The organism is Nocardia sp. XZ_19_369 (assembly GCF_015355715.1).
Taxonomy (GTDB): Bacteria; Actinomycetota; Actinomycetes; order Mycobacteriales; family Mycobacteriaceae; genus Nocardia.
In genome coordinates this window covers 343,867-401,537 of the sequence record NZ_JACVED010000007.1, presented here as the reverse complement: position 1 = coordinate 401,537, position 57,671 = coordinate 343,867, and the positions used below count along the sequence as shown (strand labels likewise).

At 67.9% G+C, this 57,671-nt stretch carries 48 protein-coding genes (2 of these 48 only partly in view); 21 read left to right on the top strand and 27 right to left on the bottom strand.

The genetic code is table 11. From position 1 onward, the window contains the following. The 6 genes from IBX18_RS27025 to IBX18_RS27000 all read left to right on the top strand — a co-directional run. Positions 1-1,129, top strand: the 3' portion of a protein-coding gene (locus IBX18_RS27025) for an ABC transporter ATP-binding protein (RefSeq protein ID WP_194836310.1). It extends 35 nt beyond the left edge of the window; only the last 1,129 of its 1,164 coding nucleotides appear in the window; its start codon lies beyond the left edge, outside the window; its stop codon occupies positions 1,127-1,129. Further along, on the top strand, positions 1,126-1,794 hold the full coding sequence (locus IBX18_RS27020; RefSeq protein WP_107659082.1) for an ABC transporter permease: 669 nt from the start codon (positions 1,126-1,128) through the stop codon (positions 1,792-1,794). Before IBX18_RS27025 ends, IBX18_RS27020 begins: the two co-directional genes overlap by 4 nt. Next, positions 1,791-2,507, top strand: a complete 717-nt coding sequence (locus IBX18_RS27015) for an ABC transporter permease (RefSeq protein WP_194836309.1) — start codon at positions 1,791-1,793, stop codon at positions 2,505-2,507. Before IBX18_RS27020 ends, IBX18_RS27015 begins: the two co-directional genes overlap by 4 nt. A gap of 240 nt (positions 2,508-2,747) precedes the next feature. Next, on the top strand, positions 2,748-3,437 hold the full coding sequence (locus tag IBX18_RS27010) for a PadR family transcriptional regulator (protein WP_194836308.1): 690 nt from the start codon (positions 2,748-2,750) through the stop codon (positions 3,435-3,437). 65 nt (positions 3,438-3,502) lie between these two features. Beyond that, positions 3,503-4,984: a DHA2 family efflux MFS transporter permease subunit gene (locus IBX18_RS27005; protein WP_194836307.1), complete on the top strand. Its 1,482-nt coding sequence runs from the start codon at positions 3,503-3,505 to the stop codon at positions 4,982-4,984. Between the two features lie 122 nt (positions 4,985-5,106). Further along, the gene (locus IBX18_RS27000) at positions 5,107-5,433 is read left to right on the top strand and encodes a hypothetical protein (RefSeq protein WP_194836306.1); all 327 of its coding nucleotides are present in this window, start codon (positions 5,107-5,109) and stop codon (positions 5,431-5,433) included. A gap of 24 nt (positions 5,434-5,457) precedes the next feature. Here IBX18_RS27000 and IBX18_RS26995 read toward each other — a convergent pair whose 3' ends face one another. From IBX18_RS26995 to IBX18_RS26970, 6 genes are all read right to left on the bottom strand, one after another. Next, a complete protein-coding gene (locus IBX18_RS26995) occupies positions 5,458-7,032 on the bottom strand; it encodes a molybdopterin-dependent oxidoreductase (protein ID WP_194836305.1) in 1,575 nt (524 codons plus the stop codon). Between the two features lie 45 nt (positions 7,033-7,077). Further along, positions 7,078-7,734 (bottom strand): transcriptional regulator, encoded by a 657-nt coding sequence (locus IBX18_RS26990; protein WP_194836304.1) that lies wholly within the window; start codon positions 7,732-7,734, stop codon positions 7,078-7,080. Positions 7,735-7,894: 160 nt separating this feature from the next. Then, positions 7,895-9,688: a long-chain fatty acid--CoA ligase gene (locus IBX18_RS26985; RefSeq protein WP_194836303.1), complete on the bottom strand. Its 1,794-nt coding sequence runs from the start codon at positions 9,686-9,688 to the stop codon at positions 7,895-7,897. A gap of 119 nt (positions 9,689-9,807) precedes the next feature. Further along, complete coding sequence (locus IBX18_RS26980; RefSeq protein ID WP_194836302.1) at positions 9,808-10,722, bottom strand: alpha/beta hydrolase; 915 nt, start codon at positions 10,720-10,722, stop codon at positions 9,808-9,810. 14 nt (positions 10,723-10,736) lie between these two features. Continuing rightward, positions 10,737-11,567: an SDR family oxidoreductase gene (locus tag IBX18_RS26975; RefSeq protein ID WP_194836301.1), complete on the bottom strand. Its 831-nt coding sequence runs from the start codon at positions 11,565-11,567 to the stop codon at positions 10,737-10,739. Then, positions 11,564-13,096, bottom strand: coding sequence for an NAD(P)/FAD-dependent oxidoreductase (locus IBX18_RS26970; protein ID WP_194836300.1), 1,533 nt, complete (start codon positions 13,094-13,096; stop codon positions 11,564-11,566). Before IBX18_RS26970 ends, IBX18_RS26975 begins: the two co-directional genes overlap by 4 nt. 60 nt (positions 13,097-13,156) lie before the next feature. Here IBX18_RS26970 and IBX18_RS26965 point away from each other — a divergent pair, with 60 nt between their 5' ends. From IBX18_RS26965 to IBX18_RS26945, 5 genes are all read left to right on the top strand, one after another. Continuing rightward, positions 13,157-13,798, top strand: coding sequence for a TetR/AcrR family transcriptional regulator (locus IBX18_RS26965; RefSeq protein ID WP_194836299.1), 642 nt, complete (start codon positions 13,157-13,159; stop codon positions 13,796-13,798). 161 nt (positions 13,799-13,959) lie between these two features. Further along, positions 13,960-14,577: a LysE family translocator gene (locus IBX18_RS26960; protein WP_194836298.1), complete on the top strand. Its 618-nt coding sequence runs from the start codon at positions 13,960-13,962 to the stop codon at positions 14,575-14,577. Between the two features lie 56 nt (positions 14,578-14,633). Further along, positions 14,634-18,080, top strand: a complete 3,447-nt coding sequence (locus IBX18_RS26955; protein ID WP_194836297.1) for an aminotransferase class I/II-fold pyridoxal phosphate-dependent enzyme — start codon at positions 14,634-14,636, stop codon at positions 18,078-18,080. A 10-nt stretch (positions 18,081-18,090) separates the two neighbouring features. Further along, positions 18,091-18,852, top strand: coding sequence for an SDR family NAD(P)-dependent oxidoreductase (locus tag IBX18_RS26950; protein ID WP_194836296.1), 762 nt, complete (start codon positions 18,091-18,093; stop codon positions 18,850-18,852). A 305-nt stretch (positions 18,853-19,157) separates the two neighbouring features. Then, complete coding sequence (locus IBX18_RS26945; protein WP_194836295.1) at positions 19,158-19,871, top strand: GAP family protein; 714 nt, start codon at positions 19,158-19,160, stop codon at positions 19,869-19,871. Positions 19,872-19,998: 127 nt separating this feature from the next. Here the strand turns inward: IBX18_RS26945 and IBX18_RS26940 are convergent, their stop codons facing one another. The 11 genes from IBX18_RS26940 to IBX18_RS26890 all read right to left on the bottom strand — a co-directional run bounded on the left by IBX18_RS26940 (position 19,999) and on the right by IBX18_RS26890 (position 34,859). Further along, positions 19,999-20,511, bottom strand: coding sequence for a hypothetical protein (locus IBX18_RS26940; RefSeq protein ID WP_194836294.1), 513 nt, complete (start codon positions 20,509-20,511; stop codon positions 19,999-20,001). A gap of 103 nt (positions 20,512-20,614) precedes the next feature. Continuing rightward, positions 20,615-21,289 carry a pentapeptide repeat-containing protein gene (locus IBX18_RS26935; protein ID WP_194836293.1) on the bottom strand — a complete coding sequence of 225 codons (675 nt, stop codon included), beginning with the start codon at positions 21,287-21,289 and terminating at the stop codon, positions 20,615-20,617. Continuing rightward, a complete protein-coding gene (locus IBX18_RS26930; protein WP_194836292.1) occupies positions 21,286-22,773 on the bottom strand; it encodes a hypothetical protein in 1,488 nt (495 codons plus the stop codon). The genes IBX18_RS26935 and IBX18_RS26930 overlap by 4 nt, the downstream gene beginning before the upstream one ends. A 3-nt stretch (positions 22,774-22,776) precedes the next feature. Next, entirely contained in the window at positions 22,777-23,076 is a 300-nt protein-coding gene (locus IBX18_RS26925) for a WXG100 family type VII secretion target (RefSeq protein WP_194836291.1), read from the bottom strand. Continuing rightward, entirely contained in the window at positions 23,073-23,414 is a 342-nt protein-coding gene (locus IBX18_RS26920; protein ID WP_194836290.1) for a WXG100 family type VII secretion target, read from the bottom strand. The genes IBX18_RS26925 and IBX18_RS26920 overlap by 4 nt, the downstream gene beginning before the upstream one ends. A gap of 119 nt (positions 23,415-23,533) precedes the next feature. Beyond that, positions 23,534-27,319, bottom strand: coding sequence for a multifunctional oxoglutarate decarboxylase/oxoglutarate dehydrogenase thiamine pyrophosphate-binding subunit/dihydrolipoyllysine-residue succinyltransferase subunit (locus IBX18_RS26915; RefSeq protein WP_194836289.1), 3,786 nt, complete (start codon positions 27,317-27,319; stop codon positions 23,534-23,536). Positions 27,320-27,480: 161 nt separating this feature from the next. Continuing rightward, positions 27,481-31,161 (bottom strand): ABC transporter ATP-binding protein, encoded by a 3,681-nt coding sequence (locus tag IBX18_RS26910; RefSeq protein WP_194836288.1) that lies wholly within the window; start codon positions 31,159-31,161, stop codon positions 27,481-27,483. 62 nt (positions 31,162-31,223) lie between these two features. Then, on the bottom strand, positions 31,224-32,006 hold the full coding sequence (locus IBX18_RS26905; RefSeq protein ID WP_194836287.1) for an ABC transporter permease: 783 nt from the start codon (positions 32,004-32,006) through the stop codon (positions 31,224-31,226). Further along, the gene (locus IBX18_RS26900; protein WP_194836286.1) at positions 32,003-33,010 is read right to left on the bottom strand and encodes an ABC transporter ATP-binding protein; all 1,008 of its coding nucleotides are present in this window, start codon (positions 33,008-33,010) and stop codon (positions 32,003-32,005) included. Before IBX18_RS26900 ends, IBX18_RS26905 begins: the two co-directional genes overlap by 4 nt. Next, a complete protein-coding gene (locus tag IBX18_RS26895) occupies positions 33,007-33,738 on the bottom strand; it encodes a hypothetical protein (RefSeq protein ID WP_194836285.1) in 732 nt (243 codons plus the stop codon). The genes IBX18_RS26900 and IBX18_RS26895 overlap by 4 nt, the downstream gene beginning before the upstream one ends. Before the next feature lie 98 nt (positions 33,739-33,836). Continuing rightward, positions 33,837-34,859, bottom strand: coding sequence for a glutathione S-transferase family protein (locus IBX18_RS26890; RefSeq protein ID WP_194836284.1), 1,023 nt, complete (start codon positions 34,857-34,859; stop codon positions 33,837-33,839). Between the two features lie 38 nt (positions 34,860-34,897). Between IBX18_RS26890 and IBX18_RS26885 the strand changes: the two genes are divergently transcribed. Both IBX18_RS26885 and IBX18_RS26880 read left to right on the top strand, forming a co-directional pair. Beyond that, a complete protein-coding gene (locus tag IBX18_RS26885) occupies positions 34,898-35,692 on the top strand; it encodes an enoyl-CoA hydratase/isomerase family protein (protein ID WP_194836283.1) in 795 nt (264 codons plus the stop codon). Between the two features lie 92 nt (positions 35,693-35,784). Further along, positions 35,785-37,053: a class I adenylate-forming enzyme family protein gene (locus IBX18_RS26880; RefSeq protein ID WP_194836282.1), complete on the top strand. Its 1,269-nt coding sequence runs from the start codon at positions 35,785-35,787 to the stop codon at positions 37,051-37,053. 7 nt (positions 37,054-37,060) lie between these two features. On the opposite strand, the gene IBX18_RS26875 is transcribed toward IBX18_RS26880, so the two are convergent. Continuing rightward, the gene (locus IBX18_RS26875) at positions 37,061-37,807 is read right to left on the bottom strand and encodes a tyrosine-protein phosphatase (RefSeq protein ID WP_194836281.1); all 747 of its coding nucleotides are present in this window, start codon (positions 37,805-37,807) and stop codon (positions 37,061-37,063) included. Between the two features lie 416 nt (positions 37,808-38,223). On the opposite strand from IBX18_RS26875, the gene IBX18_RS26870 reads away from it, so the two are divergent. After that, positions 38,224-38,703, top strand: a complete 480-nt coding sequence (locus IBX18_RS26870) for a TetR family transcriptional regulator (RefSeq protein ID WP_135233096.1) — start codon at positions 38,224-38,226, stop codon at positions 38,701-38,703. A gap of 84 nt (positions 38,704-38,787) precedes the next feature. Further along, the gene (locus IBX18_RS26865) at positions 38,788-39,966 is read left to right on the top strand and encodes an amino acid deaminase/aldolase (RefSeq protein ID WP_194836280.1); all 1,179 of its coding nucleotides are present in this window, start codon (positions 38,788-38,790) and stop codon (positions 39,964-39,966) included. Position 39,967: 1 nt separating this feature from the next. Here the strand turns inward: IBX18_RS26865 and IBX18_RS26860 are convergent, their stop codons facing one another. Together IBX18_RS26860 and IBX18_RS26855 are read right to left on the bottom strand one after the other, a co-directional pair. Continuing rightward, complete coding sequence (locus IBX18_RS26860; protein ID WP_306796434.1) at positions 39,968-43,333, bottom strand: AAA domain-containing protein; 3,366 nt, start codon at positions 43,331-43,333, stop codon at positions 39,968-39,970. Positions 43,334-43,592: 259 nt separating this feature from the next. Next, complete coding sequence (locus IBX18_RS26855; protein ID WP_194836278.1) at positions 43,593-45,383, bottom strand: DEAD/DEAH box helicase; 1,791 nt, start codon at positions 45,381-45,383, stop codon at positions 43,593-43,595. Between the two features lie 62 nt (positions 45,384-45,445). Between IBX18_RS26855 and IBX18_RS26850 the strand changes: the two genes are divergently transcribed. Both IBX18_RS26850 and IBX18_RS26845 read left to right on the top strand, forming a co-directional pair. Next, complete coding sequence (locus IBX18_RS26850; protein WP_194836277.1) at positions 45,446-46,294, top strand: carbon-nitrogen hydrolase family protein; 849 nt, start codon at positions 45,446-45,448, stop codon at positions 46,292-46,294. A 183-nt stretch (positions 46,295-46,477) separates the two neighbouring features. Then, complete coding sequence (locus IBX18_RS26845) at positions 46,478-47,101, top strand: phosphoribosyltransferase (protein ID WP_194836276.1); 624 nt, start codon at positions 46,478-46,480, stop codon at positions 47,099-47,101. A gap of 89 nt (positions 47,102-47,190) precedes the next feature. Here the strand turns inward: IBX18_RS26845 and IBX18_RS26840 are convergent, their stop codons facing one another. From IBX18_RS26840 to IBX18_RS26825, 4 genes are read right to left on the bottom strand one after another with little or no spacing between them, the layout of a single operon-like run. Then, entirely contained in the window at positions 47,191-47,964 is a 774-nt protein-coding gene (locus tag IBX18_RS26840; protein WP_194836275.1) for an ESX secretion-associated protein EspG, read from the bottom strand. After that, positions 47,961-49,262, bottom strand: coding sequence for a hypothetical protein (locus tag IBX18_RS26835; RefSeq protein WP_194836274.1), 1,302 nt, complete (start codon positions 49,260-49,262; stop codon positions 47,961-47,963). The genes IBX18_RS26840 and IBX18_RS26835 overlap by 4 nt, the downstream gene beginning before the upstream one ends. Next, positions 49,255-49,716 (bottom strand): hypothetical protein, encoded by a 462-nt coding sequence (locus tag IBX18_RS26830; RefSeq protein ID WP_228541797.1) that lies wholly within the window; start codon positions 49,714-49,716, stop codon positions 49,255-49,257. Before IBX18_RS26830 ends, IBX18_RS26835 begins: the two co-directional genes overlap by 8 nt. A gap of 18 nt (positions 49,717-49,734) precedes the next feature. Next, a complete protein-coding gene (locus IBX18_RS26825; protein WP_194836273.1) occupies positions 49,735-50,460 on the bottom strand; it encodes an alpha/beta hydrolase in 726 nt (241 codons plus the stop codon). Between the two features lie 170 nt (positions 50,461-50,630). Between IBX18_RS26825 and IBX18_RS26820 the strand changes: the two genes are divergently transcribed. Beyond that, a complete protein-coding gene (locus IBX18_RS26820; RefSeq protein ID WP_194836272.1) occupies positions 50,631-51,566 on the top strand; it encodes an SMP-30/gluconolactonase/LRE family protein in 936 nt (311 codons plus the stop codon). Here the strand turns inward: IBX18_RS26820 and IBX18_RS26815 are convergent. Further along, positions 51,551-52,540, bottom strand: a complete 990-nt coding sequence (locus IBX18_RS26815) for a YafY family protein (RefSeq protein ID WP_194836271.1) — start codon at positions 52,538-52,540, stop codon at positions 51,551-51,553. The genes IBX18_RS26820 and IBX18_RS26815 overlap by 16 nt on opposite strands. 96 nt (positions 52,541-52,636) lie before the next feature. Here IBX18_RS26815 and IBX18_RS26810 point away from each other — a divergent pair, with 96 nt between their 5' ends. Beyond that, entirely contained in the window at positions 52,637-53,782 is a 1,146-nt protein-coding gene (locus IBX18_RS26810; protein ID WP_194836270.1) for an epoxide hydrolase family protein, read from the top strand. Positions 53,783-53,824: 42 nt separating this feature from the next. Here IBX18_RS26810 and IBX18_RS26805 read toward each other — a convergent pair whose 3' ends face one another. Continuing rightward, positions 53,825-54,709 carry a hypothetical protein gene (locus tag IBX18_RS26805; protein WP_194836269.1) on the bottom strand — a complete coding sequence of 295 codons (885 nt, stop codon included), beginning with the start codon at positions 54,707-54,709 and terminating at the stop codon, positions 53,825-53,827. Positions 54,710-54,916: 207 nt separating this feature from the next. Between IBX18_RS26805 and IBX18_RS26800 the strand changes: the two genes are divergently transcribed. Together IBX18_RS26800 and IBX18_RS26795 are read left to right on the top strand one after the other, a co-directional pair. Continuing rightward, positions 54,917-56,089, top strand: coding sequence for an acyl-CoA dehydrogenase family protein (locus IBX18_RS26800; RefSeq protein ID WP_194836268.1), 1,173 nt, complete (start codon positions 54,917-54,919; stop codon positions 56,087-56,089). Between the two features lie 9 nt (positions 56,090-56,098). Further along, the gene (locus tag IBX18_RS26795) at positions 56,099-57,226 is read left to right on the top strand and encodes an acyl-CoA dehydrogenase family protein (protein ID WP_194836267.1); all 1,128 of its coding nucleotides are present in this window, start codon (positions 56,099-56,101) and stop codon (positions 57,224-57,226) included. A gap of 38 nt (positions 57,227-57,264) precedes the next feature. Here the strand turns inward: IBX18_RS26795 and IBX18_RS26790 are convergent, their stop codons facing one another. Further along, positions 57,265-57,671, bottom strand: the 3' portion of a protein-coding gene (locus IBX18_RS26790; protein WP_194836266.1) for a hypothetical protein. Its footprint extends 100 nt past the window's final position; only the last 407 of its 507 coding nucleotides appear in the window; the start codon falls outside the window, past its right edge; the stop codon is at positions 57,265-57,267.

Here is a 57,671-nt window from a genome sequence, read left to right as displayed (position 1 = left end):
CTATCCGGACGGCACGCACGCCGTCACCGACCTCGATCTGCGCATCGACTCCGGGTCGTTCACCGTGTTCGTCGGCCCGTCCGGCTGCGGCAAGACCACCTCGATGCGGATGATCAACCGGATGATCACGCCCAGTTCCGGCAGCATCACCATTGCCGGACAGGACATTTCGACGGTCGACCCGGTAAAGCTGCGGCTCGGTATCGGTTACGTGATCCAGAGCGGTGGACTGCTGCCGCACCGCACGGTCGTCGACAATGTGGCGACCGTGCCGGTGCTGCGCGGAGATTCGCGCAAGGCCGCCCGCGCGGCGGCGCTGGAGGTGCTCGACCGGGTCGGGCTGGATCGGTCGCTGGCCGGCCGATATCCGGCGCAGCTGTCCGGCGGTCAGCAGCAGCGCGTCGGGGTGGCCAGGGCGCTGGCCGCGGACCCGCCGGTGCTGCTGATGGACGAGCCGTTCAGCGCGGTCGACCCGGTGGTGCGGGCCGAGTTGCAGACCGAGATGCAAAGGCTGCAAGCCGAATTGCAGAAGACCATCGTGTTCGTGACGCACGACATCGATGAGGCGATCACCCTCGGTGATCGCCTCGCGGTGTTCGGCCGCGGCGGGGTGCTGCAGCAGTACGATCCGCCGGATCATGTACTCGCCCAGCCCGCCACCGACTTCGTTGCCGATTTCGTCGGACGTGACCGCGGCTATCGCGGGCTCTCCTTCCGATCGGCGAAAGACGTTCCGCTGCACGAGATTCGGACCGCGACGTCGGCGGAGGTGCCGTCGCTGCGGCTGGACCGCGGCGACTGGGTGTTGATCGTGAACGCCGAAGGTAAGCCGTCCGGCTGGATCGACGTCACCGGGGTGGAGGCGGTGCGTGGCGGTCGTTCGCTGGCGGCGAGCACGTCCGCGGGTGGCTCGCTGTTCACGCCGGCGGGTGATCTGCGGCAGGCGTTGGACGCCGCGATCTCCTCGCCGTCCGGAGTCGGTGTGGCCGTGGATGATTCGGGTGCGGTGCGGGGCGGCGTGCTGGCCACCGAGATCCTGCAACGGCTCGCCGATCAGCGCGCTGTCGAAGACGCCGAGCGCAACAGGCACTTCTTCGAACAGGAAGTGGGCGGCGGGGGCTCGACGTGAGATACCTGATCGACAACTTCGCCGAGATCATGGGGTTCACCAGAACCCATCTCTACCTGGCGCTGGTGCCGCTGGTGCTCGGCCTGGTGATCGCGGTGCCGGTGGGCGCGCTGGTGCGCCGGGTCTCCTGGCTGCGCCGGATGACGGTGACCGTGGCGAGCCTGGCATACACCATTCCGTCGCTCGCGCTGTTCGTGATCATCCCGCCGCTGGTCGGGATTTCGACGATCGACCCGTTGAACGTGATCATCGCGCTGACCGTGTACTCGACCGCGCTGCTGGTGATCGCGGTGCCCGCGGCGCTGGACTCGGTGTCCGCCGAGGTGATCGACGCCGCCGACGCGGTCGGGTTCAGCTCGCTGCGGCGCACGCTGACCGTCGACATGCCGCTGGCCATCCCGGTTTTCGTGTCCAGCCTGCGGGTGGTGGTGGTCACCAATATCGCCATGGTGTCGGTCGGCGCGCTGATCGGGGTCGGCGGGGTCGGCAAGCTGTTCACCCAGGGCTACCAGCGTGACTATCCGGACGAGATCGTCGCGGGCATCATCGTGATCCTGGCGCTGGCCCTGATCTTCGACCGCCTCGTCTACGCGCTCGGCCGCTGGGCCACGCCGTGGGTGCGGGCCGACGCGCGGTCGGCGCAGGCGAAAGGCGTTGCGGCATGAACCTTTTCATCGATGCCTGGCACTATCTCACCGACGGCGCGAACTGGAACGGCCCCGTGGGCATCGAACACCGGATCGCCGAACATCTGTGGTACAGCTTCCTCACCATCGTCGCGTCCGCCGCGGTCGCGCTGCCGCTCGGCCTGGTGATCGGACACACCAAACGTGGTGCGGCCGTGCTCGTCGGCTTCGCGAACGCCATGCGGGCGCTGCCGACGCTCGGCCTGCTCACCTTTCTGGTGCTCGGCATGGGCCTCGGTTTGATCCCGCCACTGCTCGCCCTGGTGACTGTTGGTATTCCGCCGCTGCTGGCCGGGGCCTACGCCGGAATCGCCAATGTCCCTGCCGATGTCGTCGACGCCTCGCGCGCCATGGGCATGACCGAGACCCAGATCCTGTTCCGGGTCGAGGTGCCCAACGCCATGCCGATCCTGCTCACCGGTCTGCGCGGCGCCACCCTGCAGGTCGTGGCCACCGCGACCATCGCGGCCTACGTCAACCTGGGCGGGCTCGGCCGCTACATCTTCGACGGCATCAGCCTCTACCGGTACGACCGGGTTCTCGTCGGCGCGCTGCTGGTCGCGGTTCTGGCCATGGTCCTCGACGGGTTGCTCGCCGTGGCCGTGTGGGCGAGCACGCCGGGCACCGGGCGGCTCCGTCGCGCCACTGTCCTGCCGGTTGCCCCTGACCTCAGCGTGCGAACCGCCGGCTGAGCCGCCGAACAGTCCAGTTCAGCCCGGCCTCCGACTGATGTCGGGGGCCGGTTTGCTGTGCCTGCGATCACCTCTGCGCCTGATTGCCAGGTCTTGCGATCGTATTGTTCCGCGCCGTATATTCCACGTGGAGTATTTAGTGTGGAGTATGTCGGAAGCCGGGGCTACGTTCGCCTCGCGGGCCGATGACTCCGGCTCGGGCGCTGACCACGCGCGAGCGATCTGCGGAAGGTGACGGAAATGGCGCAGCAAGCGCGTCCGACAGTGACGCCACTGGCGATCGCTGTGCTCGCGCTGCTCGAGGAGCAGCCCATGCATCCGTACGAGATGTACCAACTGCTGATCGCCCGCCGGGAAGATGTACTGGTCAAGGTGCGGCCCGGCTCGCTGTATCACACGGTCACCCGGCTGGCCGAGCACGGTTTGGTGCAGGCCGAAGGGGTGGACCGGGAGGGAAACCGGCCCGAACGCACCACCTATCGCATCACCGAGCAAGGCCGCGCGGCGCTGCGCAGCCGGATCACCGAGATCCTGCGCTCTCCGGTCCCGGAGTATCCGGTGTTCCCGATCGCGCTCGGCGAATCGCACAACCTGCCCAAGGACGAGGTGCTCGCGTTCCTGCGGGAGCGGGCCGAGCACCGGAAAACCGAGCTCGCCGAGGTCGAGCTGATGATCGGCTGGGCGGGCGAGCGCGGGGTGCCGCGCCGCTACGTCATCGCGCTGCCGTACCTGCACGCCATGCTCGGCGCCGAGATCGCCTGGCTCGAGAGCTTCCTCGTCGAATTGGCCAGCGGGGCACTCGAATGGGAGGACTTCGACCCGGCCGCCGGCGATCGGCCCGGCAAGCACCACCAAGGCTGGACCAGTGATGACCTCACCGGGGCGCCGCCGGTGACCAAGATCCGCCGCGGCGCGGGGGCACCGCCTTGATGCCGCGGCTCACCGACTTCGTTCGCCCGTCATCGGGAACCTCCGAGATAGGAACTGTCGAATCCATGACCACTCAACGCAATCCGTGGCTGGCGCTCACCGCGCTGGTCGTCGGCTTCTTCATGATCCTGCTCGACATGACGATCGTCGCGGTCGCCAACCCGGCCATCATGGAGGATCTGCACGCCGACATCTCGCAGGTGATCTGGGTGACCAGCGCCTACCTGCTCACCTATGCGGTGCCGCTGCTGGTCACCGGCAGGCTCGGTGATCGCTTCGGCCCCAAGAACATCTACCTGATCGGCCTGACCGTGTTCACCGCGGCGTCGCTGTGGTGCGGCCTGTCCGGCACCATCGGCATGCTGATCGCCGCGCGGGCCGCCCAGGGCATCGGTGCCGCGCTGATGACGCCGCAGACCATGGCGGTGATCACCCGCACCTTCCCGCCGGACAAGCGCGGCGCGGCCATGGGACTGTGGGGCGGCGTGGCCGGGCTCGCGACGCTGGTCGGGCCGATCCTCGGCGGCGTGCTGGTCGACGGCCTCGGCTGGAAGTGGATCTTCTTCGTCAACGTGCCGATCGGCATCGTCGCCTTCGCGCTGGCCGCCTGGCTGGTGCCCGCGCTGCCGACCAACCGGCACAAGTTCGACATCCCCGGCGTGCTGCTCAGCGCCGTCGGCATGTTCCTGCTCGTGTTCGGCATCCAGGAAGGCAACAGCAACGACTGGTCGCTGCGGATCTGGCTGGTGATCGGTGCCGGCGTACTGGTGCTCGCCGCGTTCGCGGTGAACCAGGCGCGCAATACCGGCGAGCCGCTGCTGCCACTGAAGTTGTTCAAGGAACGCAACTTCGCGCTGTCCAACACCGCCATCGCCGCGATGGGCGCCACCGTCACCGCGTTCAGTGTGCCGTCCTACTTCTATCTGCAGGCGGTGCGCGAGATGTCGCCGACCGAGTCGGCGCTGGTGTTCGCACCGATGGCGATCGTCACCCTCGTGTTCGCGCCGTTCGTAGGCCGGTTCGCCAACCGCCTGCACCCGCGGATCCTGCCGACCGCCGGGTTCGCGCTGTTCGCGGTGTCGGTGTTCTGGTTCTCGGCGCTGATGACGCCGGACGCGCCCATCATCTGGTTCCTGGTGTCCGCCGCGCTGGCCGGTTTCGCGAACTCGTGCATCTGGGGTCCGCTCGCCACCACCGCCACGCATAATCTGCCGGTGCAACAGGCAGGAGCGGGTGCGGGCGTCTACAACACCACCCGTCAGGTGGGTTCGGTGCTGGGTAGCGCGGCGATCAGCGCCTTGATCGCGGCCCGGATGTCGGCCAACGGACTGGGTGGCGGCAAAGTAGCCGAAGGTGGTGCGGGCCAAGGCCCCATCCCCGAATTCGTGAAGGAATCGTTCAGTACCGCACTGGGTCAATCAATGCTGTTGCCCGCGGGCATCCTGCTGATCGGCGTTATCGCCTCGGCCCTGTTCATTCGGCACGGCAAACCCCCGGTGGCCGACGCGAAGGATGCGCCTGCCAAAGCGGAGTCGCTGACCGGCTGACAATTCGGTGCCACTGCGCCCCACGGGCATTCGTTTCGTGGGCGCAGTGCCGCACGCGGACCGTAAGCTGTCCGCACGTCGTTGCCGAACGCGGCGTTGGAGCCGGTGGGGGTTGTTCAGGTATGGCAGAGAACTATCGCGTCGTTTTCCCGGAGGGGTATCCCGGCCGACGGGAGACGGAGACCGCGGACAAGGGGTGGCTCGATGTCGAAGTCGTTTTTGCCGACGGCTCGGTATTCCCCGTCTCCTTCTATGACCCAGCCCGATTGAGACAGACCATCGAAGACGAGATCGCCGGTGGCAGTCTCTATTTCACCGAACCGAATCTGGTAATTCTCAAAAAGGTCACCACCGCGAACATCGAACTGGCGGTGAAAGACATGGTCGATACCGGTTTTTTCGACAGCATCGAAGCCAAGGACGGATCCTCCGGCGATTCCGGCTACTGAACAGCGCGGACAGTTCTCGGTGGTTCAGTTGACCTGGAGGGTGACCGAGGGGTAGCCGGTAGCGCCGTCGGGGACCACGTCGCGGCGCTCGGCGGTCTGGACCTCGCCGGTGCCGTCGGTGGTGCGGGCGCGCAGGGTGTGCGGACCCGGGGTGGCGTCCCAGTCGAAGGTCCATTGGCGCCAGGTGTCGATGGAGTGTTCTTCGGCCAGCTGGGCGGGCTGCCATGGGCCGTTGTCGATCTGCACTTCCACGGTGCGGACGCCGCGATGCTGCGCCCAGGCGACGCCCGCGACGACGGTGCGGCCCTGCTTGATTCGGCCACGGGGACGAGGGGTGTCGATGCGGGTGCCGGTTTTGACCGGACCCAGGGCGGACCAGCCACGACGGGTCCAGTAAGCGGTGGCGCGATCGAACCGGGTGACCTCCAGCTCGGTCACCCACTTCGTCGCGGAGACATAGCCGAAGAGACCGGGGACCACCAGCCGGGCAGGGTAGCCGTGCACCACGGGGAGTGGTTCGCCGTTCATGCCGACGGCGAGGAGGGCATCGCGGCCGTCGGTGAGGACAGACAGCGGGGTGCCCGCGGTCCAGCCGTCGGTGCTGTGCGAGAGCACCATGTCCGCGTCGGGGTGCGGTCCCGCTTCGGCGAGCAGTTCATCGAGCCGGTAGCCGAGCCAGCGGGCGTTGCCGATCAGGTCGCCGCCGACCGGATTGGACACGCACGCCAGCGTGACCAGCCGCTCGACGGCCGGTCGATTCGCCAAATCCGCCCAGGTGAGCCGGATTTCCCGGTCCACCATGCCGTGGATGCGCAGCGACCAGTCGTCCTTGGAGACCTGCGGCACGATGAGCGCGGTGTCGATGCGGTAGAAGTCCGAGTTGGCGGTCAGGTAAGGAGTGAGGCCGGGGACCCGCAGATCGGCGCCCGGTGCGATCGGTAACTCCGGCGCAGTCGGCTGCGGCAACTCGACTGCTGCCCGCTCACCCGATACATCGCTGCGCCGCACCCCGAATAATCGTCCGCCGACGCCGGTGACCACCGCCAGACCGCCTACCACCAGCAGGCCTTGCAGCACCTGCCGTCGTTCCGGAGTCGCGTCGGCGGCTACCTTCTCCGGCGCACCGGTTACGGATTCCCCTCCGGCGCTTGAGGTTTCAGCGTCGCTCTGCGGTTCGGTGGCATCGATCCGTCGAGTCAGTAACCGCAACGCGTAGATACCCACGCCGACACCGATGATGGTCGGCAGCGCACCGGACGCACTGGTCCGTGCGACCGCGGCAAGAACGGCGACCACGCCGAAGACCGCCAGGATCGCCGAACCCGCCGCCCGCGAGGTGCGTTCGATCGCACCCGCAATCGCGGCGACGACCACCGCGACCACCGCCATGCAGGCATACAGCACCGCCTTGTCGCTGGTGCCGAAAGTGCTGATGGCCCATTCGCGAATGCCGTCGGGCGTGTGGTCGACCACGGTCGCGCCGAGGGCATTGAGGGGCGCGCTGTCGGCGCCGAAGAACGCCGCGAGCAGCTCCGCGACGCCGAGCGCCACACCTGCCGAGACGATCCCAGCCGCGACCCGCACTCGCAGATTGGCCATGAACTCGAGCGTACTGCCGGGCCGCCGTCGCCAGCGGAAATCCTGCTATTCGGTGAACTCGTCCGCGAGGGTGTTCCAGAACATGAGTTCATAGCTCTGGAAGAGGCGGGCGTAGAGGTGCGCCTCGTCGGTGTTCAGGCGCGCGGAGTCGATGCCGGCCTGGATGGCGCGCAGCGCTTGCTGTTCGACCTCGGGGGCGTCCGCGGCGAAGTGGTCGAAGAACGCGCAGGCGGCGTCGTCGAAGCCGTAGTGCTCGCGCATGCCCGCGGCGACGTCGCGGCAGTAGCGGCCGAAGGTGCCGAAATTCGCGAAGATGCCCGCGGCGACCGCGGCCGGTTCGCCGTTCAACGCCAGCCAGGCCACGTAGGCGGCATACGCCTGACAGCCGGCGCGCGGCAGTTCGGTGCCCGGGTCCCGTCCGGCCGCCACCACCAGCGCGTGCAACATCTCCTGCGCCTGCTGTTCACCCGGCGCGAGCATGCCGAAGAAGGCGCGGGCATGCGGGTGGTCCGCCCGGGCCGCCAGCGCGTGGAAGCTGCGCCAGTCACTACTGGTGATCCGCCACTCCTCGGTGGCGATCGCGGCGAACACCGCCCGCGCCGCCTTACCCGTGCTGATCAGCGGTATGAGCCGATTGTCCGCGTCCCGCGGCGCCAGCTCCGCCTGGATCATGGCGAGCAATTTCCTTGCGCCATCAGTCATCTCGGCAACCTCCGGTTCGCGATGGGGTTGCTCCATTGAAACCCGAACAGCAGTCGCGGCGACGCAAAAGGCCGAAAAGTTCGGATCGCCGCCCCCCCAGATAGCCGAAAGGCGCCGCGCACGAGGAATCCTCGCGGGCGGCGCCTCCCGGCGTTTCAGCTCAGCTGTAGATCTTCGCTACATCGTCGGCGTGCTGCTTCATCACGACCGCGCGCTTGAGCGACAGCTTCGGGGTGAGCTCGCCACCCTCCTGCGTCCAGTCGACCGGCAGGATGCTGACCTTCTTGATCCCCTCGGCATGCGAGACCTTCTTGTTGGTCTCGGCGACCGCCGCGTCGATCTCGGCGATCAGCTCCGGGTTCTCGATCAGCTTCTCGATCGGGGTGTCCGCGGGCAGGTTGTGGTTCTTCTGCCAGCCCGGCAGCGCCTCCGGGTCCAGCGTGATCAGCGCGGCGATGAACGGCTGGCCGTCGCCGACCACCATCACCTGGCTGATCAGCGGGTGGGCCCGCAGCGAGTCCTCGAGCAGCGCGGGGGAGACGTTCTTGCCGCCCGCGGTGACGATGAGTTCCTTCTTGCGGCCGGTGATGGTGATGAACCCGTCCGCGTCGATGGCGCCGAGGTCACCGGTCTTGAACCAGCCGTCCTGGAAGGCTTCCTCGGTGGCCGCCGGGTTGCCCCAGTAACCGTCGAACACCACCGAGCCGCGCAGCAGCAGCTCGCCGTCCTCGGCGATCTTGGCTGCGTGGCCCTGGATCGGCTGACCCACCGAACCCACCCGGATGTTCTCGGGGGTGTTCACGGTGATCGCCGCGGTGGTCTCGGTGAGCCCGTAGCCCTCGTAGATGGTGACGCCGACGCCGCGGAAGAAGTGCCCGAGGCGCGCGCCCAGCGGGCCACCGCCGGAGACCGCGGCGTCGCACTGACCGCCGAGCGCGGTGCGCAGCTTGCTGTAGACCAGCTTGTCGAACAGCGCGTGCTTGAGCTTGAGCACCAGCCCGGGCCCGCCGTTGTCGATCGCCTCGCTCCACGCGATGGCGGTGTCCGCGGCGGCGTCGAAGATCTTGCCCTTGCCGCCGTCGTGCGCCTTCTGCTTCGCGCTGTTGAACACCTTCTCGAACACGCGCGGCACCGACAGGATGAAGTGCGGCTTGTACGTGCCGAACTGGTCGACCAGGGTGGACCAGTCGGAGGTGTGCGCGACGGTCACCTTGGCGTCGAACGCGACCAGCGCGACCGCGCGCGCGAAGACGTGCGCCAGCGGCAGGAACATCAGCGTCTTCTTGCCCGGCCGGATGAAGGTGGCCAGCGCGATCCCGTCGGACCTGGACTCGGCGTACAGGTTGGCGTGGGTGAGCATGACGCCCTTGGGGCGACCGGTGGTGCCGGAGGTGTAGATGAGGGTGGCGGCCGAGGCCGCGTTCACCTGCTTGCGCCGGTCGTGCACGAGCTGGTCGTCCAGCTCGGCGCCGCGGGTGATCAGCTCGTCGACGACACCCTTGTCGATCTGCAGGGTCTCCTTCAGCTCCGTCAGCGCGCCGGCCTCGATCTCGTCGATGGTGGCGCGGTGCTTGTCGCTGTCGACGATCAGCAGCTTGGTGGCGGAGTCCTGCAGGATCCACTTGGCCTGCTCGGCCGCGGAGCTGTCGTAGATGGCGACGGTGCAGCCGCCGACGGCCCAGATGGCGAAGTCGAGCACAGCCCACTCGTAGCGGGTCGGGGCCATGATGGCGACCCGGTCACCGAGTTCGATGCCCGAGGCGATCAATCCCTTGGCGACGCCGGTGACGGTCTTCGCGAACTCCGCGGCCGTCACGTCCCGCCAGCCACCGTTGCCGGCCGGCACATTGAACAGCACCGCGTCGGGCGACTGCTCGGCATGCCGGAAGACGTTGTCGGAATTGTTCGCGTCTTCCGGAATGGTGTAGGAAGCCGGGACTTCGAACTCTCGCATCAGTGCCCTTCCACGTGGGTTTACTCGCCAGTAATCTACGACACCTGTGTCAGGGCCGTGAGGTCGACCACCAGAAACGGATCCGTGCGTAACACCCGAGCTACGGACCCGCTTCGTAGTTATCCTAAGTCCCGGACATCCGCCGGTTGAATCGCTTCCCGCAGGAACGCGGCCAGTTCGCTGAGCGCCGCGGCGGCCGGAGCGACCAGTGCGGCCTGCAGTTGCGCGACGTGCCACAGGCCCGTGCTCTCGGTGAACCGAACCGTGACCCCGGCTGCGCGCAGCGCGGCGACCAGGTCCCCGCATTGCCCGTGCAGCAACTCGTCGACGTCGACCTGGACGTAGGTCGGCGGCAACCCGACTAATACGCCGGTGAGCGGCGCGTAACCAGGATCACTCGAATCTCCGCCGCCGAGATAGGCGGCGGCGCAGGCACGTGACCACAGCCGGTTGATCACCAGGTCGCCGTCGCGTTCCGGGATCTGGTTCGGGTCGGTCCACGGCGCGATCAGGCCGAGCGCGGCCGGGGTGTGCCCGTGCCGGGCGATCAACCGCTGCGCGGTGGCCAGCGACAATCCGCCGCCCGCCGAATCACCGGACAGGGCGATCTGGTCCGGGCGGTAGCCCGCGCTGTCCACCAGCTCCAGGAACGCCGCCTCGGCGTCGTCGAGCGCGGCGGGGAACGGATGCTCCGGAGCCAGTCGATAGTCGGGAACGTAGACGGCAGCACCGGTTTGATGGGCGAGCCGGGCGGCCAGCGACCGATGGGTGGCCGGCGAGCCGACCGCGTAACCGCCGCCGTGCAGATAGAGCACCGCGCCGGTGGGCGTCGGGGTGGCCGTGAGGCGTTCGGCGGGCCTGCCGCCGAGTCGAATCCGTTGAACGGTGGTGCCCGGGGGCACCAATTGCGCGACCGAGCCCAGTTCGAGCAAGCGGCGCTGCATCCACCACGGCGACCGCTGGTTCAGCAGGACGCGGAAGATCGGACGCAGCACCGCTCGGGCGACGGGCATCGGAAGGTTGAGATCCCGCATGGGTCAAACTCGAATCAGGGTAGGAACGGGCGATTCACGACGGCGGCGATGCGCTGGTAACCGGAGGCGGTGACCCGGACGAACACGTCGAGCAGCTTGGCCTCCCAGCCGATCAGCACTCGCCCGTGGCCCTTGCGCACACCTTCGGTAATGGTCTGTGCGGCCATCTCCGGTGAGTGCATGGCCAGCTTCGCGTCGAACATCGAGGCGGCCTTCTTGCCGTCGATGCCCTCGGCCCAGGTGGCGTTGCGCGCGACGGCGGTCTTGATGCCGCCGGGGTGCACGCAGGTGACCTTGACCGGGTGCTTGCCGACCAGCATCTCCTGGCGCAGCGACTCGGTGAACCCGCGCACCGCGAATTTGGCTGCGTTGTAAGCACTTTGGCCGGGCACCGCGATCAGCCCGAACAGGCTGGACACGTTGACCACGTGCCCCTCGCCGGACTCCATCAGGAACGGCAGGAACGCCTTGGTGCCGTTGACGACGCCCCAGAAGTCGACGTCCATGATGCGTTCGATGTCCTTGAACTCGGACTTGATCACTTCACCGTGGTAGGCGATGCCCGCGTTGTTGTAGACCTGGTGCACCTTGCCGAAGTGGGCGTGCACCGCGTCGGCGTAGAGCAGCACGGCCTCGCGTTCGGCCACGTTGATCCGATCGGATTTCACCTCGGCGCCGAGCTGTTCGCAACGGCGCACGGTCTCGGCCAGACCGTCGGTGTCGATATCGGACAGCGCGAGTTTGGCACCACGCTTGGCCAGGTTTTCGGCGAGTGCGCGACCGATACCGGAGCCTGCTCCGGTGATCACACAAACCTTGTCGACGAAGTAAGCGTCTTTGCTCACTGTGCTCCCACTTTCACATCGGCTCGGGACGTTTTGGTTGTCTCATAGGCGGACAAGTCGAAATTCTTGGTGAGCCTACGGAATTCGAAGGTGAAGTCCGGCCACAGCGTGGTGTTGTTGCCGTGCTTGTCCAGGTACCAGCTGGCGCAGCCACCATTGATCCAGACGCTCTTGCCGAGCTTGCGCTGCAGGTCCACGTTGTATTCGTCCTGCACATCGCGGCGCACCTCGACGGTTTTCAGGCCGAGCCGATCGACGGTGGCCAGTGCGTCCGCCACATAGTTGAGCTGCGACTCGATCATGTACACCATCGAGGTGTGGCCGAGGCCGACATTCGGGCCGAGCAGGAAGAACATATTGGGGAAGTTGGCGATGGTCGCGCCCTTGTAGGCCTGCTGACCGATCTCGTCGAACACCTCGCTGAGGGTGCGCCCGTCGCGCCCGGAGATGGTCTCGTAGGTCGGCGAATCGGTGACGTGGAAGCCGGTCGCCACGATGAGCGCGTCGATCTCGCGCTCGGTGCCGTCCTCGGTGACGATCGAGTTCGCCCGCACCTCGGTGATGCCGTCGGTGACCACGTCCACGTTGTCGCGGCTGATCGCGGGGTAGTAGTTGTTCGAGATCAGCATGCGTTTGCAGCCGATCCGGAAGTTCGGCGTCACCTTGGCGCGCAGTTCCGGATCGCGGACCTCGTACCGCAGCTTGGCCTTGGCGAGCAGCTCGAACGCCTGCATCAGCGCGGGGAACTTGGCCAGGCCGACGACCTGAGTCTCGCGTGCGGCATAGATGGCGGCGCGGGACAGGCGCTGGAAGCCGGGCACGTACTTGAAGGCGAGGTGTTCGGCCTTGGTGTACGGGCGGTCGATGCGGGGGAGCAGCCAGGGCGCGGTGCGCTGGTAGACGTCGAGGTGGGCGACCTTGTCCGCGATGGCGGGCACGATCTGGATGGACGAGGCGCCGGTGCCGATGATGGCGACGCGCTTGCCGGTCAGGTCGGCGTCGTGGTTCCACCGGGCGGAGTGGAAGATCTCGCCCTCGAAGTCGTTGATGCCCTTGATATCCGGCAGCGCGGGCTCGCACAGCGCGCCGATCGCGGAGACGAGCGTGTCGGCGACGAAGCTGCCCTCGGACGACTCGACTTCCCACTCGGCGGTGTCGTTGTTCCACCGTGCGCTGGTGACGTCGCAGTTGAAGACGTGCTTGTCGAGGACCCGGTACTTCTCGGCGACGCCCTGGATGTACTGCTGGATCTCGCCTTGGCGGGAGAACGAGCGCGACCAGTCGGGGTTGAGTGCGAACGAGTAGGAGTACAGGTGCGAGGGCACGTCGCAGGCGGCGCCGGGGTAGGTGTTGTCGCGCCAGGTGCCGCCGACATCGTTACCGCGTTCGAGCACCAGATAGTCGTTTCGACCCTGCTGGCTCAGGCGGATGGCTAGGCCTAGGCCCGAGAATCCGCCACCGATGATGATCGTCTTGACACGGCGGACGGGCCGGTCGCCGACAGCTTTGTCTGTAACCTTGCGACTCATATAACCGAGCGTAGAGGCTTATTGAGCAGCAGTCAACAGTATTGAATCACGTTCAGTAAGATGTTGGTTGTGAGTAGCAGTCGTTCCGGTTCAGGAGAGACCAAGCGCGTCCGGCTCAGCCCGGACGAGCGCCGACTACAACTGATCACCCTCGGGGCCGAGATGCTCGCCGAGCGGGCGCTGGAGGACATCTCCGTCGAGGACATCGCCAAGCAGGCGGGCATCTCCCGCGGCCTGCTGTTCCACTACTTCGCCTCGGTGAACGAATTCCACGAGGCCATCGCGCGGCAGGTCAGCGCCGAGTTCTTGACCGCGACGGCGCCGGACCGCAGCCTCGGACTGTTCGACATGCTCCGCGACTCGGTCGAGCGCTACGTCGACTACGTCGAGCAGAACCGTGCGGCCTACCACGCGATCCTGCGCGGTCCGTCGAGCTACAACCCCGGCATGGTCACCTACGTGAACGAATCCCGCAGCGCGATCGCCGAACTCGTGCTCACCGAGATTCCGATCCCGCCGGACGATCCCGATCGGCCGCGGTTGAAGCTGGCCATTCGCGGGTGGATCGCCTTCGTGGAGGAAACAATTCTCACCTGGATGAGCGAAAAACCCATTCCGCGGGCGCAACTCATCGAATTGCTGGTGGAATCGCTACCGGCGCTTGCGTTGAGCCCGGAACTTACCGCCGCATTGCGCGGTTGAACAACCCCCCGACCGGGGGCAAGTTGTTGTCATGCTGCACCCAGAATTCCTGTCATGACGTTCGTCGGGTGACGAGATAGCGTTTATCCCAATGCCTTCCGAGCGCATTGCGGCGAGGTTCGCCGCCGGGTACAGGGAGTTCAGGGGGAGGGGACCCAACGATGTCCTCGATCACGCAATACGCCGCATTCGCCGGGGTGATGTTGGTGGTGTCGGCGTCCCCCGGGCCGGACCTCGCGGTGATCATGAGCCGGGCGCTGAGCGGCTGGGCGGCCGGGGCGGCGGCGACGCTCGGGGTCGCGGCCGGGATGTTTCTGTGGGTGCTCGCGGCGGTGACCGGGGTCTCGGCCCTGCTCGCGACGTCGTCGGAGGCGTTCACCGCGGTGCGGTTGCTCGGGGCGGCGTATCTGATCTTTCTCGGGGTGCATGCGCTGGTACAGGCGCGGCGGGCGGCCGGTGACGCGATGCTCGGACCTGTTGCCGCGCAGGGGTTTCGGCGCCATCTGGGGCGCGGGTTCGGTAGCAGCATCCTCAATCCCAAGACAGCGGTTTTCTTCGTCGCGTTGATTCCGCAGTTCATTCCGGACGGGGCGACGGTCACCGACGCGGTGGCGCTTCCGCTGGTCGCGGTGGCGGTGGTGACGGCGTGGTTCCTCTTCGTCACCAGTGTTGTCACCTGGCTGCACGCGCGGTTCGCGCAGGCGCGGACGCGGCGGCGGATCGATACGGGGGTGGGCGTTGCGTTGGTGACCGTCGGAGTGGGAGTGGCCCTTCAGTAACCAGCGCGGCGAGGGTTCGGCGCGACGACATAACGAGTGGGACAAAGCAATTGAGCATGATCAGCAATGCGGCCATCGGTATCGACAACAATGTGCTGCACCGCGCTTATCGGTCCGGTGTTTTCGCGGCTCGCGTGGACTGGGAGCCCCTGGTAATTGCGGTGGCGCTGCATGCGCTGCTCGATCGGGTATTCGGCGCGCGGAGCAGTATTGTGATCACGACTTCGGCGCAGCTGCGGGTGGTCGATGTGTCCGGCGTCGATGTCGAGCGGCATACGCTGGCGGATCTGTGTGCATTGATCAAGGCTTCGCCGGTAGTGCGTGAGGTCGATGTCGCGGTGGGACATCTCATTTCCGATGTCGAACCGGCGCGGCACCTCGAGTTGATCGAGCGGTTCCGGCCGGTGACCGCGGTGCACATCGGTAGCGGCGAAATCAGTGTTGCCCTACCGCAAGACGGTGATGTCGATGTGCGCGAGGTCGTCGAGGTGATGTCCGGCGCGTGGGCCCAGGGGGTTTTGGCTCGGGCGGAAGTGGTTCTGCAAGAAGCGTTTACCGGGCTGAGCTTCGAGACGCGTATTCGTGCCGACGAGCCGGAGCTGTTCGTTACCCGTTTCGTCCAGATGGCTCGCAACTACCCTTCGCGGATTGCCGTCGAAACGGCCACCAAGGCGATCTCCTACGCCGAACTGGATCGCACTGCCGACGGTATCGCCGCGGACCTCGAGCAGCGTGGTGTGCGGGCCGGCGAGACGTTGCTGCTCGTGCCCAACCGGGATGAGACGCTCGTCGCGACCTTTGTGGCGGCGCTCAAGGCCGGGATCACCGTATCGATCGCTGACCCCGAGGCTCCCACCAGCTATATCGAGGAGTGTGCGCGGGTCGCGGGCGCCGATCATGTGGCCGATCTTGCCGGTGTGGGTATTGCAGGGGCGTTCACGTCGCTCGGGCTCGAATCCGCCGTCGAGCCCGGTCGATACGAGGCTGAACGGTTCCGGCGCGACGATTGCGCGATCATCACCTTCACCTCGGGGACCTCCGGGACGCCCAAGGCGGTGCGTGGACGGTACGGCTCGCTCACCTACTTCTTCGATTGGATGGACAGTCGATTCGGCTCGCTGCGCGGCGCCAGGTTCGGTATGTGTTCGAGCATCGGTCATGACCCGTTGCAGCGGGACATCATGACTCCGCTCTACCTCGGCGGCACCATTGTGGTGCCCGAGCATCGGAATTCGACTGTCACCGAGGCCTTTCCGCGTTGGCTGACTGAGCATCGGGTGCAGGTCGTGTGCGTCAACCCGGCGGCGATTCGGCTGCTCGCGGGTGCCGAAGATTCTTTGTCAGATCTGGATGTCGTCTTTCTCGTTGGCGCGGCGCTGACCCGTGCGCAGGTGAAGACGGTGGCTGGGGTCGCGCCGGGCGCGCGGATCGTTAATCTGTACGGCTCTACGGAAACGCAAAGGGCTGTGGGCTATTTCGAGGTCGACACCAGTGCTGCCGGTTTGGCTGGGGTGCCCGATGTCATTCCGGTCGGTTCGGGAATGAAGGACGTCGATGTTCTCGTTGTCACGCCGGGACGTCGGGTCTGCTTGCCGTTGCAGACCGGGCAGATCGTGGTGCGTAGTTCGCAAGTCGCGCTGGGCTATGCGGGGGATGCTGAGCTGACCGCGACGAAGTTCTGTACCGGAATACCGGAGGGCAGCATGATTCCCGCTTATCTGACCGGCGACCTCGGTTATCGTTCGCTCCGCCACGGGGTGATGTTCGGGGGTCGCGCGGACCATCAGGTCAAGATCAACGGCTACCGCATCGAACTCGACCACATCTCGGAGAAGTGCCGCACCATGCCCGCGGTGAAGGACGCGGCCACCATCGGGTTCGAGCTCGACGGTGCTACGGCGCTGGCGGTGTTCCTGGTTCCCGTGGACGATTCGATCAGGTTCGAGCCCATGGCCTTTCGGGCCTCGCTGGCGGTGCGGGTACCGAAATACATGCTGCCGCAGCGGGTGCTGACGGTGACCGGTATGCCGATGACGCGCAACGGGAAGGTCGATGTCGCGGCCTTGCGTGCGATGTTGTCCGAGCCGAGGCCGAGTGCGGATGCCGCGGCCACGGGTACCGAGGCACAAATCCGTGACTATCTGCGCTACGCAACGGGACTCGATGAGCCCGACATGAATGCGCCGTTCGACGCCCTCGGCATCGACTCGCTTCGGTTCGCCGCGCTGCTCAGCAGGGTTGCCGGGCCCGGAGCGTCACGGGCAGGTATGACCAACGCGCTCACCGCTGCCGAGCTGGTGGAAGCTCTCTTCGAGACCGGAGCCCGCAAGGCTGCCACTCCGTCGTCCAGTGCGCCGACGCCGGCGCAGCTCGATGTGCGCGCGCTGCTCGGGCCCGCCGCTGAGGTCAGCGAAACCACGATCCATTTTCGCGGTCGGCGCTTCGATCATCTCTGTTCCAACAGCTATCTCGGCCTGAACTCACACCCGGATATTCGTGCGGCGATGGTCGAGTTCGCCAGGAGTTCCTCGACTTTCGGCTCACACGGGTCCGGCGCGATCAATGGCTACACCGTCGTGCATCAACGATTGACCGATGCGCTGCGGGCCCTGCTGCGGTGCGAGGCCGTCACCCTGTACAGCTCCGGCTATTTGGCGAACGTCTCCGCCATTCCCGCGATCGCCGGGCCCGACGATGCGTTGTTCATCGATGAGCGGTGCCATCGCTCTCTGCTGGACGGCTGCCTGCTCAGCGGTGCCGCCCTGCACATCTATCGGCACAACGACCCCGATGACCTGCGTGGACAGCTGCAACGCTTCCCCACTCGCGGACGACGAGTCATCGTGTGTGAGGCGATCTTCGGCGTCGGCGGGGACATCGCCGACCTGCCCGCGCTCGTCGCCTGCGCCCGTGACTCGGATGCCGTGCTGTTCGTCGACGAGGCGTCCTCGGTGGGCCAGCTCGGTCCGGGTGGGCGCGGCATCGAAGCGCACTATGGGATGCCCGGAAGCATTGATGTCCGGGTCGGATCGCTCGCCAAGGCTTTCGTCGGTGGGGGCGGGTTCGTCACCAGCTCAGGCGAGTACGCCGAGCAGCTGCGCCGGCATCGCGGGGCTACCTTCTCCACTGTGATCTCGCCGATGGCGGCGGCGCTGGCCGCCGAATCCGTCGAACTGCTGCTGCGCGAGGGAGATAGGTTGATGGAGCGGCTTGCGACGAATCGAGCCACCTGGACTACCGCGCTGCACTCGGCGGGATTCGATACCGGTGTTTCCGCGACCGCGATTGTGCCGCTGCTGTTTCCGGATGCCGGGGATACCGCCCGCTGGTTCCATGCGGCGCTGGATGCCGACGTGTTCCTGTTGCCGCTGTCCGGGGCGTGGAGTTCGCGGCCCGGTGGTGCACTGCGGTCGACCGTCACCGCGGCACACGACCCCGAAGTGCTCATCGATGTGGTGGATCGTTTGCGGCGAGCGGGTTCTCGCCTGGCTGCGGCGGAATAGGTTGGACACCATGGGAAATCGTTCGGTTCAAGTGGTGGTCGGTGGGACCAGGGGGATCGGCGCCGCGACCGTCGAACTACTCGCCGCCGACCCACGCAACCACGTCGTATTCTGCGGCCGGGACCGCGCCGCCGGTCACGCGCTGTCCGAAAAGCTCGGCGACAACGTCGAATTCATCGCCGCCGACGTCACCCGCCCCGCCGAGGTCGACGCCTTCTTCGACGCCGTCGAGAAGTACGCCGGCGACTTCACCGGCGCCTTCAACGCCGCAGGCGTGATCGGCACCGACACCATCCTGCGCGGCGCCCGCTTCCACGACTCCACCGAAGCCCAATTCGACACCGTCTTCGACGTCAACGTCAAAGGTCTCTGGCGCTGCCTCCGCCGCGAACTACGCATAATGTCCGCCAACGCCACCGGCGCCATCGTCAACTGCTCCTCGGTAGCCGGCCTACGCGCCGCCGACAGCCTCTCCGTCTCCTACACCGCCAGCAAACACGCCGTAGTAGGCCTGACCCGCGCGTTAGCCGCCGAATACGCCCGAGACAACATCCGCCTCAACGCCGTCTGCCCCGGGGTGATCGACACCGACATGCTCGGCGGTCTCCACGACCAACTCCTCACCCACCTACGCGCCAAGAACCCCGCCGCCCGGATCGGCACACCAGAGGAAGTTGCCGGGGTAGTGGAGTTTCTACTGTCGGAGCGAGCGTCCTACATCAGCGGAGCTGCGATTCCCATCGATGCCGGCGGGTTGTACGGGGCCCTCTGATCCTTTCGCCGCGGCGGAGCTGGATGCGCTTCAGCTCAGGTCCAGGCGTCGCGGCCGATCTGCCTGCGGTTCTCAGCTCAGCAACTCTTCTCGCGGGGTTCGGCCTTGTTAGTGCCGTGCCGAAGCATCCTGCTGCGCGCGGGCGATCCCAGTGTGTGCAAGCGATGTGTTGCACGCTCTTTCGGGAGGTCCGCCGGTGAGGACTACGCCGCAAGCCTGATCGGCGGTCCTCCCTTTGTCGGACGCGGCATACCGACCGGACACGACAGCATCAGAACCGTGTTGTCTACCGGAACGGAACACCGATGACCCTCCCGCTCGTCGCAGCGCTGATCGGCCTCGCCCTCGTCGACAGCACCAGCTTCGGCACCCTGCTCATCCCCATCTGGCTGCTACTGACCCCCGGCCGCCTCCGCCCAGGACGCATCGCCGTGTACCTCGCCACCGTGGCGATCTTCTACTTCGCCGTCGGCGTACTGCTCGTCCTCGGTGCCGATACCGCCCTGACCGCCATCCGCACCGGCTCCCTCGACATCCCCGAGTTCCCCCTGCGCATCGCCCAACTCATCCTCGGCCTCCTCGTCATCGCCCTCAGCTACTGGCTCGAAGCCAGAGCCAAACGCCGAGCAGGCCAACCCGGCAAAATCCACCGCTGGCGCACAAAAGCCATGTCCGGCACCGGCAGCCCCCGCAGCTTGATGAACCTCGCCCTAGCAGCGGCCGCCCTAGAGGTAGCAACCATGCTCCCCTACCTCGCAGCCATCGCCCTGATAGCCAACGCCGACCTCCCTTGGTCGCTGACCGGCCTGACCCTCGCCACTTACTGCATCCTGATGACCCTCCCCGCCCTAGCCCTAGCCGCCGCCCGCCTAATAGCCCACCACCGAATAGACCCCCTCCTCCAAAAAATCAACAACTGGCTAACAAAGCACAGCGCCACAGCCATAGGCTGGGCCGTAGGCGGCATAGGAATCTGGCTAACCCTCAACGCCGCCGCCACCCTGCTCTTCAACGAGTAGCCAACCCGACCCGCTATGACTCAACGCACGAATCATCCTCTTGACGCATGCTGCAGCCTTCGTCAAGAGCTAGTTCTGTACGTCAAGTCGTCAACACGAGACTGTGTCGCGTTTCGGAGTGGTTGCTTCAGTCGTTGATATCGTCGGAATCGTAATTTATCGCGAGGTCGTTGGGCCTCGGTGGCCACGGCGGCGCCGTAATACGCCTGCCAGTCCAACGATCGACCTGTGCAACAGGATATTCTGTCTGATCCAGCATTCCGGATCGGTCCGATATCAGTGTCTCGCCGGAGAATACTGCAAAGGCAACGTCCGGCTGTCGATAGGACACAAACATGTTCCATCCGCTCCGGAAACCCAACCGAACTCTGCCGGATTTGAAAAGTACCGCAGAAACTATCGAGGCAGAAAGATTGCGCTCCACCACCGTCGTCGACCAGTGAGTGATCACGTGTCGATCGGGATCGTCTAGAGCCAACGAGCGCGGCGATAACTCGGCCCCATAGCCTGCAACGATCCGCAACGGAGAATTCAGCAACAGCTCAAAGCTATCCGAACCCCATTCGATATCGAGGACACAGCTGTCTCGCAGCGGTCGCAACAACCACCGGTCCTCGTATTCCGTAATCTCCCGGATCATTCGTTCCTTCTTCGTGCGAACAAGAAGCATCCGGTAGATGGCTTCGAAGTCTGCGCTGCGTTCGCTGGCTGGGATGGGCTCGACACGGTGGTTCGTTCGCCGGTCAGCCCTGCGGAGAGGCGTGGATTTCGACGTCCGGTGCACCATGAGCGTCGAACCAGGCTTTCAATTCGGCGCCGCTGAGGATGGATGTCGACTGGTCGCCGACATCGACCGGCCCCAGGATCATTCCTCTGGCACCTTCCACGTTGCTGCCGCCGAGCCGGCAGTTCGAGAGATCGGTCCAACCGAATTGGCAACGGCGCAGATCTGTATCACGCAGGTCGGAGCCGGCGAAGCTGGTGTCATGAAGGTTTGCCTCATGGAAATCAGCCTGTCGGAAATCGGCGTCCTCGAACACTGCGCCCTGTATCTGTGCTGCGTGAAGGATTGCGTGCGCTGCTTTGCAGCCTCGGCCTTCGATCTTCCGGAGGTCGGAGCGTGTCAGGTCGGCGTGGCTGATATTGGCGGACAGCAGCCACGCCTGATACAGGTCCACTTCTACCATGCGAACATTGCTCAGATCGGCTTCGTTGAGCGCAGCCTCTTGTAGTTGCAGACCGGAAAGATCGGCACCGGCGAAGTTCAAACCGTCGGCCGCCAGCAAAGAACCGTCCATCAACGATTCCGACGAATCCGCTGAAAGTCTATCCAGATATCGCTGGAGAGTCTCGCGCGTTTTCGCGTCGTCAGGCCACGCGACCACGCTCTCGCTCGACCGTCCGTACACTCTGGTCATCGACCCCAAACTACCTTTCCTTGCCAATTCGGATTGTTTGCCACCAACTGCTCGAGACGCGCTCGACGGGCAGGTGACATACCGTCAGGATCGAGAAGGACCTTCTCGCCGGTAGCGATATCCTTGTCGACCATTCTAGTGAATGCCTCGTCCGTCTGCGGGTTAGGGATCGGTTTGCCTGCTTCCGGCCGGTAACTCGGATGGGAGTCCGGCGAGCTTTTCACGTCCCACCGTTCGTTCTTGGAATCTATGAACTCGCCCTGATCTTCGCCGTTCGGGCCGGGTTGCGCTCTGGTTATCGGCCCGGGGATCGCACCGTCATGCTCGGCCTGCAGTCCGACCTCGGCTTCTCTCCTGGACTGCGGGCTGGATGCACCGTTCTTGGCGGGGTCTTTCGCCAGTTCGTCCACGCGCCTTTGGTATTCGCTACTTCCCGGTGTGTTTCCTGAATTCGCCGGGCCAGTGGCGCCGTCATCATCGATGAGCACGCGCATGGCGATGATGGTGGCTAGGGAGGTGAGGGTGGTGCCTAGGTCGGGGACCTTGTCGAAGGATTTGATTACGCCGACGGCTCCGGCGGCGGCGGTGGCCAGGCCTACTGCTTTCAGGAGGTTGCTGCCCTGGTAGACGGTGCGGATCGTGTTGATGGTGTTGGTGACTATGACGCCGACGCCGCCGGCTCCTGCTGCGGCGCTGCCGCCGAAGGTGAAGAAGGCGGCGGCTGCGGCGGCGACTACGGTGAGGCCGATGGCCCATTCGGCTTGGGTGATCGAGGATTCGATGTTTCCGCGGACTTGGACGGTGCCTGCGTGGTAGTCGGCGACCGGAGCGGCGAGGTTTTGGGTTGCGGCTGCGACCTGGGTTGCGCCGTTGCGCAGAGTTTCGAGGTGGCCGAGTAGTGGGGGGAGGTTTGTCTTGTCTTCGATGTTGTCGAAAAGTCCGATGATCGTGGTGATTCGGGCTGCGGCGCCGGTGACGGTCTCGTGGTTGGCGAAGGTTGTCCACGTGGACGACGCCTTTTCGAGTTTCTTGATGTCGCCGTTGGGTAGCTTTCCGAACTTCTCCAGGATCTGCGCGATCAGGAGATCGAAGAGTTCCTGGATTCCACCGTGGTGTTCGATGCCGATTCCGTTGTCGCGCACGGAGGTCGGGATGGTGACCTGGTATTGCGGTATCTCGCGGACATCGGGGCGAGGGGGTGGCGGATTGCTCTTGTTGCTGATGCCGTAGTTGTAGCCGGTCGCGTACAGCACGTATCCGAAGTTGGTGAGGGCATCAGCGAGGTTCGTGCACGACTGCATGGTGTCGCGTGCGGTGCGGTCGTACTTCTCGCCCCATTCTTTGCAGCCTGGTGCGTCGCCGGCCATGCCTGCGCACTCGCCTTTGACGGCGTCGTGCACCGGTTTGTCGGCCTGGCGCAGTTCGGCGGCGAGATCGTGGCATTTCTTGGCGGCGTCGTAGTAGGTCTGCCAGTCGATGCGCACGGCTCAGCCCCCTTGCAGCATCTTGCTGTTGAGTTCGATCGCTCGGGTATAGCGCCCGTGCGCTTTCTTCGCCGCATCACTCATCTCGCGCACCCCGTCGACGAATTCGCGTGCGCCGGTGGCCCATTGCCGGTGGGCGTCGGAATAGGCGTCGGCGGCAACACTTTCCCATCCGGTGCCGTGCAGTGCCGCGACACGGTCGTCGATTTCGTCGAGGTGCTCGGCGACGAATCCGGCCAGTCCGGCGAGCCGGGCGACGATCTGGTCGAGATGTTCGAGGTCGACCGAGAATTCTGAGCTCATGGCAGGTCCAGGGTGGACGTGTTGAGCGCGGCGGCGTTGTTCGCGTCGCGGGCCTGGTACGTGTCGGCGGTGACGCCGAGTTTCTCCGCCATGCCGGTCAAGGCCGACATGATCGCCACGCCCCCGTCCCGCACGTCGGTCCAGCCGTTGGCGAACTCGGTGGCCGAGTCGCCGGTCCAGCTCCCGTTGGTCAGTGCGTCCACGTCTTTGGCGGCGGAATCCAACGCCGATCGCAAAGTCTCGGCCAACCCGTAGACGTATTTCCCGACGTCACGCACCTGCTCGGGAACGACCGAAACCTGCTGGCCGGATGTTGTCGGCGTACCCCCGTCGCTCATGGTGGCGAAGTTTACTGACGGCGCTGTGCACTGTCGACCACGGAAAACGCCGGACGCCGGGTCGGATTCGCTCGGTAAGGAGCGGATTCGACCCGGCGTCCGGGGTCAACGGTGAACTGTTAGTTGGTCGGCTCGAAGGCTTCGGCGACGATCTCGGCCTGCTCTACCGCGTGCACCTTGCTGGAACCCGAGGAGGGGGCCGACATGGCGCGGCGGGAGATGCGGCGCAGTTTGCCGAGGCGGTCGGGGAGGACCTCGGGGAGGTTGAGGCCGAAGAAGGGCCAGGCGCCCTGGTTGGCCGGTTCCTCCTGCACCCACACGATGTCGGTCGCGTTGGTGTAGCGGTCGAGCGACTCGTTCAGGCGGTAGGTGGGCAGCGGGTAGAGCTGCTCGATCCGCACGATCGCGACGTCTTCGCGCTTCTGCTTCGCCTTTTCGGCGGCCAGCTCGTAGTAGAGCTTGCCGCTGGTCATCAGGATCCGCTTCACCTTGCTGCGGTCGCCGATGCCCTGCTCGTAGGCGGGCTCGTCGAACACCGAGCGGAACTTGCTCTCGGTGAAGTCCTTCAGATCCGACACGACGGCCTTGTTGCGCAGCATCGACTTCGGGGTGAAGACGATCATCGGGCGGCGGATGCCGTCCAGCGCGTGCCGGCGCAGCAGGTGGAAGTAGTTCGCCGGGGTGGACGGCACGGCGACCGTCATCGAGCCCTCGGCGCACAACTGCAGGAACCGCTCGATCCGACCGGAGGTGTGGTCGGGACCCTGACCCTCGTGGCCGTGCGGCAGCAGCAGCACGACGTCGGAGAGCTGACCCCACTTGGCCTCACCGGAGGAGATGAACTCGTCGATGATGGACTGCGCGCCGTTGACGAAGTCACCGAACTGCGCCTCCCACAACACGAGTGCGTTCGGGTTGCCGAGCGAGTAGCCGTATTCGAAACCGACGGCGGCGTATTCGCTCAGCGCCGAGTCGTGCACCGCGAACCAACCGGGGTTGGTGCTGCCGATGTTGTGCAGCGGGGTGTACTCCTCGGCCGTCTTGCGGTCGATGATCACCGAGTGCCGCTGGGTGAACGTGCCGCGGCGCGAGTCCTGACCGGTCAGCCGCACCGCGCGACCCTCGTCGATCAGCGTGCCGAAGGCCATCAGCTCGGCGAAGGCCCAGTCGACCTTGCCCTCGTAGGCCATCTCGCGGCGCTTCTCCAGCACCGGCTTGACGCGCGGGTGCACGTTGAAGCCGTCGGGCACGTGCAGGAACGCATCGCCGATGCGTTGCAGCACAGCCTTGTCCACGGCCGTCTGCACGGTGGTCGGGACCTTCTGATCGTCCTCGACCGACTCGCTCGGTTCCGGCGTGTACTTCTCCAGCTCGCGGACCTCGTTGAACACCCGCTCCAGCTGACCCTGGTAGTCGCGCAGCGCGTCCTCGGCCTCTTTCAGCGAGATGTCGCCACGGCCGATCAGGCTCTCGGTGTAGGCCTTACGCACCGAGCGCTTGGTGTCGATGACGTCGTACATCGACGGCTGGGTCATCGACGGGTCGTCGCCCTCGTTGTGGCCACGGCGCCGGTAGCAGACCATGTCGATGACGACGTCCTTGCGGAACTTCTGCCGGAAGTCGACTGCCAGGCGAGCCACCCAGTCGCAGGCCTCCGGGTCGTCACCGTTGACGTGGAAGATCGGCGCGCCGATGAACTTCGCGATGTCGGTGGAGTATTCGGTGGAGCGGCTGTTCTCCGGCGCGGTGGTGAAGCCGATCTGGTTGTTCACCACGATGTGGATGGTGCCGCCGACGCGGTAGCCGCGCAGCCCGGACAGGTTCAGCGTCTCGGCGACCACACCCTGACCCGCGAACGCGGCGTCACCGTGCAGCATGAGCGGCATGACGGAGTAACCGTCCGGGCCGTCGCCCTTGTCCAGCAGGTCCTGCTTGGCGCGGACCAGACCCTCGAGCACCGGGTCGACCGCCTCGAGGTGCGACGGGTTGGCGGTGAGCGAGACCTCGATCTCGTTGTCGCCGAACATCTGCAGGTAGGTGCCGTGCGCGCCGAGGTGGTACTTCACATCGCCGGAGCCGTGCGCGCCTGCCGGGTTCATGTTGCCCTCGAACTCGGTGAAGATCTTCGAGTACGGCTTGCCGACGATGTTGGCGAGCACGTTGAGGCGACCGCGGTGCGGCATGCCGATGATGACCTCGTCGAGACCGTGCTCGGCGCACTGGTCGATGGTCGCGTCCATCATCGGGATGACGGCCTCGGCGCCCTCCAGCGAGAAGCGCTTCTGGCCGACGTACTTGGTCTGCAGGAAGGTCTCGAAGGCCTCCGCCGCGTTCAGCCGGTTCAGGATGTACTTCTGCTGCGCGACAGTCGGTTTGACGTGCTTCTGCTCGACCCGCTCCTGGATCCACTGCAGCTGCTCGGTCTCCAGGATGTGGGTGTACTCCACACCGACGTGCCGACAGTAGGCGTCGCGCAGGACCGAGAGGACCTCGCGCAGCTTCATCTGCTCTTGGCCGTGGAAGCCGCCGACATTGAACGTGCGGTCCAGGTCCCACAGTGTCAGGCCGTGCTGGGTGACGTCGAGGTCGGGGTGGCTGCGGAACTTGTCCTTGACCAGCCGCAGCGGATCGGTGTCCGCCATCAGGTGGCCGCGGTTGCGGTAGGCGGCGATCATCTCGAGCACGCGGGTGCTCTTGTCGACGCCGCGTTCGCGAATGTCCTTGCGCCAGCGCACCGGCTCGTACGGCACGCCGAGGCCGTGGAAGATCTCGTCGTAGAACTCGTCGGAGATCAGCAGCTGGTGGATGGTGCGCAGGAAGTCACCGGACTCCGCACCCTGGATGATGCGGTGGTCGTAGGTGGAGGTGAGCGTCATCAGCTTGCCCACGCCGATGTCGGCGATGCGCTCGTCGCTCATGCCCTGGAACTCGGCCGGGTACTCCATCGCGCCCGCGCCGATGATGGCGCCCTGGCCCGGCATGAGGCGGGGCACCGAGTGCACGGTGCCGATGGTGCCGGGGTTGGTGAGCGAGATGGTGACGCCGCTGAAGTCGTCGGCGGTCAGCTTGCCGTCGCGCGCGCGGCGGACGATGTCCTCGTAGGCGGTGTGGAACTGGCCGAAGGTCATCGACTCGGTGCCCTTGATGGCCGCGACGACCAGCGATCGGCTGCCGTCCTTGCCGGGCAGGTCGATGGCGAGACCGAGGTTGGTGTGCGCCGGGGTGATGGCGTTGGGCTTCCCGTCGATCTCGGCGAAGTGCCGGTTCATGTTCGGGAAGGCCTTGATGCCCTGCACGATCGCGTAGCCCAGCAGGTGGGTGAACGAGATCTTGCCACCGCGGGTGCGGGCCAAGTGGTTGTTGATGACCAGCCGGTTGTCGATCATCAGTTTCGCCGGGATGGCGCGCACGCTGGTCGCGGTCGGAATCGACAGCGACAAGGCCATGTTCTTGGCGACCGCGGCGGCAGCGCCACGCAGCACCTTGGCCTCGTCGGCCGGGGCGTCCGTCTTCGGGGCGCCGGAGGTCGGCGCCGCGTTGGAGGTCGGCGCGGGCGTGGTCTGCGGCGTGCGCGCGGTGGTCTTCGCCGGGGCGGGCGCGGGGGCCGCGGGCTTGGCCGGTGCGGGCGCGGCGGCCTTGGGCGCCGAGTTCGCCTTGGGGGCCGAGTTCACCGGCGCGGGTGCCGGAGCCGGGGTCGGCGCCTGCGCGGGAGCGGCCGCGGCCGGGGCGGCCGAGCTGTTACCGGAATCACCCGTGGCTTCGGGCGTGTAATCGGCGAGGAACTCGTGCCAACTTTCATCGACCGAAGATGGATCTTGCTTGAACTTCTGATACATCTCATCGACTAGCCACTGGTTCTGTCCGAACTGGGAAGTTGAGCTGCTCACAGCAGGTGTTCGCCTCATTTCGTTCTTCGCGCTGCGACGTTTGTGACGTGCCCGGCTCACCGTAGCGACTGCTTGCAGGTCGCTCGAAAGGGCCTGCATCCGCGGATGCGCGCCGATGCGCCCTATCTGAGGATAGGCCCAGCAGCAAACCGACGGAGCGACTGACCACCCGACAAACCTCACCTCATAGAAGACGACTTGTCCGTAACCGAGAATATTCCCCCGGTTTCACGTGCCGCTGCCCACAGTCGCGCATACCCGCCACCTGTGGCGAGCAACTCGACGTGAGTGCCGATTTCGGCGATCCGGCCGTGTTCGACGACGGCGATGCGATCGGCTCGCGCCGCCGTACCGAGCCGGTGTGCGACGAGGACGGTGGTTCGCCCGCGGGTCAATGATCGACTCGCGGCGAGCACCGCTGCCTCGGCGTCCGGATCGAGGGTAGCCGTCGCCTCGTCGAGCAGTAGTAAGTCGGGGCGCACAAGTTCGGCGCGGGCCAGCGCGACGAGCTGCCGCTGACCCGCCGACAGGCCGCGCCCGCGCTCGCCGACCGGTTGGCGCATGCCCAGCGGCAGGGCCGCGATCATGGCCGTCGCGCCGACCGCCGCCGCGGCTTCGGCGATCTCGGCGTCGGTCGCGCCCGGCTTGCCGAAGGCGATGTTGCTCGCGACGTCACCGCTGAACAGGTGCGCTTCCTGCGGCACGATGCCGAGCCGGGCGCGGTAGTCGGTGAGACGGTAGTCACGGATGTCGGTGTCGTCGACCAGGATCGCGCCGGTGCCGTCCGAGTCGGGCGGCAGGTCGTACAGCCGGGCGAGCAGCTTGACGATGGTCGACTTGCCCGCACCGGTCGGGCCGACCAGCGCGAGGGTGCTGCCCGCGGGAATCCGCAGCGAGACGTCGGCCAGAGCGAGCTTCGCCACCCCGGGGTAGTGGAAGCGCACGTCGTCGAGGACGACCTCGCCGCGCAGCCCGTGCTCGATCGGGACCGCGTCGGCTCGATCGCTTGCGATCGCCGAGGCCGTGCGCAGCAACTCGCCGATCCGGCGCAGCCCGACGCGCGCCTGCTGATAGCCGTCGAACACCTGCGACAGCGCGAGCACCGGCGCGAACAGCAGTTCCAGATACAGCACGAAGGCGACCAGGGTGCCTGCCGTCGTGGTACCCGCCGCGACCTCGCGGGCGCCGACGAAGATCACCGCGGCCAGCGAGACCCCCGACCAGGCGGCGATGAACGGGAAGTACAACGCGATCGAGGTCTGCGCGCGCATCCGGCTGTGCCGGTATCGGTCGGAGTACTCGGCGAAGCGGCGGGCCGCGACCGGCTCGTGCCGATTGGCCTGGACCGCGCGCAAGCCGGCGACGTTCTCCTGGAAGTCGGCGTTCACGGTGGACACGTTCTCCCGCGAGACGGTGTACGCCGTGGACGCGAAGCGCCGGAACAGCACCGTCGCCACGAACAGCGGCGGCAGCGTGGCGATCACGACCAAGGCCAGCGATACGTCGATCACCAACAGCGCCACCGCGATTCCGACGAAGGTCAGCCCGCCGATCAACGAGGTGGCCAGCCCGGTCTGCAGGAAGGTGGACAGCGAATCGAGGTCGGTCGTCATCCGCGTCATGATCCGGCCGGACAGTTCGCGCTCGTAGTAGTCGAGGCCGAGCCGTTGCAGGTGCGCGTAGCTGCGGATGCGCAGCCCGTAGAGCACTCGTTCGCCGGTCCGCGCGGTGATCAGCGTGTTGGCCGCGCCGACCAGCCAGCCCCCGGCGACCAAGGCGATGCCCAGCCCGGCGGCCAGCCAGAGAGCCCCGGAATCACCGCCACCGACGCCCGTGTCGATCGCGAATCGCACGATCGGGGGGAAGGCGACACCGACCAGTGCGTCGAGCAGCAGCAGGGCGACCGCGGCGATCACCAGTGCGCGAACCGGTCGCAACAGCCTGGTCAGCCGGAAGCCCGGATCGGGCTGCCGCAGCCGTTGGTCGTCCAGCTTCGGCTGCTCGTCGGCGGGTGGCAGGCGCGCGATTTCCTGCCGCAACTCTGGCGTTTCCGTGAGGTCCGCGGCCGCCGCGGCGAAGGTGTGTCCCGCGCTGCCGTTGGCGGCGGTAGCCGGAATCGCCACGGGTGCTTTGTGTGCGGTCAGCTGCGCACTCACCGGTGCGGGCAGCCGGATGACCCGATCGGCGTGGGCGAGGGTCGATTCGCGGTGCGCCAGGATCAGCGTGGTGCGCCCGGCCTGATCGGGCAGCGTGCCGAAGATCGCGGCCTCGGTGATGGCGTCCACCGCGGAGGTCGCGTCGTCCAGCACGAGAATGCGCGGCCGCGCCAGCAAGGCTCTGGCCAGCGCGATGCGTTGGCGTTGCCCGCCGGACAGGGTCAGGCCGCGTTCACCGACCACCGTGTCGTAGCCGTCGGGGAGTTCGCCGATGAAGTCGTCGGCGGCCGCGGCCTGCGCGGCCGCCCGGATCTCGGCATCGGTGGCCTCCGGGCGGCCGATCGCGATATTGGCGGCGATGGTGTCGGAGAACAGGAACGGGTCGTCGAACACCACGCCGATGGCGCTGCGCAGGTCGGCCGCGCTCAGGTCCGCGAGGTCGACACTGTGCTCCGGCTCGGCGCCGAACAGATGGATGTGGCCCGCGTCGGGTGCGTAGAAGCGGGGGAGCAGCAGTGAGAGCGTGGTCTTTCCCGAGCCCGCGGGCCCGATGATCGCCACCGTCTCGCCGGGCCGCACGGTCAGGTCGAGTTCGCGCAGCACCGGCTGTTCCGGGTCGAATCCGAAAGTCAGCGAGTCGATCTCGATGCCGAGCGGGCCCGCGGGCAGCGGTGCGGGCTCGGGTGGATCGGTGATCACCGGAGCGGTGTCGATCACCTGGTACACGCGTTCGGCGGCGGCGCGGGTGAGCTGCGCGAGGACCAACGCCCCCGACATGATCCGCGCGGTACCGCTCATCGTCGCGACGTACGCGGCGAAGGCGACGAAGGTGCCGATCCCGATCGTCCCGTGCAACGCGAGCAGCCCGCCGACCACGATGACGCCGACCATGCCGAGTTGCGGAATGGCGGTCACCGTCGGCGCGAAGCGCGAGTTCACCGCCGCCGCGCGCATCCGCTCGGCATACAGGGTGCGACTGTGCTTTTCGAGCACGTCCACCATCCGGGCCTCCTGCCCGAACCCCTTCACCACCCGGACCCCGGTGACGGTTTCCTCGACATGCTGGGCGACGTCGGCGGCGCGCTGCTGCGCGGACCAGGTGGCCGCGTAGAGCCGCGGCCGCAGCCGGTAGACCACCAGCGCGATCGCGGGCACGATCAGCAGCGCGAGTACCGCGAGCGGCGGCGACAGCCACAGCATCACCACCGCGGCGAGCACGAACTGCACCACCGCCATGCTCGCCAGCGGCACCATCGCCAGCAGTCCCTGCACCAGTTGCAGATCGGTGATCGACCGCGACACCACCTGACCGGTCCGGATCGCGTCCTGGCCGACCCCGTCCAGCCGTTGCAGCGACCCGAGCAGGTCCACCCGCAGCGAATGCTGCACGTCCAACGACAGCTTCCCCGCGAGCAACCGCCGGCCGAATCCGGCCGCGAACCGGCCCACCGCAAGCAGCACCAGCAGCCCGGCGACGACTCCGATCACGGCGGTCTGGCCGGTCCCCGCGGCGTCGATGGCGCGCTTGGTCAGCAGCGGCCCGGCGATCTCCACCCCGGCACCGGCCAGCACGGCCGCGCCGAGGCCGGCCAGCGTGCCGCGATGCGTCCGGCTCTCGCCCCACAGCCGGCGAATCCAGCCGGGACTGCCCGGGTCGCGCTCAGCTGACCCGGTGTCTTCGCCCGCTTCGACTACCCCGCCCATAACCATCCACGGTAATGACGCGCACCGACACGTCGTTGTTCCCGTTCGTCAGCTGCCCCGGTTCACAGGTCCAGGCGTCGCAGGTTCCACCAGCCCGCGCCGCCGATGCCGATGGTCCACAGCAGCAGCACCACGATGGCGGCGGGTGTCGGCGCGAGGAAGTCGCTGTCGGGGTAGGACCCGACGGCGACGGTGCTGATGGTGGCGGAGCCGGGAAAGAGCGTGACGAAGCCGGTGGCACCGACGCCGTTGGCGATCAGCCAGAGCAGCGGCTCGGCGATGACGAGCCAGCCGAGCATGACCCCGATCGCGGTCGACGACGAACGCAGCAGGAACCCGAGGCCGGCGCCGATCAGCGACCAGCAGACCGCGGCGAGCAGCCCGCCGCCGAGCACGGCCGCCAGATCCAGGTCGAAGTCGAATTTGCCGCGGCCGAAAGCCGCGAGCGTCAGCACCGAGACCAGTTCCACCGCCACCGCGACCGCCAGCGCGAACACGCCGGTGACCACCAGTTTCGCCGCGGCGAGCCGGTCGCGGTCCCCGGTGAACAGCGCGGTGATCGGCATGGTGTGGTGCCCGTACTCGGCGCCGGTACTGGTCGCGCCGAACACCGCCGCCGCCACGACCAGCACCGCGAGGCCGATGTACAGGCCCAGGGTCGCGGTGCCGGTAATGGGTTCGCCCCTGGGATCGGCCTTGCCCGCCATGAGCGCACTGGCCATGCTCGCGAGGAGCGCGACGACCAGCGGCACCCAGACGAGCAGCCGATTCGCCGGCAGCGTGGCGACCTTGCGCACCTCGGAGTTGACGGAGGGCAGGAGCTCCGGCGGCAGAATCGTGATCATCGAGGAATTCCGTAGGGCATCGGCGTCGGATGATGAGCGGTCCCGGACAAGCCGGGGTAGGGCGAGATCGCCGGCGCCGGGGGTTTGGTCAGCGAGGCCAGCACCCGATCGGGATGGATCAGGTCGGGGATGATGCTGTCCAGCCGCACCTGAGCGGCCGTCGCGGCGTCCCTGATGTCGGCCTCCGTCGCCTCGGCCACCGCGAGCCGCCCGTCCGGCCGGATCACCGCGTCGGTGAATCCACGCGCGGCCAGCACGGTCGCCAGGGCGATCGGGGTCGAGGCCGCGACGACGAGCCGATCAGGGTGCCCGCGGCGCAGTCGCGCCGGACTGCCCTGATAGACCACCGCACCGTTGTTCAGCACGATGACGTTGTCCGCACCCGGCAGCACCGCGGCGAGGCTCGCACTGGTCACCAGCGCGCTACCGCCGCGCTTGGCGTGCCTGCGCAGAAAGTCTTGCAGCCAGCCACGTTCGGCGGTGTCGAGGCCGTCCATCGGTTCGTCGAGCACCAGCAGCGGCGGGTCGCCGAGCACTGCGGTCGCCAGGGCCAGCCGCGTCTGCTGACCGGCCGACAGCGCACCGGCCTTCGAGCGGGCCACGTCACCGAGCCCGACCAGCTCGAGCACTTCCTCGACCCGGCCGTCCGGCACGCCGACCGCCGCCGCGTACACCCGGAGGTGGTCGCGCGCGGTCCGTCTGGGATGCAGTCCGCGTGGCGCGAGCACCCCGCCGACGACCCGAGCCGAACTGACGGCGGCACGATCCGCGTCGCCGCGGGGCCGATTGGTCCCCGGCCCGCCGACCGCCGCGGTCCCCGAGGTGGGTTCGAGCAGTCCGAGCAAAGTCCGCGCGATGGTGGTCTTGCCCGCGCCGGGCGGCCCGACGAGGGCGGCGGTGGTGCCGGACGCGACGGTGAAACTCACGTTCTCGACGGCGGAGGCCAGACCGTAGCGCTTGGTCATGGCGCGCACGGAGAAGGCGAGCGGTGCCACCCCGCTCACTGCGACTTGGTCGGCGGTTGCGGCTGCGACGGGTCGATCGCGGTGAGCGGATCGGCGTCCACGATGAGGTGCCGGTCGGCGGGCCAGACCACCGGCGGCGGCCCGAAGGCCTGGCGCGCGTTCTTGACCGTGGTCTTGCCCATCGCCCGGTTGCCGACGCCACCGATCACCGCGCCGATGCCCGCGGGCACCACCTTGCCCGCCATCAGCGCGGCGCGGCGGGTGATGAAACGGACGATGAACCGCTTGAGCAGCGAATCGTTCATCGACGACAGGCCGGGGATCCGGTTGGCGAACACCGTGCCCCAGTTCTTCGCCGACGTGCCGACGGTCTTCTGCACGATATCCATGCCGCCCTCGCCGAGCACGACGGCGAGCACCAGCGCTCGGCGCTGCTCCTTGTCCTCCGGCGAGATGCCGTGCACGGCCGCCACCGCGAGAGTGAACACGGCCGAGGCCTCCATGAAGAACGTGGTTTCCGCGCTGACCGCCGCGACCGCCGCGACCGTGCCGACGCCGGGTACCGCCGCCGCCGCGCCGACGGCGCTACCGCTCCCGGTCACCGCGAGCAGGTACTGGTTCTCCAGGCGCTCGATGATCTGTGCTGGGCTTTCCGACGGGTGGGAGCGCCGGATCCGGTCGACGTACTTGGCGACCGCGGGCGCCTGCATACGCGACCCTGAATCGAGTAGCTGGACCACCGTCTTCTCGAACGCGCCTTTGAACATCGGCGGCACCCTCCTCTTCCGGTCTGCTGGTTGAACTCTATGGCACCTGTGCCGACCAGCTCGTCATGACAACGATGTACCCAGCTTCGCCGGTTCCATCAGTCCGGCTGGTGCAGCGCGGGCACCCGCTCGGCCAACGGCGGCGGGGGCGGCGGTGTGCCGTCACCGAATGGGCTGCCGCCCAACGCCTCCCGGCCGTGCGGGGTCAGCCAGTTCGCCAGGTCCGGTCCCTTCGGCACGATCCCGGTCGGGTTGATGTCGCGGTGCACCACGTAGTAGTGCTCCTTGATCTGCGCGAAGTCGGTGGTGTCGCCGAAGCCGGGGGTTTGGTAGAGGTCACGCGCGTATGCCCACAGCACCGGCAGCTCGCTCAGTTTCGAGCGGTTGCACTTGAAGTGGCCGTGATAGACCGGGTCGAACCTGGCCAGCGTGGTGAACAGCCGCACATCGGCCTCGGTGATCGTGTCGCCGACCAGATAGCGTTGTGTCGCAAGGCGTTCGGAGAGCCAGTCCAGCCGGGCGAAGAGCCGGTCGTAGGCGGCCTCGTAGGCGTCTTGTGATCCGGCGAAACCGCAGCGGTAGACGCCGTTGTTGACGTCGCGGAACACGGCCCGGTTCACCTCGCCGATCTCGGCGCGCAGCGCTTCGGGATACAGCTGCGGCGCGCCGGGCCGATGGAACTCGGTCCATTCGGTCGAGAAATCGAGGGTGATCTGCGGGTAGTCGTTGGTCACCACCTGCCCGGTCGGCACGTCCACCACTGCGGGCACCGTGATGCCGCGCGGATAGTCGGGGAACCGGGCCAGATACGCGTCGCGTAGTCGGGGGATGCCGAGCACCGGGTCGACGCCGCCGGGATCGAGATCGAAGGTCCAGCTGAGCTTGTCGTGCGTCGGCCCGCACAGCCCCAGCGAGAGCACGTCTTCCAGGCCGAGCAGGCGACGCACGATGAGCGTGCGGTTGGCCCACGGGCAGGCTCGCGCCGCGATCAGTCGGTAGCGTCCCGGCTCGACGGGGTAGCCGTCGCGACCGTCGGCCGTGATCCGGGTGGTGATGTAGTTCGTGTCCCGCTTGAACTCGCCGGGCTCGACATAGGAGCCGCTTTCCGCCGACTTGGTCACCTCGACAGTCTGGCAGACGAAGGTCTTACGCTGACCGAATGACCGATGCGAAGGCCACCCGCCTGGAACGCGAAATCACCGACGGCGGCGCCGAGGTAGCGACCTTGACGCTCGCCAATCCGCCGCTGAACCTCTTCGACCGGGCGATGCTCGACGCCCTGATCGAGGACTTCGCCGAGCTGTCGGCGAACCCGCCGCGCGCGCTGCTGCTGCGCGCCGAGGGCAAGCTGGTCTCCGGCGGCGTCGACGTGCACGTCTTCGACGGCCTGTCGGTGGACCAGGGCGCCGAACTCTGGCGGACCCTGTTCGCGCAGATCATCCATCCGGTCGAGGCGCTGCCGTGCCCGGTGGTGTTCGCCGCGCACGGACTGACACTGACCGCCGCCTTCGAGATCGCGCTGGCCTGCGACATCATCCTGGCCGCGCCGAAGGCGAAGTTCGGTCTGGTGGAGACCGTGGTCGGCCTGACGCCGTCGATGGGTGGCCCGCAGCGGCTGGCCGAACGCGCGGGCTCGGGCCGGGCGCGTGAGTTCGTGATGACCGGCGACCTGTACGACGCGGCGACCATGGCGGAGTGGGGCGTGGTGAACGCCGTGCACGACGACGTCGACACGGCCGCAAGGGAATTGACGCACCGCCTCGCGCAGGGGCCGACGATGGCGCACGCCGCGACCAAGAAGATCATCGAGGCGTGGCGTTCCGGCGGTGTCGCCCATGCCGATTCGGTGACACCGGCGGTGTCCGGCGCGCTGTTCGACACCGCCGATCTGAAGGGCGCGGTGCGCAGCTTCCTCGAGGTCGGGCCGGGGAAGGCCACCTACACGGGGCGGTGACAGCTAGGACACGTTCATCGCCTCTGCCCGCGAAAATGTGACTCTCGTCATATAGTCGCAGTGCCTGCTGACTCGAGGCGCGCGGAGGACGGATGTCGCAGTTGCTCGTCGAATACCCCCTGACCCATCCGCATGCCCGTGATGCCCCGCTGGCGCGCGGCGCCGACGGGGTGCTGCGCTACGGCAACCTGACCCCGGCGCTCACCGAGCTACTCGACCTGCAGGTGCACGCGTTCTCCACGCGGGAGGCCGTGGTCGAGGTGGGTGGCCCGCGGCTCACCTACCGGGAGCTGTGGCACTCCGCCTCCCGCATCGCAGGCGGGTTACAGGAGCACGGCATCGGTTACGGCGACCGGGTCGCGGTGCACATGCCCCCGGGCGTGCGCTGGGTGCAGGCGTTTCTCGGCGCGCTGCTCAGCGGCGCGGTACCGGTGCTGGTGCACGACGGGTTACCCGACGCGGTGGCCGAGCGGGTGATCGCCGACAGCAGTGCGGATTTCGTGCTCGGCCGCGAGATCGCGCGTGGCGCGGAGCTGCCCGACGGTGCCGCGTTCATCGATGACGGTGCGGCACTGGGGGATCTGGCGCTGCTCAGCTATACCAGCGGCACCCCGCGCTGCGCGACCACCGCACCCAAGGGCGTGGAGCTGACCAACGAAAACCTGCTGTCGGCAATACGTTCGGTGGTCGCCGCGCTCGACCTGCCGACCGACGGCCTGCGCAACCTGGTGCTGCTGCCGCTCGCCCATGCCAGCGGCTGCGTGGACCAACTCTTACCGACCTTCGCGGTCGGTGGCACCGTGGTGCTGGCGCGCGACACCCGCGGGCTCGCCGAAGCCATTGTGGCCGAACGGATCGACATGGTGTCGGCGACGCCGCGGATCTTCGCGGGTCTGCTGCCCGAGCTCGCCGCGTTGCGCGCGGACGGCATGCACACCGAGGGCATCGCCAGGATCAGCAAGGCGGGCCACCGGAGCGAGCGGGCCGTGACGCCCGCTACCCCAGCCGATCTGGCCGTGGAACTGCGCGAGATGTTCCCGGCCGCCCGGCAATGGTCGATCTGGGGCGCCACCGAGACCAGCGGCATCGGCCTGGCCGTCGACGACGCGGCGGAGTCGGCCACCGACGCCGACACCGTGCTCGGATTCCCGTTCGGCGGTACCGAACTGGCGCTGTGGGGACCGCAGGCGCAGGCGGGCCACGGCGAACTGCTGTGCCGCGGCCCGAACGTCTGCCCGCGCTACTGGAAAGACCCGACGACCACCGCGGCCCGCTTCACCGGTACCTGGTTCCACACCGGCGATCAGGTCACCATCGATACCGACGGCCTGGTGCGCCGCGACCTGGCTCAGGCCGAATAGTCCTGCGTCACTCCAACATCCGCTCGCGCAGCTGTGCGCGCAGTTCCGGGGTGATCCCGGCGGCCGTCAGGTAGGAGTCCACATCACCGTGCAACTCGTGCATGGATGCGGTAGCGGTGCTGAGGTATTCCTCGCGCACGCCAAGCAGATCCACCGAGAGTTCTTCACCGCCGAGCAGTTTCGTCGTCATCATCGCGCGCAGGGCGGGGATGGCGCCGTTGCTCAGCAGGAAGTCGGCCTCGACGTCGGTCTCGGTCACGCCGACCGCGCGCAGCAGCGTGGCGACGGCCCAGCCGGTGCGGTCCTTGCCCGCCGCGCAGTGCACCAGCACCGCGCCCTCGCCGCGCGCGATCGATTCGGCCAGCGCGGTGATCGCCGCGTGCGCCTCGGGCAGCGCGGGGAACATCCGGTAGACCTCGAGCATGTGCGCGAACGCGCCCTGGGCGTCGGTGTGGTGCGGCGGCGCCTCGGCCATTCTGGCGTCGAACGGCGTGACGTTCAGCCGCACGCCCTCGGGCAGCCGGTCGCTGCCGATGTGGCCGATCTCGCGTTCGCCGCGCAGGTCGTGCACGTCGCTGACGCGCAGTTCGCGCAGGGTGGCCAACCCGGCGTCGTCGAGTCCGGTCAGTTGGGCCGAGCGCAGCAGCACGCCGGGACGGACCTTCGCGCCGTCGTCGGTGCGCAGCCCGCCCAGATCGCGGAAGTTGAAGGTGCCGGAGATGAAGTACTGGTCGGCTGGCGGCGAGAGAGTCACCGACTCAGGCTATCCGGCCGCAGGCGTCGCGCGGGTGTCGTTTCCGGATCGGATTCCACACTGGCAGGTGACCGTTTTGCGTGCTTCACCTGTGTGATCGGCCACAGGATTCGGGGCACGTCGGTACTCGCCCGTACAGTGGACAACGGTCTGCTTATCAGCCGGGCAGGGCTGAGAGTGACCCCGAGAGAGGGAAATCCGGGCAGGGCTCGATGGCACCCCGACCATTCCGTTTGGGTAACAAAACATTCTTGCGGTCTGGAAATACCCATTGAACCTGTTCTCAAACCCCGAAAACCCTCTACCATTGATGAACGTTGGACCGGGCAGCCTGGGATTTCCAGCGGAGTGCCCGCCATGTTCGACGAGTCGCGCCGACGAGGGTGCGCGAGATCTTTTCGCCGAGGGAGTCGTCGTTGAGCGTACGAGGAGACACCGCAGTGGTTCGGCTGCGGCCGACCATCTGCGAGGCCGTCGAGAAGGCGGCCGCGTCACTGGATCACGGAGGAGTGCGCGCACTACGGGTGCTACTGCACGCCGGCGTGAGCGCGTACTGGCCATTGGTGAAGGCCGCCCCATCCAAGCAGGTACAGGCCTACGAGGCCACGGTGCAGACGCTGCGTCAGCGCTGGGAGGCGCAGACCGATTGCCTGGCCGACCCCACCGCGTCCGCGGTCTATCGGGAGATGGACACCGAGGTCGCCGCCTTCCTGCAGCTGTGTGCCGACCGATCGGGTGTGCAGTGGCTCGAGCCGGTGGAGGCCATCGCGACCTACGCGGTCTCGGTGCTGCAAGGCACCGTGTTGCGCTGGCTCGCCGATTGCAATGACGAAACAATGCTGGTGGTCCTCGACGATCTGGTGAGCAGCCTGGCCACCCGCGCCGCCGAGGTTTAGTCCCCGCCGGGCGTGCGGTGACCTCGGGAAATGAGTTCCCGCAAGTACTGGACGTTTGACCAGTTTGGTGGTTGAGTTGATGGGGTGACGGACACGTCCCCCATCGCGGGGCTGCACGCGGCCACCGCAGAGCTCGACCCGCCGCTGGCCGCCCTCGACCTGACCGCCTTGCGTGCGAACGCCGCCGATCTGGTGCGCCGCGCGAACGGTGTGCCGATCCGGGTCGCCAGCAAGTCCGTGCGCTGTCGCGCTGTCCTCGAAGAAGTGCTCGGCGGTGAGCTCACCGCCTCGGGTGGTTTCGCGGGCCTGATGAGCTACTCATTGCCCGAGGCCAGCTGGCTGGCCCGGCGCGGTGCCCGCGACATCCTGCTCGGCTACCCGACCGTCGACCGGGCCGCGCTGGCCGAACTCGCCGCCGACGAGACGCTGCGCCGCTCGATCACCCTGATGATCGACGATGTCGCCCAGCTCGACCTCATCCGTGCCGCCCTCGGGACCGACCTGGTGCATCCACGGGTGTGCCTCGATGTCGACGCCTCCCTCCGGATCGGCCCGATCCACCTCGGCGTGCGCCGTTCGCCGATCCGCACGCCCGAGCAGGCCGCCGCCCTCGCCGCGGCAGCGTTGCGCCGCGGGTTCGAGGTGGTCGGTGTGATGACCTACGAGGCGCAGATTGCCGGCATGCCCGACAGCAATGTCGCACTGCGCCTGATGAAGCGGGCCTCCGCCGCGGAGATCACCAAGCGCCGCAAGCGAGTACTCGACGCGGTCCGCTCGGTGACCGGCAAGCTGGAGATCGTCAACAGCGGCGGCAGCGGGTCGATCGAGGTCAGCATCGCCGATCCGGATGTCACCGAGGTGACCGCGGGTTCCGGGCTCTACGTGCCGACCTTGTTCGACCACTACCGGTCCTTCACGCCGAGGCCCGCACTGTTTTTCGCGACCTCGGTGCTGCGTCGGCCGACCCCTTCCATCGCAACGGTTTTCGCGGGCGGCTACATCGCGTCCGGCCCGACCGGTGCGTCGCGCGTGCCGATGCCGGTGTGGCCCAGCGGTTTACGACTGATCGGTACCGAGGGCGCGGGCGAGGTGCAGACCCCGCTGACCGGTGCGGCGGAGCTGCGCATCGGCGACCGGGTGTGGTTCCGCCACGCCAAGGCGGGCGAACTGTGCGAGCGCTTCGACAAGGTGCACCTGGTCGACTCGGACGGCACCAGAACTACCGTGCCCACCTATCGCGGCGAAGGCAACTGCTTCGGCTGAGTCAGAGCCGCAAGAACCCGGCCAGCTCCGGCATTTCGTCCGGACTGGCGGGCAGGTACTCGCTCAGCAGTGGTGAGCGGATGATGATCGCCTTCCACATCGCGCGGCACAGCGCGGCGTGAATCAGCGCCCGCGACAACAGGAATGGCATCCCGTAGGGTGCGTCGGCCGGGCTGGACGTGGTCATCGAGAGCAGCACCACGGCGGCTTCCCGGCCGCGGAATCGGTCCGGGGTGCCGACCAGCACATCCTCGATCTTGGCCCGGGCGAGCAGCGTTCGGATCCGCCCGACCTGCGCCGCGTACGGCGCGACCACGAAGATGTCGTGCGGATGCAGCCGCCGGGTCATCGCCCCGATGGTCCAGTTCATCGCGAGCAGCGCGCGTACCCGGCGCACCACCTCGCGGGCCTCGGCCGCGGACTCGGTGGCATTGCCGTGGTGGGGCACCAGCACGGTGCTCACGCCGGGCGACTCGCCCTCGAGTTCCCTTGCCAGCGTGACGGTTTCGTTGGCCCGCAGCCGTCCGTCGTAGTACAGCCGGGAGATCGGGTCGCACACCTGCGGATGCATCCGCCAGGTGCGGTCCAGGAAGTAGCCGCGCTCGCCGGGCAGCGTGTGCCGCCCCTCGGCGAGCCAGCCGAGCACCGATTCGCCGACCGGCTCCGGATGAGCGCTGTGCGTGGCGGGCGGCACCGGGTCACCGAGCAGCAACAGGTTTCGCGCGCTGACCCCGACCGCGACGGCGTCGGCCAGCGGGAACCGGCCCGCGTCGGCGATCACCAGCAGATCGAGCCCTGCCCTGGACACCATCGCCTCGTTCGCGAAATCCGTTGGCGTGCCGCCGAGTACGCAGCCGCTGATGGCGTTGTCCAGGAAACGCGCGTACCGGGAGGCGTCGATGACCACCCATTCCGGCGCCACCGACTCGACGTCCTTCTTGGCGACCAGCTCCGGCAGCACGCCGACCCGCACGACCGCGTCCAGCAGGTTCTCCACGGTCGAATGGGTCTGCCCGACAATGCCGATCCGCCATTTGTGCCGGGTGACCAGACGCTCGAGCACCCGGGCGGCGGTGGAGGTCTTGCCGGTACCGGACGGGCCCTGCACGGCGAGGTAGGAGTGGTCGAGTTCGCGCATCGCGGCGGTGATCGCCGCGGCATGGTCACCGTGCACCTCGGGCAACGCGGCACCACCGCGTAACCGGGGCGGGCGGCGGGCGAGCAGGTCGAACACGGCGCCCTCGGGGATCTCCGGGAGCGCGACGAGCAGCTGCTGGGCGGCGAATTCGACCGCGGTCTCGGCATTCCAGTCCCACGCGGGTAGGCCGGGGGCGATCGCGGTGGGTAGTTCGTCGTAGGGTTCGCAGCCGTCCGGCAGCAGTTCTTCGAGCCGGACCGCGTCGTCGAATTCGGCGTCTACCGAGCAGCCGAGCACGGTGGCGACGGCGGTCGCGCGGCGTCCTACGGCGGTGACCATGCCTGCGGCCGCGGGCCGGTCGTAGAAGGTGTAGACGGTGGTGCCCGGCGTCAGCACGGTGGCCGGTCCGGGGCCGCCCGCGCTCCAGCTCGAACCGATCCGGCCGGTCAGCGTGAGGTAGCGCCGCATGGTCGGGCGGTCCGGGCTGCGATGCCACTTGGTGTCGACGGTGCCCCACTCGGCCACCAATACCCCTGGGGCGTCGGCCCATTCGTCGACCGGGTGGCTGAGCCGATCGACGTGCGCCCACCACAGCGGCTGCCGTTCGCGCCGGTGATAGCCGAGCGCCGCGGCCATCATCGCGGCGACGTGGCGCGGTTCGTCCTGTGCCGCGGCGTATTCGGCGAGCGCCGCCTCGAACGAGGAGGGCCGCGAGGGCGGGATGGGCTCCAGCCCGTCGGGACCGGCCACCTGACACCAGGATCCGGTCCGCTCCAGCGTCACCGCCTGCGGGTCGATGCGCTGCTCGGCGGCTTGATCCAGCAGCCAGTCCCGTAGGCGCAGCACGGTCAGGCAATCCCGTTCGGCGTCGGCCGAGTGCGCCGCGCCGGGCAGCAGGCGCGCCAGCCTGCTCAGCCGATAGGAGCGTTCGCCGATGATCAGCGCGTTGCGCACGATCGGATACAGGTCGACCAGCACGCCGTCGCACAGCAGTTCGTCCACGATCTCTTCGCCGACGCCGGTGCTGCCGGTGCAGTGCAGCAGCGCGGTGCGCACCGCGGCGGTGTAGTGGTAGACGTGCATGTCCGGATACATCCGCCGCCGCTGCGCGAGATAGTCGAGCACCTCCTCCAGCGCGCGCCGCTGCCCGGCCGCCTCGCTGCCCGGCTCACCGTCGACGCCGAAGGGTCCGCGGAAGGTCAGGTGCACGGTGCCCGGTCCGCCGACGTCGACGGCCAACGGGGTGCGCCCGCCGCCGACGACGGTCAGCGAGAGGTCACCGGCGGAGGGTGGCGGCAGTGCGCCGAGTGCGATCGGGTCGACCAGGCTGTGCGTCGGCTGCCCGGAATCCTCGCGGCGCAGCTGGATTTCGGCTTGCCTGCGCAGCGCGGTGAAGGTGCGCGGTGGCACGCCGCGCACCGTGCTCTCGGTGCCGACCAGCCGGTCGATGGTGCTCACGCCCGCTTCGCGAAGCCGGGCCCGCGTGGTGGTCGGCATACCGGCCACGAGGAGTAGATCGCGCGCGGCCGCCGCAGCCGTCGTGCAGGTTCCGCAGCGACCACAAGCCAGATAGCGCGGATCACCCCACTGCGCGGGTAGCAGTTCGCTCAGTTTCTCGTCCAGGATGCGTTCGACTCGGCGCCTGCGCGCGCGGTACACCGGGATCAGATCGCTCACCGCGTACGCGGTGTTGTCCTCGCCGAGATGCAGCCGGACCAGCGGGCCGGTCAACGATCCGCTGTGGTCCACCGCGTCGGCGCAGGCGGCGAGTTCGAGTGCGGTGCCGACTCGGTCGGCCTTGCGGTGCGCGGTGCCGTGCACGGTGTAGCGCACCCGATGACCGGCGCGCACCAGGAAATCGCAGGAACTGTCGAAGGTTCCGTCGAAGAAGGTGGCGCCGTGGATCACGTGCACGCCGGCCCGCAGCGCCGCGATGGTCTCGGCATGCGCGGCCGAGAGCGCCGTGATCAGCGTCTTGCCGCTATCCGATTTGTACTGCGGGCGTTGGATCTCCACCATCGAGCTGCCGAAGCGATCGCGGAAGTCGCTGAGCCTGCGGTCGCGTGCGTCGTCGAACCAGGTGCGCGGCTGGGGCGCCCATTCCGCGGTGGTCGCCGGATCGGCCGCGACGGTTCCCAGTTCGGTATCGAGGGCGCGAAGCAGCGCGAACTCACAGCGCGCCGCGCGCACGAGGTCGACGGCGGAGCAGACGACACGATCACCGAACACGAACAAACGCGGCCCTCCTGTGTCTTGCGGGACACCCGCACCCGGTTCGTGACGACGAACGGGCTGCGCGATTGTCGCCCATCGACACCTCGGGCCGCTGCGGGACATCCGCACCCGGCCGGCATCGATGAGCGGGCAGCGCCATTGTCGCTCATCACGTCTCGAGTTTTCGCGGGACACCCGCTGCCGTCAGCACTAATTCCGTACCGGACGGCAACACTCTAGCTAGCGAGGCTGACCTCGCCGTACTCTCCCCGGCTCAGGAGCGTGGCTTACGCCGCTCCGGCCGCTTCGCGATCCCGCCCTCACGGCGCGGGCCGCGGGTGAACGAGCGCTGTCCCGGCGGACCCGCGTCCGGGGTGAGTTGGATGAGGACGCCGCTGATCCTCGTGCGGCGCAACGCTTCCAGCGTCTCCGGGGACAGGTCCGCGGGTAGCTCCACCAAACTGTGGTCGGGCCGGATACTGATGTGCCCGAAATCGCTGCGGCGTAAACCACCCTCGTTGGCGATGGCGCCGACGATCGCGCCGGGCACCACGCGGTGCCGCTTGCCGACCGAGATCCGGTAGGTGGCCAGCTCGGTGCCGTTGGCCCGGCTGTGCGAACCGAAACCGGTCCGATCGTCCTCACCCTCGAACCGGCGCGGCCGATCCGGGCGTTCGCGGCGCTCGCGCACCGGCTCCGGCGGTTCGGGCTGCATCAGGAAGTTGTCGCCGTCGCGCGAGAGCACGGCCAGCGCCGCCGCGATATCGACGAGTGGAATGTCGTGTTCGCGTTCGTAATCCTCGATGAGCCTGCGGAACAGCGCCAGGTTCGGCGAGGTCAGGCTCTCGGTGATGTCGTCGCCGAACTTGGTGACACGCTGCGCGTTGACGTCGTCGACGCTGGGCAGCTGCATCTCTTCCAGCGGATGCCTGGTGGCCCGCTCGATCGACTTGAGCAGGTGACGCTCGCGCGGCGCGACGAACAGCAGCGCCTCACCGCTGCGCCCGGCCCGCCCGGTGCGGCCGATGCGGTGCACATAGGACTCGGTGTCGTGCGGGATGTCGTAGTTCACCACGTGCGAGATGCGGTCCACGTCCAGACCGCGCGCGGCCACGTCGGTCGCGACGAGGATGTCCAGCGCGCCGGACTTGAGCTGGCCGATGGTGCGCTCACGCTGGTTCTGCGCGATGTCGCCGTTGATGGCCGCGGCGGAAAAGCCCCTGGCGCGCAGCTTTTCGGCGAGCTCCTCGGTGGCCTGCTTGGTGCGCACGAAGATGATCATCGCCTCGAACGACTCGACCTCGAGCACCCTGGTCAGCGCGTCCAGCTTGCGCTGATGCGAGACCTGCACCCAGCGCTGGGTGATGTTGGTGGCGGTCGACGTCTTCGACTTGACGGTGATCTCAACCGGATTGTTCAGGTACTGCTTGGAGATCTTGCGGATCGCCGCCGGCATGGTCGCCGAGAACAGCGCGACCTGCTTGGTGGACGGCGTGTCCTTGAGGATGCGCTCGACGTCCTCCTGGAAGCCCATCTTCAGCATCTCGTCGGCCTCGTCGAGCACCAGGTACTTCAGCTGCGACAGGTCGAGGGTGCCCTTCTCCAGGTGATCGATCACCCGGCCCGGCGTGCCGACCACCACGTGCGCGCCGCGGCGCAGCCCGGACAGCTGCACACCGTAGGCCTGGCCGCCATAGATCGGCAGCACGTTCAGCCCGGGGATGTGCGTGGCGTAGCGCCCGAACGCCTCGGCCACCTGGATGGCGAGCTCACGCGTCGGCGCCAGCACCAGCGACTGCGGGAGTTTGCCGGAGGTATCGAGACCCATCAGGATCGGGATGGCGAACGCCGCGGTCTTGCCGGTGCCGGTCTGCGCGAGGCCGACCACATCGGCGCCGCTGAGCAGTGGCGGAATCGTCGCGGCCTGGATCGGCGACGGCGACTCGTAGCCCACATCGGCGATGGCCGCGAGGATGCGGTCATCGATCCCGAGATCGGCGAAAGTCGGGCCGTCGGTGTCCCTGTCGTTGTCGCCAGGAACGCTGTCGACCTGATTGGTACTCATTGACCAGGAGTTTACTGCCTCGTGCTGGCCTGCCCGGCCACCGCCCCAATACGGTGAGACGTATGCAACTGGATAGCTCCGAAACGAATCAGACCCCAGCACCGAACCAGCTGGACGTGGCGGTCGTCCAGTTCGCCCCCGGCACCGATCCGTCGGCCAACCTTTCCGCGCTGCGCGAGCATGTCCGCACGGCGCGCGATCGGGGCGCCCGCGTGGTCGTCGCGCCGGAATACTCGATGTTTGCCGTCACCCGGCTCGATGAGCGCGTCGTGGCCGTCGCCGAACCGCTGACCGGGCCGTTCGTCACCGGACTCGGCGCGATCGCCCGCGAATTCGGGGTGCATCTGGTGGCCGGAATGGTGGAGCAGGGCGAGCCCGGCGGCGGCCGGATCCGCAACACGCTCGTCGTCCTCGGGCCCGACGGAACGCTCGCCACGGTGTATCGGAAGGTGCACCTCTACGACGCCTTCGGACACCTCGAATCGGAGACGGTGGAGGCGGGCCCGATCACGGAACCGGCCACTTTCGATGTGGCGGACGTGACATTTGGTTTGCAGACCTGTTTCGATCTGCGCTTCCCCGAGGGCATCCGCCGGGTGGCCGCCGCGGGCGCCCAGGTGCTCGTGCTGCCCGCGCAGTGGATCCCCGGTCCGGGCAAGGTCGACCAGTGGACGACGCTGGTGCGTGCGCGCGCCATCGAGAACACCGTCTACGTGGTCGCGGCCGACCAGGCGGCGCCGCGCGGGGCCGGGGCGTCGATGATCGTCGATCCGACCGGGGCAGTGCTCGCCGAGATCGGCGACGAACCGGGCGTGTTGACCGCGAGTGTCGATCTGGACCACTTGGCCAAGGTTCGCACCACCAATCCGAGCCTCGCGTTGCGGCGGTTCGCGATCACGGAGCGTGGCTGACGCAGTATCGAGCGGTGATCGGCATCGGGCAGCGGTCGCGCCAGGCGATTCAATGCGGGGTGGTGGCAGTCGACGAGGCCGCAAATCGCGGAGCCGGGTCGGGCGGACAGGGCCGCAGTATCGCGGAAGGCAATTCCGTGAAGGGTGGTGGTCGGGCTATCGGTGGGCGTAGCGTTTTGATGGATGATCTACCCCGATCGGACACTGGCCGGTCGCGCGCTCGCCACGCATCTGGAGGACCTGCGCGCGGCCCATCCGCTGCTGCTCGGTCTGCCGCGCGGCGGGGTTCCGGTGGCCGCCGCGGTGCGCGACGTCATCGGTGGCGATCTCGACATTCTGCTGGTCCGCAAGCTCGGCGTGCCGTGGCAGCCGGAGCTGGCGATGGGTGCCATCGGCGAGGACGGTGTGCGGGTGCTCAACCCGGATGTTTTGTCGCACACCGGGATAAACCAGCGCGAGTTCGCCCAGATCGAAGACGCGGAACGGGCGGAACTGGAGAGGCGCCGGGCGGTGTGGCGTGGCGACGCGAAACCGATCCCGCTCGACGGGCGGACCGTGGTGATCGTGGACGACGGCATGGCCACCGGCGCGACCGTGGTGGTCGCCTGCCGGGTCGCGCGCCTGCACCAGCCGAGCCGCATCGTGGTCGCCGTCCCGGTCTCCTCCGCCGAAGCGCTGCGCCGCGTCGCCGCCGAAGCCGACCAAGTGGTCTGCCCCCTGGTCCCGGACTCGCTCGGCGGTGTCGGCACCGCCTACGAAGACTTCCACCAACTCGAGGACGCAGAAGTCACCACCCTGCTCACCTGACGCGCCACCCGCACACTTTCTGATTTCCCGCACACGAAATCGCATGCGATTCCCTGTGCGGGAAATCAAAAGGTGTGCGGCGACGGGGTTTACCAGCGCTGGGCGTAGGTGATGGTGCGCTCGGCGGCGGTGACCATCGGGCGCAGCTGAGCGATCAAGCCGTGCGCGGTGACCGGAACGATGTCGACGTCGGTGCCGGTGCGCACCGAGTAGCGGCCGTCGTCGCACACGTCGATCCAGCAGAGCACCCCGAACGGGCGCAACTCGCCGTCGCCGCGCCGGGCCGACACCACGATCTGGCCGATGCCGTCCCTCGGTTGCCGCAGCATCCGGCGAATGCGCGCGGGCACCGTCGGCCCGGCGACCGGCACGGTGACCAGGTCGCGGCTGTCCTCGCCGACGCGCGCCAGCGGTGCGGTCAGCCGGGGTGTGGTTCCCGGGGAGTTCTCCGGCAGCATCGAAACCACCCGGGCGGTCAGACTTTTCACGCTGCCGACGAACAGACGGATGTCACCGCCGTGCTCCGCGGTTGCGCCGGGGCGCTGCGCGGCCACCACCGCGACATTGCCTGCCGCGGCACCGAGCACCCGCACCGGCCGGAGGACCGCATCGTCCGGCCCCGGCGTGCTGTCGCGTTCGCCGTACACCTCGATCCGCAGTTCCGGCGCGCCGAGCACCCGCAGTGCCGCCTCCAAGTCGGCGTCGAGCACCCGATCGCACCAACTGTGCAACGCCGGTAGTTGCGCGTCCCGCTCCTCGGTGTCGCGCGCGGAGAGCCGAACGGCCAGCGGATAAGGCATCCGATCGCCGTCGGTGCGCGCCCAGGCCAGCGCGAACTGGTCCGGCGTCAGCGTCCAATTCACTCCAACTCGGTCCACTCGCCGAGCACCGGTGGCGTGGTCGGATCGATGGCGCCGATCAGCTCGCCGTTGTCGTCGGCCGGTTCGAGGAAGGTCGGCAGGTCGTCGAAGTGGAAGTCGTCTTCGTCCTCGTCGTCGTAGCGGGTGCCGCGGGCGGTCGCGTTCGCGGCCACGCTGGATCCTTGGCGCGGTGCGTCGCCCATGGCCATCGCACCGCCCATCAGTCCGCCCATCGCGCCCGCGCCGAGCCCGGTCACCGCGTCACTGGTGCTGTCCCTGCGCCGCTCGTCGCGCTTGCGTTGCTCGTCGGGCGCGGCCGGGGCCGCGGTACCCGGCACGACGACCTGCGGGGCCGCCGACGCGGTGGTGGTGTTCGGTGCGGCGATCGCAGTGGAGCTCGGCACTGTGCTGGTCGCGGCCGGGGCTGAGTTCTGCGGAGCATCTACTCCGGCGGCGGTGACATGCAGGGGCGTTGGTGCCGAAACACTTCCGGCGACCGTATCGGGAATACCGTTCGCGGCAACCGTGGCCGGCGTGCTCTCGGTCGGCTGCTCTTCGACTGCGACAGCTTCCTCGGCCTCCGATTCGGCTGCCTGCTCCCCGACGAGCCGACTCGTGTCCGAGGGCGCGTCCAGCGTAACCGTGGGCGCGACAGGGCTTTCCGCGCTGAGTCCAGGCCCGGCGACCTTCGCGACCGGTGTCGTATAGGTGGTGACTTGCACGTCGCCGGACTGCTGGTCCCCGAACGCGGGCACGTCGGTACCGGTCGGGATGAACACACCGGCGTAGATGTCGTTCATCGCCCGCACGATGTCCTGGCGCGTGTGCTCGGCCGACTTCTGGTCGGCGATATTGCTGGTGGCCTGGGTCGGATCCAGCAGCGCCGCACCGAGATCGGGCGCCTTCGCGGTCGGCGCGGACACCGCGGCCCGCAGCGCCTCGGCCGCGTCGCCGGCCTGACCGAGCCGTTGCGAGACCACCGCGAGCACGTCGGCGAGGTCCTGACCGGTCTGCTCGAACGCGTGCACGGCGTCGGCGGCTTTCTGCGCCGCGCCGCCGCGCCAGCCGTCGGCGATAGCCGCCCGGACCTCGAGGTGCGCCTGCGCGACCGCGTCGGCCAGTCCGGCGGCCGCGTCGCCCCAGGCCTGCTGCCCACCGGCGAGCACCGCGGGCTTCAGCAGCTGGACCTTCTCATGGATCTCGCGATGGGTCATGCTGTCGAAGATCTCGACGTTCGGCGCGTAGGGCGGGTCGTTGCGCCGGACGAACGTCTGCCCCGGTGTGTGCGGCAATCTACGCATGGGCCGTTCCCTCCGCGTCGATCCGGCCGACCGACGCGGCGAGCAGGGAGTCGGCGCCCTGGTAGGCCGAGCCTGCGGCGCGGAAGGTGAGCGCAAGTTCCCTGGCGGCTTCGGCGTATTCCCACAGCCGGGTGAGCGCGCCGTGCGCCTTGTTCTCGAAACCCGCGCGCAGTGCGTCACCGGAGGCGAACCCGCCGAACCCCGGCAGCGACGAGGCGGCGCTGAGTAATCGCATCTGTTCTTCGATCTGGTTGGCCAGCTGCTCGTAGCGGCGCGCGCACTTTTCGTGCACGCCCTCGGCCACCAGCATGCCGTCGATCCACAGCTCCCCGTCGTCGACCGCGGTGTGCAAGGCGGCGACGGTGACGCCGGGCGCCGTGACTATGGACAGATCCGGGCGTCCGACACCGTTGGCGTTCTCGTTCGATGGCACCTCGACGTCCCCCTTCCTCATCTCTGAGCGAGGCTCAGTTCACGGGCGCCGTGCCAACCCCACGACGACACCCTGCATCCAGTCCGCGATGTCGGCAGCGACCCGCGCGTGCACCGGCTCGTGCAGAAGATCATGCCCGGCGTCGGCGTACGCCCGTAAATCTACCGATTCGTGGCGCCGAGTCCATACCTTCACCGCATCAATCGGCGCTCGCCGGTCCTCGACGCCGTGCACGGCGAGCACCGGAAGGTTGCGTGGCAGTGCGGAACCCGGCGCACCGGGGGCGCCACCGCCGAGCGCTCGTTTCGGCACGCCGGACAGCACCACGCCGGTCACCGCGTCGGTCGGGATGGCGGGTCGCAGCGGACAGTCGCGTTCCACAATCGTCGAATCCGTGGTCGCCGCACCCGGATCCGGTACCGCGGCACCGAACATGCCGAGCACGGTGACCGCGCCGAGCGAGTGACCCATCAAGATCAAGGGGGGTTGCGGCTCGGCCGCTCGCACGAGGTCGAACAGCCGCCGCGCGTCCGCGACCAGCTCGGCGAGCGTGCCGGGTTTGCGTGGATCGCCCTCGCTCAGTCCGTGACCTGAGGTATCGAGGGCCCAGGTCCCGATGCCTGCGGCCTTCAGCGACCGCGCGAAGCGGTGATAGTGGCCGCTGTGCTGGCCTAGCCCGGGTAGCAGCAGCACTGTCGCAACGCGGTTTTCGCTCGGCCACCGCCGATAGTGCAACCGGCCACGGGCGCCGTCGAAAAAGGGCATGCCAAGATCTTGCCAAAGATCTTGGCGCTCAGTGGACTTCACGATGACCTCGCACCGGCGCCGGACCGCCTTCGCCCCGGCCAGGGTTGGTATCGGGCCGGAAGGCCGCTGTCCAGGTGGCTAGACTGCCCGCAGATTGCTGTGTCGGCTTGCAGAGACCGAGGTGCCCGTTGAGAAGACTCCGTCGCCCATCGCCCCGGCGCTCCCTGCTGCTGTGGTCGGCGGCGCTGGTCGCCCTGGCCTGCACCGCACCGGCCGCCGCTGCGGACCCCGCTGCCACCACGCAGCCGATCGCCTCGTGCGCGCCCGCGCAGGCCGCGACCGCGGTCCCCGCCGGCATACCGGTGCTCGACTGGTCGGAGAACGTCGGCTACGACGCCCAGGACAATCTGTGGGTCTCCCGGATCTACCGCAACGAGGTGCAGCGCTACGACCGCTCGGGTGCGCTCACCGCGACCGTCCCCGTCGAGTTCCCCGGCGCTGTCCGCAGCGGACCGGACGGGTTGCTCTATGTCGTCTACGGCGATTCCCCCACCAGTGCGATCCGACCCGGCGGCGTCGTCCGTTTCGATCCGGCGGCCGCGAACCCGAAGCCCGAGGTCTTCGTCTCCGGCTTCACCATGCCCAATGGCGCCGCCTTCGATGCGGCAGGCAATCTCTACGTCGCCGCCATGTCCGGTGTCATCCGGGTGCGCGCGGACGGCAGTGTCGATACCGCGTGGACCGGGAAGGCGGCCAGGGCAGGAGCCAATGGCGTTGTTGTGCAGGGAAATTCGCTGTACGTGACAGCTAACGGAAGCACGCTCGGCCAGCTCGTCCGCATCGCGATCGACGACCCGGGTGCGCAGACTGTGGTCGCGAACCTCGCCTCGTCGCTGCCCGGTGTGCCGGACTTCGCCGACGATCTGCTCATCGATGCCGACGGCATCCTGTACGTGACCACGCTGTCCGGCCAGCTCGTCCGCGTCGACCCCGCGAGCGGTGCGGCCTGCGCAGTACTCACCGGCCAGCCGTTGACATCAGTGGTCGCAACGCCGGGGCAACCGAACCAGCTGCTGGCGGGTACGGAGAGCGGCGCGGTGCTGCGTATTCAATTGTCCCGCTGAGCTTGCCCTTTCGAGCCGCCGACGGCGCGCTCGATGCGCGCGGAGACCGTGCGTAGCTGTCGGAGCAACTCCGGCGGCTCGTGCACCTCGAAGTCGGCGCCGAGGGTGATCAGCCGGTGCGCCAACCACTCCGGTGAGTCGTCGCGGCGGGTGTCCAGGCGGCAAGAGTTTTCATCGATCGCGACCAGGTCGCCCGGGTCGTCGCCGAGGCGGCCTGCGATCCGTTGCGCGGGTGCGTGAATGGTGACGGAGAGCCGGAAAGTCGGTGTACCCCAGTCGGTTCGGCGTCCCGCCACATAGGCGGCGGGATCGGCCGCGGGAAGTTCTCGCGGGGCGAAGCGAGCGGCGGTCGGCAATACCTGTTCCACGCGATCGACCCGGTAGACGCGCCAGTCGTCGCGATCGACGTCGTAGCCGACCAGGTACCAGCGGTGCCGGACCGGAGCGAGGCCGACGGGTTCGGCATGCCTGCGTGATTGCGTGCCGTTGCCGTCGCGATACGTGAAACGCACTCGCTCCCTATTGGTTACGGCGGCGGCCAGCGCCGTCAGCACCTCCGGATCGACCAGTGGTCCCGTGTCGGTGGGTGGTGCCAGCGCGGTGCCGAGTACCCGCACCCTGCGGCGCAACTTCGCGGGCAGTACCTGCTCCAGCTTGGTGAGCGCGCGCACCGACGCCTCCTCGATGCCCGCGACCGCGTAGCCCGCCGCGGCCCGCAATCCCACCGCGATGGCGACCGCCTCGTCGTCCTCGATCAGCAACGGCGGCAGCGCCGACCCCGCCACCAGCCGATAGCCGCCCGCCGCACCCATCGTCGCCTCGACCGGATAACCGAGTTCGCGTAATCGGTCGATATCGCGGCGCACCGTGCGGTCGGTGACGCCGAGTCGTTCGGCCAGTTCGCTGCCCGGCCATTCGCGTGGGGTCTGCAGCAGGGACAGCAGGCGAAACAGGCGGGCGGGGGTGTCGTTCATGAATCTCACATTGCCAGAAAAATAGGACATAGATGGTCCTACATGGTTCCTAACGTAGTGCTCGGATCGAACGACCGACACACGAGGAGCCTCTCGATGACCGACCACCGCACCGCTGTTCGCCCGTTCCGCATCGACATCGCCCAGGCGGACCTGGAGGACCTGCACGATCGGCTGAGCCGGACCCGCTGGTCGGCCCAGCTGCCCGGTGCAGGGCGCGAGCGTGGCGTGCCCGTCGCCTACCTGCGCGAGCTCGCCGAGTACTGGCGGACCGAATTCGATTGGCGGGCACAGGAAGCGGCGCTCAACGAGTTTCCGCAGTTCATTACCGAAATCGACGGCCTCGACGTGCATTTCGTGCACGTCCGCTCGCCCGAGCCGGACGCGGTGCCGCTGATCCTGACGCACGGCTGGCCGAACACCTTCGCCGAGTTCAGCAAAACCATCGGCCTGCTCGCCGACCCGCGCAAGCACGGACTCGACCCGGCGCAGGCCTTCCACGTGGTGGTGCCGTCGGTGCCCGGCTTCGCGTTCTCGGCAGCGCCGCGCGAGGTGGGGATGACGCCGCAGCGGGTGGCCGAGATGTGGCTGGTACTGATGCAGCGGCTCGGCTACCAGCGATTCGGTGCCCAGGGCGGCGATCTCGGCGCCTACGTCGTGCCGGAAATGGCGATCGCCGCGCCGGACCGAGTGATCGGCGTGCACATCGATGGTGGCATCGGCATGCCGAGCGCGGCCGACGTACCGACGATGACCCCGGACGAGCGCGCCGAATGGGATCTCATGCAGCAGTGGATGACCGGCGTGAACCACCACGAGTTGCTGCGCGCCGCCCCGCAGACCTTCGCGCACGCGTGGACCGACTCACCGGTCGGCCTGCTGGGCTGGCTCATGCACAAGTTCAACGAATTCGCCCCGCTCGCCGATCAGGCCGAGGATGTCATCGACCGCGACCATTTGCTGACCACGGTCAGTCTGTACTGGTTCACCAATACCGCGGCTACCTCGTCCTGGCCCATGTACAACGGCCTCGGGGACAACGGATTTGCCTGGCCGAAGGGGCAGAAGCGGGTGCCGACCGGCGTTTACGGTGGCGGATCAGCGCTGATGCTGCGACTTGCCCAGCGCGACAACGACATCGTGCACTGGCCGGAGGGCAATACCGGCAATCACTTCGTGGCGATGGAACTGCCCGAGCTGCATGTGGCCGATATCCGCGCGTTCTTCGCGAAGGTGCGCTGAACCAGGCTGTGCGGCACCGTCCGTCGTGGCGGTGCCGCCGAGTCAGCTGGCAGGCTTGGTGAACTCGCCGTGCACCGCGGCACCCGCGGGCGCGCCGGGGGTGGTGGGTACCGCAGGGGGAGCGGGGGCGGGTGCCGGAGCAGCCTCGGGCGCCGGGGGAGCGGCAGGGGCCGGAGCGGGCGCGGGCCTCGGCGCGGCGGACGGTGCGGGGGCCGGCGCCGGGCCGATCTCGGTCCCGTTGGGGCCAGGCGCGGTCAGTCCGGGACCGGTCGTGTTCGACGGATTGCTCGGGTGGTTCACCGGCTGGTCCGGCACCATGAAGGTGCCGACGGTCGGCGTCATCACGCAGTTCGCGAACGGATAGTTGATGATGCCCCACATCGAGGCAATTACCGTGCCGGGCCCGCTGTGCACCGTCTTGGACAGCGACGGCAGGCCGTATTCGGTGAGATCGTCGAGCGAATCGATGCCGCTGGCGCCGTTGTTGATGTTCACCCAGGCCACGACGAGGCCGGAGGCGAGCGGCGCGCCGGTGTGCGCGGGCGTCGCGCTGAACCGCAGCGTGCCCGGCGCGATATTGAGGTCCTGGCTGCTACCGGCGCCGTCGGTGGTCGCGGCCGCGATGATCGTGGTGACCGGGCCGACGCTGCCACAGCCGAAAGTGGGTGCGGCGTAGGCGAACGGGGTGAAGGCGCTCGTCACGTGGCGCAATCCGGCGACGTCGGCGACCTTGGTGTACTGCGTCAGCGCGCCGACACCCGCCTGCACGGTCGGGTCCGGGCCCGCGATCTCGGTGAGGTGGGTGAGTGCGGCGTCCACCGGTGACGGTTCGGGATCGGCGGTGGCCGGGCCACCCAGGGTCAGTGCCGCGCCGATGCCGAGCGCTGCCACGGCCGTACTGGCTCGTGCGATGGTCCTGCCGTTCACTCGAACTCCTCGATACGCAAAGTCTCGGGGTCCCCAACCCACGTCCAGCAACGTACCAGTTCGTCCGAGGTGCCGCCCAGGTAGCGCCGGTGTCCACCCCTGGTTGACGCCCGCCGAGCGTGTCCTACCTGTGTGATCCAGTCGACAGTGGAGGATTACCGGAGGGTAGGTTGGACTCGGACGTACGAGACACAGACGGAGCTGCGTATGAAAATAAGCCTGTCCCCCGATGAAGTCGCCTTCCGCGACGAACTGCGAAACATCTATCGGACCGAGATCCCCGCCGACATCCGCGAGCGCTTCAAATACGGCCGGGAGCTGTCCCGCGACGACATCGTCCGCTCGCACAAGGCCCTCAACGACCACGGCCTCGCGGTGCCGAACTGGCCCGTCGAGTGGGGTGGCAAGGACTGGACCCCGATGCAGCGCCACCTCTGGCAGGACGAGATGCAGCTCGCCTCGGTGCCCGATCCGCTGACGTTCAACGCCCAGATGGTCGGCCCGGTGATCGCGCACTTCGGCTCGCCGGAGCTCAAGCAGCGCTTCCTGCCGCCCACCGCCGCGCTCGACATCTGGTGGTGCCAGGGCTTTTCCGAGCCCGACGCCGGGTCGGACCTGGCCTCGCTGCGCACCACCGCGGTGCGCGACGGCGACTCCTACATCGTCAACGGCCAGAAGATCTGGACCACCCTCGCGCAGTACGCGGACTGGATCTTCTGCCTGGTGCGCACCGATCCGAGCGCCCCGAAGAAGCAGGCGGGTATTTCGTTCCTGCTGTTCGACGTGAAGTCGCCCGGTGTCACCATCCGCCCGATCAAGCTGATCGACGGCGGCTACGAGGTGAACGAGGTCTTCTTCGAGAACGTCCGGGTGCCCGCCGATCAGCTGGTCGGCGAGGAGAACATGGGCTGGACCTACGCCAAGTTCCTGCTCGGCAACGAGCGCACCGGCATCACCGGCGTCGGTCGCACCAAGGTGAAGATCGGCGTGGCGAAAGAGTATGCCGCGCAGACCAGGTCGGGCAGCGGAACCCTGCTCGAGGATCCGCTGTTCGCGGCGCGGCTCGCCGAACTGGAGAACGAGCTGCTCGCGCTGGAACTCACCCAGCTGCGCGTGGTCTCGAACTCCTCGGACGGCAAGCCGAATCCGGCGTCTTCGGTGCTGAAGCTGCGCGGCTCGGAGCTGCAGCAGGCCGCCACCGAGCTGCTCCTCGATATCGCGGGCCCGGACGCGGTGCCGGTCGGCGCCGACGACATCGCTTCGCCCGGTTGGGCGCAGCGCAGCGGTCCCAGTTACCTGAACTACCGCAAGACAACCATCTACGGAGGCTCCAGCGAGGTGCAGCGCACCATCATCGCCTCCACGATCCTCGGATTGTGAGGCGCCGCCATGGATTTCGATCTCACCGATGAACAGGAAATGCTGCGGGACACGGTGCGTGAGCTGCTCGCTCGCAACTACGACCCGGAGACCAGGCTGAAGGTGACCGACACCGAACTCGGCTGGAGCCGTGAGGTGTGGCAGCAGCTCGCCGAACTCGGCGTGCTCGGACTGACTTTCAGCGAGGACGACGGCGGCGTCGGCGCGGGCCCGGTGGAGACCATGGTGGTGCTCGAGGAGGTGGGGCGCAGGCTGGCGCCGGAGCCGATCCTCGATGCGGTGCTGATCCCCGGCGCGCTGATCACCCTCGCGGGCAGCACCGAACAGCGGCAGCGCGTGCTGCCCGAGGTGGCCTCGGGCAGCAAGCTGCTCGCCTTCGCGCACGCCGAACCCGGTGTGCGCTGGCCGGCCACCGAGCTGGCCACTACCGCTGTGCCGCAGGGTGATTCGTACGCGCTGACCGGCATCAAGAACCCGGTGACGCACGGCGACTGCGCCGACGAGCTGGTGGTCAGCGCACAGCTGCCGGGCGGCGGGACCGGGTTGTTCCTGGTCGCCGCCGATGCCGAGGGCGTCAGCCGCAAGGCCTACCGCACGGTGGACGGGCAGCGCGGCGCGCAGGTCGAGTTCGATCAGGCCGCGGCCGAACCGCTCGGCGGCGAAGTCGATGCGGCCGAGGCGATTCGGGCCGCACAGGGCCAAGCGCAGGCGAGCCTGTGCGCGGAGTCCATCGGTGCGATGGAGGAGGCGCTGCGCTTGACGACCGATTACCTGAAGCAGCGCAAGCAGTTCGGGGTCACCCTGTCGAAGTTCCAAGCACTGACGCATCGAGCGGCGGACATGTATGTGTCCCTGGAACTTGCGCGCAGCATGAGCCTCTACGCCACCGCGGCCGCGGCTGACGGTGCGATCGACGACCAGGTCGCCTCGCGGGCCCGGCTCCAGGTCGGTCGCTCGGCGCGGCACATCGGTCAGGAAGCGATCCAGCTGCACGGCGGGATCGGCGTCACCGCCGAGTACCCGGTTAGTCACTACGTGGCCAGGTTGACCGCGATCGAACGGACCCTGGGCGGCGGGCTGGAGCATCTGCGGGTGCTCAGCGCGCGGGTCGGCGAGCACGAGCTGCCCGAGCTGTAAATCCTTGCGGTGGTGCGTGCTTCGCGCACCACCGCGGGTCACTCGTGGTCGGTGTTCAAACCGCCGGACGGGCTTTCGGACGGGCGGGTGGTCGGCTCGTCCGGAGTCGTTGTCGTCGGCCGCGGCCTGGTCGGCCGGGTGGTGGTCGGCCTGGTCGTCGGCGCCTCGGTCGTCGTGGGCGCCTCGGTGGTGGTGGCAGGCGGGCGGGTGTCCTCGGACGGGGACTCGTGCGGTGGAATCCCGTGCGACTCTTCCGGGGCCGGCTCGCCGGACGTCGTGGTGGCGAATCCGGTGAACGGTGTTGCCTGGGGCGCCTGATATGGGGCGATGCGCCAGGTCGGCGACGGCGGAATCGACACCTTCGGCACCGTCACGCTGGTTCCCGAGTGCACCACGGGCGCGACATTCGGGTCCGACTGCAACGGTGGGGGTGCGACGTAGGTGT

What these genes read in the sequence shown, in the direction of transcription:
- IBX18_RS26795 (WP_194836267.1), top strand. Translation starts at nt 56,099, where the DNA reads ATGGATTTCGATCTCACCGATGAACAGGAAATGCTGCGGGACACGGTG.
- IBX18_RS26810 (WP_194836270.1), top strand. Translation starts at nt 52,637, where the DNA reads ATGACCGACCACCGCACCGCTGTTCGCCCGTTCCGCATCGACATCGCC.
- IBX18_RS26995 (WP_194836305.1), bottom strand. Translation starts at nt 7,032, where the DNA reads ATGGCCAATCTGCGAGTGCGGGTCGCGGCTGGGATCGTCTCGGCAGGT.
- IBX18_RS26990 (WP_194836304.1), bottom strand. Translation starts at nt 7,734, where the DNA reads ATGACTGATGGCGCAAGGAAATTGCTCGCCATGATCCAGGCGGAGCTG.
- IBX18_RS26950 (WP_194836296.1), top strand. Translation starts at nt 18,091, where the DNA reads ATGGGAAATCGTTCGGTTCAAGTGGTGGTCGGTGGGACCAGGGGGATC.
- IBX18_RS26800 (WP_194836268.1), top strand. Translation starts at nt 54,917, where the DNA reads ATGAAAATAAGCCTGTCCCCCGATGAAGTCGCCTTCCGCGACGAACTG.
- IBX18_RS26905 (WP_194836287.1), bottom strand. Translation starts at nt 32,006, where the DNA reads ATGATCACGATTCTGCCGCCGGAGCTCCTGCCCTCCGTCAACTCCGAG.
- IBX18_RS26825 (WP_194836273.1), bottom strand. Translation starts at nt 50,460, where the DNA reads ATGCCCTTTTTCGACGGCGCCCGTGGCCGGTTGCACTATCGGCGGTGG.
- IBX18_RS26935 (WP_194836293.1), bottom strand. Translation starts at nt 21,289, where the DNA reads ATGACCAGAGTGTACGGACGGTCGAGCGAGAGCGTGGTCGCGTGGCCT.
- IBX18_RS26885 (WP_194836283.1), top strand. Translation starts at nt 34,898, where the DNA reads ATGACCGATGCGAAGGCCACCCGCCTGGAACGCGAAATCACCGACGGC.
- IBX18_RS26835 (WP_194836274.1), bottom strand. Translation starts at nt 49,262, where the DNA reads ATGCGTAGATTGCCGCACACACCGGGGCAGACGTTCGTCCGGCGCAAC.
- IBX18_RS26960 (WP_194836298.1), top strand. Translation starts at nt 13,960, where the DNA reads ATGTCCTCGATCACGCAATACGCCGCATTCGCCGGGGTGATGTTGGTG.
- IBX18_RS26850 (WP_194836277.1), top strand. Translation starts at nt 45,446, where the DNA reads ATGCAACTGGATAGCTCCGAAACGAATCAGACCCCAGCACCGAACCAG.
- IBX18_RS26970 (WP_194836300.1), bottom strand. Translation starts at nt 13,096, where the DNA reads ATGAGTCGCAAGGTTACAGACAAAGCTGTCGGCGACCGGCCCGTCCGC.
- IBX18_RS26910 (WP_194836288.1), bottom strand. Translation starts at nt 31,161, where the DNA reads ATGGGCGGGGTAGTCGAAGCGGGCGAAGACACCGGGTCAGCTGAGCGC.
- IBX18_RS26965 (WP_194836299.1), top strand. Translation starts at nt 13,157, where the DNA reads ATGTTGGTTGTGAGTAGCAGTCGTTCCGGTTCAGGAGAGACCAAGCGC.
- IBX18_RS26880 (WP_194836282.1), top strand. Translation starts at nt 35,785, where the DNA reads ATGTCGCAGTTGCTCGTCGAATACCCCCTGACCCATCCGCATGCCCGT.
- IBX18_RS26920 (WP_194836290.1), bottom strand. Translation starts at nt 23,414, where the DNA reads ATGAGCGACGGGGGTACGCCGACAACATCCGGCCAGCAGGTTTCGGTC.
- IBX18_RS26845 (WP_194836276.1), top strand. Translation starts at nt 46,478, where the DNA reads ATGATCTACCCCGATCGGACACTGGCCGGTCGCGCGCTCGCCACGCAT.
- IBX18_RS27015 (WP_194836309.1), top strand. Translation starts at nt 1,791, where the DNA reads ATGAACCTTTTCATCGATGCCTGGCACTATCTCACCGACGGCGCGAAC.
- IBX18_RS26980 (WP_194836302.1), bottom strand. Translation starts at nt 10,722, where the DNA reads ATGCGGGATCTCAACCTTCCGATGCCCGTCGCCCGAGCGGTGCTGCGT.
- IBX18_RS26925 (WP_194836291.1), bottom strand. Translation starts at nt 23,076, where the DNA reads ATGAGCTCAGAATTCTCGGTCGACCTCGAACATCTCGACCAGATCGTC.
- IBX18_RS27005 (WP_194836307.1), top strand. Translation starts at nt 3,503, where the DNA reads ATGACCACTCAACGCAATCCGTGGCTGGCGCTCACCGCGCTGGTCGTC.
- IBX18_RS26955 (WP_194836297.1), top strand. Translation starts at nt 14,634, where the DNA reads ATGATCAGCAATGCGGCCATCGGTATCGACAACAATGTGCTGCACCGC.
- IBX18_RS27010 (WP_194836308.1), top strand. Translation starts at nt 2,748, where the DNA reads ATGGCGCAGCAAGCGCGTCCGACAGTGACGCCACTGGCGATCGCTGTG.
- IBX18_RS26940 (WP_194836294.1), bottom strand. Translation starts at nt 20,511, where the DNA reads ATGATCCGGGAGATTACGGAATACGAGGACCGGTGGTTGTTGCGACCG.
- IBX18_RS26815 (WP_194836271.1), bottom strand. Translation starts at nt 52,540, where the DNA reads ATGAACGACACCCCCGCCCGCCTGTTTCGCCTGCTGTCCCTGCTGCAG.
- IBX18_RS26985 (WP_194836303.1), bottom strand. Translation starts at nt 9,688, where the DNA reads ATGCGAGAGTTCGAAGTCCCGGCTTCCTACACCATTCCGGAAGACGCG.
- IBX18_RS27000 (WP_194836306.1), top strand. Translation starts at nt 5,107, where the DNA reads ATGGCAGAGAACTATCGCGTCGTTTTCCCGGAGGGGTATCCCGGCCGA.
- IBX18_RS26895 (WP_194836285.1), bottom strand. Translation starts at nt 33,738, where the DNA reads ATGTTCAAAGGCGCGTTCGAGAAGACGGTGGTCCAGCTACTCGATTCA.
- IBX18_RS26945 (WP_194836295.1), top strand. Translation starts at nt 19,158, where the DNA reads ATGACCCTCCCGCTCGTCGCAGCGCTGATCGGCCTCGCCCTCGTCGAC.
- IBX18_RS26830 (WP_228541797.1), bottom strand. Translation starts at nt 49,716, where the DNA reads ATGAGGAAGGGGGACGTCGAGGTGCCATCGAACGAGAACGCCAACGGT.
- IBX18_RS26915 (WP_194836289.1), bottom strand. Translation starts at nt 27,319, where the DNA reads ATGAGGCGAACACCTGCTGTGAGCAGCTCAACTTCCCAGTTCGGACAG.
- IBX18_RS26855 (WP_194836278.1), bottom strand. Translation starts at nt 45,383, where the DNA reads ATGAGTACCAATCAGGTCGACAGCGTTCCTGGCGACAACGACAGGGAC.